Below are 49,813 nucleotides of genomic sequence, written 5' to 3'. Positions count from 1 at the left end.
GGTCTGTAGAGCTGTGGACGGTGATGGTCCGATTCAGCACATAAGGATACGTTGGGTTGGTAACATATTCCAAATGGTGGACAATAGGGGCTTCCTTCAAATGGCTTCTGGACAAAGGAGTCAATTCCGGACCAAGCTTTAAATTGAGCCGCAAATACTTGTAAAAATCATCCGTTCCCCTTGCGCTGTCCCAGACCAAACGGCCAAGCGCGGCTTCCCTCTTGTCTATATTCAAGGAAGCCGCGTGGGTTGCCCGATCAAGCAGCGGTTTTGTTTTGGTCAGGCTGTGCGTTTGCATCATCCAGTTGAAGGCCGTAACCCAGAGGAAGGCGGCCGCTATGATCCCAAAAAGAGCGAACAGCAGCAGGTGTGCGCTGCCTTCCTCCCTTCTTAGCAGCTTTTTCAAGGGGCGGTCGCCGTTACGGCACCGCTCACCTGGTTGACTGTGGCGGTCGAGATGCTCGTGTGAAGATTTGTGCCTTTGGCACCGACGGCCGGCCCCACCTGCGTTCCCGCAATAAACATAGCGGCGCCCCCCAATAACACGGTAAGAAGACAAGCAATAACTAATTTACCCATTTAAAATCATCCTTCCTTATATAATAGTGGTTATCCCTGAAAACTCGTCATCAGCTGCTCGGAGATCGTGATGACCCACGGATACAAAAAAAGGAGTACAATCATGCCGAAAGGAATCATGATGTAAAAGCTGATCCAGACAGGCGCATTCTCGATTTTCCGGTTGATCTCGGCCGCCAGTGTCGTTTCGATGCCCGCCGTTTGCTCCTTAAGCACCTGGGCCACTTCCCTGGCATCGGCTTGACTGATCGCTTCCAGTGCATTAACCAGCGGAAATACCTCGGAAATGCCTACGGATTCCTTGAATCTCCAAATGGCGGCGCGCCGATCTCTGCCCCACATGACCGTCAGCTCCTGAAGGTGCGGGCTCAACAGCTTTAGCGGCCTTCCGGCGCGAATCAGCATGTCGCGAATATCCGCCTTGTCGCTCACACAGACCGACAGACGCTCGGCCAGCTTCGCGATTTCCATTAAATACTCGCCCCTCCTCCTGCTTGCCGAAGCAAGCACGAACAGCATCGGCATCCACCATCCGACCGCAATGCAGGCGCCCCCCTTCAGCAGCAGCCATATCCATGATCCGGTTGACTGGCCGTATATCCCTTCCGGATTCGTAAGTTGCGCTGCAAGGCCCAACGATAAGAGCGACAAAGCCATTCCTGCGCGCAAAACCAGAAACCGGTTGTAGCTCCAATCGGACGGAAGACCTGCCAGACGAGCCTTCTCCGCAAAATCACGCGCTCGCGGATTCTCGATCTCTTTTTCCATAGCGAGGACGTCCCGCTCTCTTCTCTTCGCCCGCTCCAGCATAAGGGCTAACCGGTTCGCACGTCCCAACCCCATCCTCAGGCGTCCGAGCAGCGTAAACCAAAGCAAGGCGCTGCCGCCCGTAAATAGACCTATAAATACAGCTTTATGAGATACGATCCATATGTTCCAAAACAAACCCAGCATGTCGTCGCCTCCGTTAAAAAGCCTTCCGTCCCGACCGGACCACAAGCAGCATAGATACGAACATGACGGCAAAAGAGACGACCAGCAGCATTTTACCGCCAGGATTAAGAAAATAGTGGCTGTAGTTCGCTGCGTCTGCATAAATGTTGAACCCCACCACGAAAAAGGCGAATCCGATCATAAATGAAGTCCCGAGCCGGTACACGGTAATCATGGCCAGACGGTTTTCCTCATTGCGCTTGGCCGTTTGCATCCGGCTGACCAGATGATGCAGCGACTCCGTCATGTCCGTTCCGTAATGGGCCCCGATCAACAAAAGATCGGCCAGATCGTCCGCCCATTCACTTTGCACACGCCGTGCGAATTCATAAAGAGCCTCATCGACCGGCTTCATATGCAGCGCAAGTTCGAGCCGCCTCCACTCGCTTTTCACCTCATCGGGCATGGTACGCGAGGACTTGACGATGATGTCCGCAAGCGTAAGACTGGGCCGGTAGTGTCCGATCAGGTTCTGTACGAGCATGATCATGCGGAGCGCAATCCGGTGCCGCTTGTGCTGCACCCGAAACCGGACATAGAAATACGGCAGAGATCCGAGCAGGATGGCGACCGCCCCGCTCAGCGTCCAAACATGGTAGCCGGGTGCACTGATGACCCCATAGGCATATCGCTGCTGCAGCAGTCCCATAGCGGCATCCGACCCGAAAAAGCCGGTAAGTCCGATCAACAGCATGAAAGCCATAACGACCTCTACGCCGATTTTCATGTCCGCCACTTCCATTTCCTCAGCCAAATGCTTTACCGGTTTCAGCTGAGTGATGGAAGCCCATGTGCCCCTTCGGGGACTGCTGCGTATGCCAAAGGAACGGAATCTTTTTCTTTGTCTCACCATGGAGTTGATTCCCTGAAATAGAAGAATAAGCAGGAGATACGAACCGGCGGCCCAGCCCCCCAACAATAAGCCTTTCAGACTGCCGTGCATAAGCTCGGCGGATACGCTCACGATCCCCACACTCCCAGCTCGCGAAATTCGTGCGGTTGCGCACCGTTTGCGATCAAATGCTCCATCAGCGGTTTGCTGAGCTGCTCCCCGGTGAAGCGCCAGTGATGCCGCTGATAATCCCACTCGACCAGCGGCCGGATACATACCTCCTGACGCTCGTCAACGGACAGTTCCGTGATTTCCGTAACTACACGGACATACTTGCCGTTTAACCGGATCAGGCGCAGGAAGACCACCACGTTAAAGGCTCTGGCCACGCGGCGAATGGCGTCTTTGTGATCGTGCTGCCGTCCGTCCTGCTTGATCATATCCACTACATCGCTGATAAACGATTCACGGTATTTGGTGTGCATCGTTCCCATCATGTCGTGGCCGCGCAAAGCCCCCTGCACCATCTGGGAAACCTCGGAGCCTTTGGCCTCGCCGACAATAACCCAATGGGGGCTCATGACGAGCAGCGGCTTAAACGACTCTTCCATCGTAAGCCCGATTTCCTCCACTTCCCGTACGGCCAGAATGTTCCGCGTACCGCGCAGACGCTCACGCAAAGCCACCTCAAATTCCTTTTCCAGTGTCCGGATTCGTTCGTTTTGGGGAATTTCCTGAGCCAGCGCAAACAGAAATGTCGTCTTGCCCGTCGCCGTTCCTCCGCCAATGAGAAAGCTCGCATGGTAGCGGATCAGAAGCTGCAGCAGCCGCGCCATCCGGTGATCGATCGTTTGAAGCTCTACCAGATGACCAAGCGTCACGTCCTTTACAATGAAGTTGCGGATATGAATGCTTGGAACGTCGGAATACGGCGGACGGGTCATCACTAGACGAGAGCGATTCCACATATAGGACTGGATGAACGGCTGCCTTTGGTTGATCGGCTTTTTACCGCAGAGCGACAAACGGTCCTGGAGCAAAAGCACATCCGCCAAGGAGGCGAATTTCCTGTGGTGCCGGATCATCTCTCCGCCGCGGAGCAGATATATATCGCAGCCGATCACCTGCACTTCTTCCACATCAGGCAGCCGGTACAGATCTTCAATAAGTCCTGCGCCGCAGGTTTCGGCAAACACGCATTCCGTCGGGGACAGCGGGGAAATCAACGTATCCGGATCGATATCCATCCGATATTCCATCAAGAGGGTATCAATGACCGCTTTCATTCGCGCCCCGGCTGCCGGATCGCCAAGTCCAGCCTGTAAAATGTCTTCGTACAGCGCCTGATCCTTTTTCGATCGTTCACTTAAATGCTCGTACACCAATTTAGAGGCTTCCCGCAGCGTCATTCGCCGTTCCGGCCGGGATGGCAGGACCGCCAGCCGGTTTTGGGTCTGCCGCGCTTGCATGATGTCTTTCAGATATTGACCCGCATCAAAACGAATTCTTGGCTGCATGCGGGAAGATAACCGTTCGCCCGGTGTCATTCGCTTCTCCTCCTTATCCGAAAAGCGCGGTCCACCGCTGCAGTAAACCGATTTTGCGGCGAACGGTTCCTCCTGCCAGTGCTGCTCCTCCCTGTTCGTTCGTTGGAGCAAGCCTCGCGGCCAGGCGGTCGATTTGCGTTGTGAAGCTTTCCGTCCCCGAGCTCAAATAAAGGGGATTTCCTTCATGGACCGCTTTGCGGCCAAGTCCTCCCCCGAGATTCGGAACGGCAGCGGCAAGCGGCATACGCAAAAGCTCCGCGATTCGTTCGGGCTTGTCATCAGCCGTAGTCCGATTCAGGATAAAAGAAACATCCCCAGGAACGAGTCCGGCATATTTCCAATAGCATTCGTACCATTCTCCCCAGCTCATTTGAAATGATGCGTAATGATTCTGCGCTACAAGCCAGCGGTGGTCTGCCTCGCGCACGGTGCAGATGGTCGCGGCATTGTCCGGGTAAGAGTTCAAATCGACGATCGTAATGTCAAAAGCCGCCCGGGCGGTTCGAAGCAGATGGGCCATCATTTCCGGCGTCACATCCAGCGCCGTGTCACGCCTGCGGGAACCGGTCAGAATGTGAAGGTTCGGGATTTTGCGGTACGATACGCACGCATCGATCAAATCGCCGGGGGTAAGCGTCTGGGTCTGCAGCTTCGGCCGAAGCTTGAATCCGCTAGGATCAGGATCGGTCAAATTCAAGAAGGAGCGAATCTCGGGATTATGCAGATTGCCGTCGATGAGACCAATGGTCATCCTGCCGGAAGCGGCCAAAGAGAGCGCAGTGCTCACGGCAATGGTCGTAGCGCCATCTTTGCTGGCAGCAGACCATACAGCCGTCAGTGATCCTTCCCGGTGACCCGGACTACCCGGACTGTCCTTGCGGTCTCCGTTCACTATAGCGGCAAACGCTTCAAGCATGCCGTCACCGGTAAGACCGATCGGTATAATGGTATAATGATGCTGATCGGCCATCCGGCTGATCGCCTCCAGCAAAAACGAATCATAGACCGATGCGTCCAGCGCAATTGCTGCCTGTGCCTGCGGCTGTCTTCGGCTCAGTTCCTGCACCCACTCCCACGGGTACACATCATAAAATACTCCGGCATGCACCATCACAAGATCAAACGGCTCTTCAAGCCGGGAGAAAAACGATTCCCTGCCGCGAATATGACGGATATCGAGTCCGCGAACGCTTCCCAACAGGGCGCTCAGCCGGTCTGCGGCATCCGCCTCCGGATGAATCAGCAATAATTTGGTCATGACGTAGGCTGCACCTCCTTGGTGTTCGAGCTTGTTCCTGTATTTTCATTACCGCTGACCTGGCTTTGATCAAGCTCCCCCTCCACTTGTATTTGCCCTTTCGTTTGGGTAAACGCATCGGCTGCTTTCAGCTCGCGAAACAGTGCCGTAACGGTTCCGGAGTCTGAACCAGGCTTGGTCAGATCGGGTAAAGCCAGCTTAATCCTGCCGGCAATACTTCCCAACACATAAGCCTCGTACACGTCGTCGTTCATCAGGTAGGTGTTCAGCTCCGGCTTTCCGTTCGGTTTGGAGCGGGCATTCTGAAGCTGTTGGCGGTTCGATTGCACGACCGCTTCCACTGCCGTGGCATCGGTCACCTCCGGTCCTTCAGGCGTTTTCACGCCGGTAACCGGAAGCTGCTCGATGACTTTAACTGCTCCGACGCTCCATGTGGCTCCCGAGGCGGTCTTAATCAGCTTCGGGTTATCAAACTCTACCCAAACGTCCACCCGATCGCCCTTCCGTACCATATTGCCCACATTCGCCGCCGCATCCGTTTTGAAGCTGAAATACCGCTCTCCTTCCCTCGGCACAAGCCGTTGGTCCGATAGCTTCCACAAGACCAATTCCTCATTATCCGCAATGGGAACCAGCACTGTTTGACCGATCAGCGCATGGACATCCGTCACGGCCTCCGGGTGGTGCGCCGCAACCGGAATCACCGCTTTGCGCAGCATGGAGGCTTCAATCACCTCGCCGCTGTGCAGCATGCGCACCGGTTTAACGGTATCCATGGTTTCGACCTGAAACTCCGTATGCTTCATGAACTGCCAATACCCTGCGACAGATCCCGCCATCAACAGACAGCCCAGCAGGGCGACGATCCACGTTCTTTGCATCTGTGCTATCCTCCCTTAATGACTCCTTTGAAAAAGCCGCAGCAGCTTGCCGCTTCCATTGCCGGACGGACGCGCTTCAACCGGCAGCAGGCGGTTTAGCCATGGCTGCATCGCATCCCGAAGCGCCCTTCGAACCGGTGGCGCATCGTGCGGGAGACGCCCGTTCCATTCGGCCGCCGCCAGGACGGCGATGTCCAAAGCAGGCAGCAGGCACGCCGGACGTTGCGGCAATAAGCGAAGCCAGGCCTCGGCTTTGGCCGTGCGCGGGCATTTATTCACGATGCAGTGCAGCCGTCGGCCGGGTCCGATCCAGCTTTGCAGCTGCCGCTGCACGCGCGAAACGGCGGGAAGCTCCAGCTTGTGTACGAACGGATCGACGGTGTAGACAACATCCGTCGCCGTATCGAGCAGCTGCTGAACAGCGGGCTGCTCCCACTGCGCGCCGATGTCTGCAATCAGCACCGGGCGGCGGACGGCGTGAAACAGCTTGAACCAGTAGCTCGGGTCCTCCATCGGCGATCCCGCTTCTTCCACGGGCTCTGCGGGAAGCCACAGCGTATGGCCGTCCGTCCACGGATGCTCCGCAGGATGCCCGGAGCCTCCACCCGGCGCGTTGTAGCAGCGGTACCCCGGCGGCGCATGCTTGTCCGCCAGCAGCAGCGCGTGCAGCTCCGCACGCGGCGTGGGCGGCTCGATCAAGGCATGCGGCACGCCTTGATCGTGCAGCAGCCGCGCGAGTGCGAGCGCGGCGAAGGTGGCTCCGGCGCCGGGGTACAGCGCGCCGACCGCCACCACGAGCGGCGGTGTCCACGCCGCTCCCCCCGCCGCCGCGGGTACCGCCGGCATCCGCTGTGCCGCAAGCCAGCGCCGCAGCACAGCCCCCGCCTCGCGGGCGCTCGCGTAGCGGTCCTCGGGGCTTGCGCGCAGCAGGCGCAGCACGAATGGCGCAAGCCCCGGGGGCAGCGCCGTCCCCTCGCCGGGCAGGCTCCGGGTGCTGTAGTACGCGCCTCCGCTCAGCAGAAAATACATCAGCGCCCCAAGCCCGTACAGGTCGGTGCGCGGGTCGCTCTGCCGTCCCTCCAGCTGCTCGGGAGCGGCAAAACCGACGGTACCGATGCAGACCGTATCTGCCTTCCGGTCCGGTTTAAAGCTGCGCGCCGTACCAAAATCGATGAGACGCAGCTGCCCGCCGGCGTCCAGCATCAAATTGGACGGCTTCAAATCACGGTGAATGATCGGCTCCGGACGGATCGAGTGCAGATAATCGAGAAGATCGCACAGCTGCAGCGCCAGCTCGGCCGCCTGCTTCTCCGTCATCCGCTTCCCCTGCCTTTCGAAACGCTGCAGCAGCGTCTCCCCCTCGATATAATCCATCACCAGATAAAGGAAGCCCTGCCGGGTGAGCGGCACATAATCCACGATATCCGGAAGATTCGGATGGCTGAGCCGGCTCATGGTCTCCGCTTCCGCCAGCAGAATATGCCTCCGCTTGGCCGTTTCCGCTTCCTCTTCGCCAAAAGCCGACCCGTCGCCCACATACGTTTCCTTCACCGCCCAGCGTTTACCCTTCAGCTTCAAATCATCCGCCAAAAATACGCTGCTCATCCCGCCTTTTCCAAGCTGCGCCGCAATCCGGTAACGTCCTGCCAGTACATCACCGGGTTTCAATCCCATGGTGTGCCTTGCCATGATCCACCTGCCCTTTCTTTTGCGTATCCTTTCCCGGAACGGCAAAAAACCGCCTTACGCATGCCGATTCGGCATGACATAAGGCGGTTCTTCCGCACGTCATATGGATTTTTTAAACGATTAAAGAATGTTTAAGCTCACTAAAGCGTTGAAGTAATCCAAGAAATGCTGCACCAAGGAAAACTACCATTAAAAACAATCTGGCATCTTCGACAAGACTCCGTTAGGAGTTTTTTATAAAATAGCATAGTTTTCCAAAATATTCAAGCCTTTTTTTATTTCACAAGGGCCTGATTCACACATGGCCAATACGCGGGAACGGCCCGGTACTGAACGAGAAGAATCCCGGTACTGCACGGGACCCGGCATCCCATTCACCGATATCAGAGGCAACCATCCGCTAGCGCATGCTGAAGATATCCATTCTTAACACTTTGTAAATTCCCCGCAGACATCCACAAACAATTTACATTCAATTAACCTTGAGAAAACATGGACCCGCTACAATGAGTCATGGATTAGAAGTAAACCATCCCGGAAAGGAGTTCCTTCATGTCCACGCTGGAAAACAATGCCCTGGCACGCGGGACCATGAAAAAAAAGAAACTTGCCTTCTCCAAAGGTCTCAAGCTTCAATCGCTGCGGTCCGTCCGCTTCAAGGAACAGGCGCTGGCTTATGTCTTCCTGGCTCCGTCCCTGCTGCTGTTCGGCGTGTTTCTGTTCTATCCGCTGCTGAAATCGGTGTATCTCAGCCTTCACTTGACCGATCCCCGCGGAAGGATAGCGGCATTCGCCGGTCTCGACAACTTCAAAGAGCTGTTCGCTTCGGACGCCTTTATGAAGAGCCTGCAGGTGACGCTCTCATTTACGCTCCTGACCGTGCCCACCTGCATTATCCTGGCGCTCCTCCTGGCCGCTCTTACGCACAACAAGCTGGGCGGGATGCGTTGGTTCCGGTTCGTCTTCTCGCTTCCCGTAGCCATTTCCGTCGGAACCGGCTCCGTCATCTGGATGATGCTGTACCATCCGAGCCTCGGGACGCTCAATTACTTTCTTACCCTGATAGGCTTGAATCCCGTAAATTGGCTGACCGATCCGGCCTGGGCCCTGGTTTCGGTCGCCATCATGACGATTTGGATGAATCTGGGCTTCAACTATATCGTCCTGCTCAGCGGGCTCCAAGGCGTGCCGGAGGACATCTACGACAGCGCCAGGATCGACGGCTCCGGGCCGCTGCGCACCTTTGCCCGCATCACCCTCCCGCTCGTTTCCCCCACCCTCTTTTTTGTGGGAATCGTTTCGGTGATCGGGGCTTTTCAATCGTTCGGGCAAATTCACATCTTGACTAAGGGAGGACCGATGAACAGCACCGATGTCATCGTATTTAACATCTATCAGGATGCGTTCGTCAATTTCCGCTTTGGCATCGGCAGCGCGCAGGCGCTTGTTCTGTTTGCGATCATTCTGATTCTGACGGCGGTGCAGTTCCGCTTTCTGGAAAAGAAGGTGCATTACCAATGACGTCCCGTCTGCAGAATACGCTGATCTATGCCGTTCTGACGATCGCCGCCGTCATCATGCTCTATCCGATCGCTTACACGCTGTCGGCCGCCATGATGACGAATGCCGAGTCGGCCACCTATCCGCCCAGGCTGCTTCCCGGAAGTCTGAATTTTGAAAACTATTTGTCCGTGCTGCAGCTGATTCCGGTCGGGCGGTTCATTGCGAACAGCTTTTTCGTTTCCGGCGTCATTATGATCGGACAGCTCATTACGGCCAGCATGGCCGCATATGCCTTCGCCTTCCTGCGGTTTAAGGGCAAATCGGCATGGTTTGCCCTCTTTATGTCCACGATGATGATTCCGTGGGAAGTTACGATCATTCCCAATTACTTGACCGTCAAAAGCTGGGGCTGGCTCGATACGTATCAGGGCTTGATCGTTCCGTTCCTCGCTACGGCGTTCGGAACGTTCCTGCTCCGCCAGTTTTTCCTGCAGCTTCCGGGGGAGCTGTTCGAAGCCGCCAAAATCGACGGCTGCGGCCATCTGCGAAGTTTCTTCCGGCTTGTGCTGCCATTGTCCAGACCTGCACTGGCCACGCTCGGCGTGTATTCGTTTCTGACGCATTGGAACATGTACCTGTGGCCGCTGCTCATCACCAACGGTGAAGCGATGCGTACGGTGCAAATCGGCATCAGCATGCTTCAGTTTGAAGAAATGACCTCGTGGAACCTGGTGCTCGCCGGCGTCGTCATGGTCATGCTTCCCACGCTTGTCCTCCTCGCGCTCGGTCTTAAGCAGCTGGTGCAGGGGATGACCGCCGGAGCGGTCAAAGGGTAACCAACCGCGCCATGGGCCTACTAACGGGTCCGGCGCCCGATATAAATCTATTCCAAAGGAGAGATCAACCGTGATAAAACCACTCAAGCTGAACCAAAAATCCTCTTTAACGCTCCTGCTTGCTTTTGTCATGCTGGTTTTGGCGGCATGCGGGGGAACGACTGCCGGCGGGGGCGACAGCAAGCCTGAGGCAGGCGAAGCCAATGGAACGGAAGCGCCGAAGGCCTCCGAGCCGGTCAAAGTCGTGTGGTGGCACTCGATGAGCGGAGAGCTCGGCAAAGCGGCGGACAAGCTGGTAGCCGACTTTAACGCCTCGCAAAAGAATGTCGTGGTGGAGGCCGTATTTCAAGGCACCTATGATGAGAGCCTGAACAAAATGAAGGCGTCCATGGATTCCAAGAGTGGCCCGGCGCTGATCCAGGTATATGAAATCGGCAGCCGCTTCATGATCGATTCCAAAGCGATCACCCCGATACAGCAGTTTATCGATGAGGAGAAATTCGATATATCCGCATTGGAAGAAAATATTTTGAACTATTACACCTTCGACGGCAAGCTGTATTCGATGCCTTTTAACACGTCCAACCCGATCCTGTACTACAACAAGGATATGTTTAAAGCGGCCGGCCTCGACCCGGAAAAGCCGCCGGCCACGTATGAAGAAGTAGCCGAAGCCGCCAAGAAACTGACCAAGGACGGACAAACGGGCGCCTCCTTCGCCATTTACGGCTGGTTCATGGAGCAGTTCTTCGCTAACCAGGGCGCCGAGCTCGTCAATAACGGCAACGGGCGTACAAGTCCCGCAACGGACTCGCTGCTGGGAAGCGAGGCGGGCGTCAAAACGATGACTTGGTGGAAGCAAATGATCGATGACAAAACGATGCTCAACCTCGGACGTAAAACGGACGATACGAAAAAAGCGTTCGCCGCCGGACAAATCGCCATGACGCTGGATTCCACGGCAGCTTTGCGCGGCATCGTGAACGCAGCGGAAGGCAAATTCGAAGTCGGCACCGCCTTTCTGCCGAAGCCCAAGGACGCTCAAGACGGCGGCGTTATCGTTGGCGGCGCGAGCTTATATATCCTGAACAACCGATCCGAAGCCGAGCAGAAGGGCGCCTGGGAATTCATCAAATTCCTGACCGAACCGAAGCAGCAGGCCTTCTGGTCCGTCAACACGGGATACTTCCCGATTACGAAAAAGGCATACGACGAACAGCTTGTTAAGGATAATATGGCGAAATATCCGCAGTTTAAAACGGCGGTAGACCAGCTGCACCAAACCAAAGCGAACAAAGCGACGCAGGGCGCAGTCATGGGCGTTTTCCCTGAAGCGCGTCAGCTCACCGAAGGGGCGATCGAGGAAATTCTGAACGGCAAAAAATCGCCGAAAGAAGCTCTCGACGGCGCAGCAAAGGAAATTTCCGCCCGAATCCAACAGTACAACAAAACCGTAAGCAAGTAAGCAAAAGCATACGACAAAGCCGAGGGGAATTACACCGCCCTCGGCTTTGTTTGGCTTCTATATTTTTTCGATCATGCTGCGGGCGACCCATACGCCTGCCGCGCCCGCTTGCGCCAGCCCCCGAGTCACGCCTGCGCCGTCCCCTCCGCAGTACAAGCCCTCGATCTCCGTCTCCAGACGCTCGGTAAGCTTGGGCCTTGCCGAGTAAAACTTGGCTTCTACACCGTAGAACAATGTATGCTCGGACGCAATGCCCGGAGTCACCTTGTCGAGCGCCTCCACCATCTCAATCAGGCTCTTCATCGTATTGTAAGGAAGCACCAACCCCAGATCGCCCGGCACCGCTTCTTTGAGCGTCGGCTCCAAAAAGCCCTCCTTGATTCTCGTTTCCGTGGAACGTCTGCCCCGGATAATATCGCCGTATTTCTGTACGATGACCCCGCCGCCGGATAAATCGTTGGCCCGCTTGCATATTTCCCGCGCATACTCATTCGGCTTATCGAACGGCTCCGTAAACCGGTGCGACACCAGCAGTGCGAAGTTCGTATTGGTTGAGCCAAGCGCAGGGTCTTTATAGGCATGGCCGTTAGCGGCCATCACGCCGGAATGATTTTCAACGACCACATGGCCGGACGGATTGCTGCAGAAGGTGCGTACGCGCGTACCGACCGACGTATTGAAGATGAATTTTCCTTCGTATAAATGCTCGTTGATTTCATGCATCACCACATCGGACGTTTCCACGCGCACACCTACGTCCACCTGATTGTTATACATTTTGAGACGGCGCTTGCGCAGCACCTCGGTGAGCCAGGCCGATCCGTCCCGGCCGGGAGCGACCAGCACCTTGTCGGCTTCAACTTCTTCACCGTTTTTGAGGACGATACCTTGGATACGGTGCCCGTCCTCCGTCTTTGCCGTCAACAGATCGGCTACCTCCGTCTTGAACTGCATATCGATTTTGGTTTTCAAGTAGGCGTTGATGGAGCGCAGGATTTCCAGGTTTTGCTCGGTGCCCAGATGCCTTACCTGGGCCCTCAGCAGCTTCAGCCCGGCCGCATAACCCCGCTGTTCTATGGAGCGGACCACTGGAGTGGTCGGATCGGTTACGTTCTCCGTCGCCCCGTGTTTGAGATTGATGGCGTCCACATAGCGGATCAAATCGAGCACGCGCGATGGAGGGAGATAATCCGTCAGCCAGCCGCCGAATTCGGTCGTAATGTTGAACTTGCCGTCGCTGTACGCCCCGGCTCCGCCGAAACCGGCGGTAATCGAACAGGCAGGTAAACAGCCGGCGTACTCCTTTTTGCCTGCAGGCGGCGGACACAGCTGAATCTTCTCCTCTAGGATGGGACATCTTCTGCTGTCAATATCGTGCCCTTTATCGATCAGCAGCACCTTGAGCTGAGGCGCTTTCAATGTCAGCTCGTACGCTGCGAAAATTCCGGCCGGTCCGGCTCCGACAATAATAACATCGTATCGTTTGTTCATGAGTGAGTGTGCCTCCTTAGCATAATGAACGCAAACCAAAAAATCCCGGCTTCGAAAGGGTGCGGCAAAGCGCCCTGTTCGTAGCCAGGAATTTGCGGTTCCTTGGTAGAAACTCTTGACCCATATTGTCAAGGATATACGATCGGTAGAGTAAATATTAGGTTTTGAACACAACAGAATCATAAGTCAATTCTTGAATATTGTCAATGGCATATCGTAAAAATGTTCGTGTTCATCTTGCATTATTCGGATAGATTCCGTTTTCCGATATAACATTTAACCCGAAAGCCGAATGTTTTTGTCATCACACGAAAGAAGGAAAGTGATCTGTCGTCACTTTCCTTCCCGTTTACATCCACCTTTTCGTTTTCGGTCTGCGGCTTGTTTGGCGCTTTCTTTTCCTTCCTGCGGAGACAGAGCTTCTCCCGTTTCTCGTACCGTTCAGCTTCAGCGGCTTTCCGGCTGCCGCTTGTGATTCGTTAATCAGCCGGGCTATTTTTTTTAAGACCGGAGACATTTGCTCCGCCGACTGGTAGATAGAACTCATTTTATCCAGCGCGCTGATGACTTCATCGAGACCTTCGTTCACGTTGCGGATGACCGCAGGGAACCTGTTCAACATATTCAATCACCCTCTAATCGTTCCTCCGAATCTCAATTTATTGTATGCAGCAATAAGCCCGGACGGTTTAGGCGGATGACCCGGATGCCCCGAGGGCCCGCAAAATAAATTCCCAGCTCTGCTTTGCAGTCGAACACGGATCGTGGTGTGTATTTGAAAGAAGCGGTTGAAACGAATCATATTTCTTGTGAACCAGAATCATTCCGATGACCGTCATGAGGGCATGATCAAGCGAATCAAATTGAAACCGGCCTTCCTCCCGCCCTTTTTCCAACAGCTCCCGAACCTTGAACCAAACGGGATAAGTAAACGAGGTAACGATCGGCTTGCGCGGAGAATTCATCATAATTTCCTGCTGTACAATGGTGCTGAGCTCCATGTCCGTCATGCTGAAGTGGATGATCTCATGAACGAGCAGCTTCAGCCCCTCCACCGGATCTTTGAAAACGCCCTCAAACTGGGCCAACCGGTGACCGGGAAAGAAGGATTCGAAAATCGCCCGAAACACCTTTTCTTTGCCCCCGAAATAATAGGAGATGAGAGCAACATTAGCGCCCGCTTCCTCACAGATTTGCCGTACACTGGTACCGTCAAAGCCTTGTTGTGCAAATAGCTTCTTGGCCGAAAGCAGTATGCGGATCTTCATATCGGACTCGGTCTGTATCATAATGCATCTCCTTACCGGATTCTTTTAATTTCATTATGTAACTTTCCCCCATAGAGTGCAAGCCAAAGGCCGGCAGGATGACTGCCTGCCGGCCCCGTCATATTTCAGGCCCCCGTTGCAGCGGTATTCGCTGTCTTCGAATGTTCCGCTGCGGCCGGAATCGTTCCGGTTTCCTTACGCAGGCCTGTCGCCAGAAGCCCGACCGCCGCGCAGACGGTCATGATGAGAGCCAGTGCACCGATATCACGCGCCGTTCCCGGACCTCCGAATAACAGGTTCATAGCACCCTCTACCGCATAAGTAGCCGGCAGGTATTGGCTGAGGGTAAAGTAAAAGCCGCCCAGGAGCTCACGCGGAACCATAGCGCCGGAAGACACCAGTTGAATCGATAGCATGGAGATATTAAAGAGCATACCCGCCATGCCGAAAACGATCAAAAACATTTGCGAGAAAAACATGAATGTCATCAGGAACAAGGCCTGGAACAGCCAGAAGGCCAGGAAACCGGAACCCATTTGTCCACCCAAAGCAACCACCAGCGAGGAACCGACCAGTGCAATCATGACGGCGGACACCGCATTGATGAAGACGCGGGCGCCGAATTTGCTCCATTTGGAATAACCCGCTCCGAGCATCCCCGTTGCCTGCTGCAGATTCATACCCATAATCATTGCGCCGACGAATGAAGCAAGCACCATCATCATCGGGATCATTTGGTTGTGCATCCCCTGAACCGGATTTGTAAATTCGAGATTCGCGGCCACCTTATCGGTCAATCCCCGGGCCATAGCCGCTGCTTCTTGCGCAGGAATATGGGCTTGTACCAGAATAGCTTGAGCGCCCGCTATCGCCGCTTCTTTGCCCACCGAGGCCGTCACGCCGCCGGCAACACTCTGCATCATGCTCTTGATCAGGGCCGGATTGGACTCGTTGATGGTATAGTTGATCTTCGCTTGCTGACCAGGGGTCTGCAGCTGCTTGGTAAATTCCGCAGGAATATGCAGCACCATCTGTACCTCACGCCCGTTCAGCATTTCCTTGGCTTTGTCCGCAGAGCGTTTGCTGATCAATTGAAAGGGCAGTGATTTTGTCAACTGCTCTTCCACTTTTCGTCCGAAACCGGGGTCATCGTTCACGACGGCGATTTTCAGTTGCTTCGTATTATCGTTCACGCCTTCATATCCGGTCATCCAAATCAGGCTGAAAATAATTTGAAACATCATCGCCGTCATGATTCCTATCTTCGTAGCCGGCTTTTTCAAATACGCTTGTAAAGCTTGAAGCATGGTCTTTCTCTCCTCTTATGTATATATGTTAAATGCTTATTTTAATTAAACGTTTGTTTGAATCATATGAAATATCTTCCCTATTGTCAATACCTTACTACAGGGATTTGTTCGGGTATCCGATCCACCCTCGCAAGGCTCCCTGTTCTCCTGTAAATGACCGAATGCCATTTATAGTAGCCGCGGAGTCAACACCGACATAAACTGTATTGACTTTTTCGCTGCCGCAGGGAGCCTTGACGCAGTGGCGGTGGAGCCGGTATTCGTTACCGCGCGTTACCGCCTGCGCTTAAGAAGCGTCAATGACAATGCCTGTGCTTGCTGCGCAGAATAATGACCAGCAGGATGAAGAGCACCAAAATGAGAGCCGCTGAAGTATAGCCGTGTCCATGCCAATGATGATGGTGATGTTTTTTCGGTGTATAGATGTTGATCTCCTCGTAGCTGGCATGCACGTTGATCGGCGCGGGATATACAGGCTGCGGCAGCGATACGGGCGATACGTACGTCGGCATCGGACCTATGTTCGGGCCTACATTCGATAGCGGAGCATAGGCCGTCGGACCGACATGCGTTTTTGGTACAGCGGTAGGTTGATACTTTTCCATAAGGCGAACACCTCCATAAGATTTGACGAAAGCACAAGAAGCCAGCTTCATTTCTTGTGTTTTTGCGCATTCAAGCGTTCCCGGGAACTCGTTACTTGCCTTACTTGAACACACCATTAGTCTATGGAGAGATACCCAACGGGAGCACGGTGTTCACCTATGCCCGGGAGAAAAATAGACATTTACCGCCATCGGTCAAGGCAGGAAAAAAGCGTCCCATTCTGCTGTTTCCGGCAGAATGAAAGACGCCTTGGATTAGACATACGGATTATGCTCCCGTTCATAGCCAATGCTGGTCCTCGGGCCGTGGCCCGGGTATACAATGGTATCGTCCGGCAGTTCGAACAGCTTGCCGTGGATCGAATCCAGCAGCTCCTGATGACTCCCGCCCGGCAAGTCCGTACGTCCCACGGACAGCTTGAACAAGACGTCACCGCCGAACAAATGCTTGCCGTAGAGAAAGCTGACGCTTCCCGGGGAATGGCCTGGGGTATGGAACACCTTGAAGCTGCTGCCCAGTACCGATAAATTTTGCCCGTCGGCCAGCGAGTACTCGGCAGGAGCGGTAGTGATCGGTCCGGTAACATCAGGCCACCTGGCCGATCCGTTTTTCTTCGGATCCACCAGCCAATCCGCCTCGTCGTCATGCAAATAGACAGGGCAGCCCTTTAAACGGCGCAGCTCTTCTACCCCGCCTATATGATCAAAATGGGCATGTGTAAGCAGAATCGCTTCAATCTCCATGTCGGCCACGCGTTTGAGCAGCGGATTGGGATTCATGCCGGGATCGATGACAACCGCTTTGTTCTCGCCGGGGAGCGAGATCAAATACGCATTCGTCTGCAGAGGACCCAGAGAGAACGACTCAATGACAAGTTCCTTCGTTTCCATCGTCATCGGCTCAGAAGGAGGACAGCAGCTCGCGCAGTTCTTTTACGATGACGGTCTGGTAACCGGTCCCCTCACCGTACTGACGGCCCATTTCCTCACGCGCAATTTTGATTTTATCTTGATAATCCGCAGCTTCACGGTCCGGATTCTCTTGTTTGAATTTGATCATAACCTCCTGCACATGCTTCGGACGCGGTCCCCACTGTCCCAGCACAAAACCGCTGAAATCCGTGAAAATGACGATCGGAATCGCCTCTCCGCCCATGGTCAGAAATTGCTCCATCACATCGGGATGCTCCTCTTTGATCAGAACTTCCGTCGGGATGCCGGAAATCTCCAAAGCGCGGAATACGACCGGCACATTGCGCACCACATCGCCGCACCAATCAGCAGCCAGAATAAGGCAGCGGAGGTCATCGCGGTTGTTCAGCGATTCAAAAAACGCCTTATCCTCTTCATCCTCCCACTTGAACAGATCGTACCACTCTTTGAATTTATCCTGATTCTTGGTCATCCCGTCGATAAACTGCTGCGGGGACAGCCCTTTGCGAAGCTTGCTGCTTAAGTTTTTGCTCATCGGAATCCATTCCTCCTTCAAATGTGCTGCTATGGATTATTGTACCAAAAAAAAGTCCCCCCTCCAACCGGAACGGGGACCAAACAAGCATGATCATTTCCTTATCTTGGCACAGCTTTGCTGCGCTTTATCCATTTGATGATAATATACACCGCCGCCACAACGATAGCTGCAAAAATCAAGGGCTTCACATACGGGCCAGCCACCTGATTGATCTGCTCCCAATTATCCCCCAGAGAGCGTCCGAGATAAACAAAAATGATGACCCATGGGATCGTCCCGAGCGTAGTATAGAACATAAACTTGGCCAACGGCATACGCGCCATGCCCGCAGGGATGGAAATCGCCTGCCTCAGCACCGGGATGAAACGGGCCAGAAACACCATGACCGGACCGTAGCGATTGAACCAGTCCTCCGCGATATCCAGATGCTTTTTTTTCAGGTGCAAAAATTTGCCGAACTTGTCCAATGCCGGCCGGCCGCCGTAGCGTCCGATCCAGTACAGAATGATCTGCTGGAACAAACACCCGAGGAGTCCGAACACGATGGCTCCGATCAATGAGATCTCCCCGCGCGAGATCAGATAACCGGCATAGGCCAGCACAATCTCACTCGGAATGACTTCCAGCATCAGGCCGATCAAAATCCCCCAAACGCCCAATCCCTCAACAAACCTTAACGCCGAAAGCACCAGTTCATGGAGCAGCTCACTCATTTCTCCAGCCTCTTTCTTTTCTTCACAAATTTCTGTTCTTGTCTATTATTAGCCTATTTTATTCTAGCACACTCTTATGCATGCCGCATCCTCCAATGCTCCTGCAATAACAGTGCCGCCGCTTCATCTGTCCGGAAGCTCCGGAATTCGGCCGTGTCATGATCAGACAAGTTCCCGCATACATTGGTACAAACGATCCTAATTCCTACAGGTGATGCTCATGACCAAAATATTCGTGGTAAGCAAAAAAAGAATAAAAGCACTCAAAATCGGAGCCGCCGCCTTGCTGCTGGCCTCTGCCGCACTGCTCTTCTGGGAGCAGGACGAGATCCGCACCGTCATGAGTCCCGACGCTCCGGAACGAACCGTCAATCTGGTGACAGGTGAATTCAAATCGACGGGACCGGACGGCAAGACGATTGAAGCGTATCGGTGGGACCCCGGTACCATTTACGTGAAAAAGGGGGAACGCATCCGCCTGAGCATTTACGGCGTAAACGGAGCGAGCCATCCCTTTATCATTGACGGAATGAACATTAAAGGCGAAGTGAAAAAAGGTCAGGAAACCGTTGTTTCCTTCCGTGCCGATAAACCCGGCATCTACAGGATCATATGCCTGACACACCCCGATATCGCTCATAACGGCCCGATGATCGGATATTTGGTGGTGGACGAATAACTTGGGAAACGGCAACAGCGGGGGCCGCTCCGTGAGTACCCGTACCGCCTCCTTGCGCATAGCATAAAGCAAGGAAGGAGGTGCCGGACTCATGAATCAAGGAAACAAAATGAAGCACAACCAACAACTTCCATCCGCACGGCTCATCCGCCGCACGTGCAGCCGGGAGCTGTACCGGGCACGAAAAAAAATGGGGGGATATATAACCCCCCATCTGATCAAGCAGGCGGATGAACTGTATTATAAAAAGGTGCTGCTGAACCTCCCTTATATTGTCGAGAACGGCAGCAACCGCAAAGTACTGGCGGATTGGTTCGATGAAAACGTATGCGGCGAAATCGCCGCCTTATGGAACGTGGAGCCGGGGGTGCTCAGCAGAGCGTTCCGGGAATCCTTCGGGGGCTGACGCAACAGCGCGTCGGTCTTTTCTTTCGCCCTGAAGGACGCCTTACTGCCCTTCCGTGCTTGCAAAGGGGGCCTTGCTTCTGTCATTCCATCAGGAGTAATATCCGCTTTTCGGAAATTCGTCATTTAATACCCAGTTGCCGATATTCCTAAGCTTATACTCAGCAGGATTATGCAGGGTATGGGTGCGGATATTTCGCCAGAACCGGTCAAAGCCGTATTTGGACGCAGTTGAGCGCGATCCCATCACTTCGAAAATGCGATTGCTGATGTCCAGCCCGGCTTTTCCGGCAGCCACATTGGCCGCCGCCACGAGTACAGCACATTCCCCACGTTCCTCTTCGGTTAAACTGAATTCTTTGGCCCACACTTCATCTACTTTATTCGCCGCCTTCTCAACCTGGACGAACCGCTCGCTAGGTTGATTCCCGCTCTTCCGCTACTGATATGATCCAACGTTGAAAGGGCTTTTGCCACCACACCGGGGTGCCACAGGCCTGACAAAACTTGCGTGACTAATCGTATAATTCTGGTAACCGGAGCAAGCGAAGCCGCCAAAGCCAAAGCTTCAAGCTGGTTCTCGCCCCCATCTTCGGAAAAAAAGCGAGACAGGAAGAATGCATACTTGAATCCCGCGTTTTCAGCCGCTTGTATATACCTTTTGTTTGCCTCAAATGACCAGTCCGCTTTCCTCGAACCGTTCGATTTCACGATTCCTCCGCTAACACTAGGTACCCAGTAGGCAAATTGTAATGTCATACGATTCCTCCTCTCCATATTAACCCAACTAAATAAGTAGGTATTATATGAATAATGTACACTCAGTATAGGCAGACGCAAGCTTTAATTCAACGAACAATATTCGTCCGAATGAAGTCTATGCAACATTTTGTCGATATTTGTTGTACATTTCGTAAATAAACTACTTTAGGAAATACCTTTGTTTATCCAGCCAACTTTCATTGGGAGACGCTTCAATTGAGTAAGCATACCCTAGACGTGGGGCTGTCAGATCGTTGAGAAAATGATTTTTTGCTTCCCGATTCGAAATAGGCGTGACGAGATGACGTATATGATTCATCAAATTACCGCGGTGTTGTAATAAATTGCCGTTGCAAATAAAAATACTGTTGAGACAGTCTCAGCAGTAAAACAGAAATGGATTTTGTGTTGTTTAAACATCATTTTTTTAGTTTTGTCTTCCGTTATCCTCCATGCCGATGGCTTTATAAATACCGAGCGAAGCAAGCCGCGTCAGCTGCAGAGCCATGTGATGCGGTGAATAAATGATATCTTTTTTGACCCAATTTTCCGCTACTCCCATCACGGACGAGCTTGCGTAGTCGAGGACGATATCAAGCGGAACCGAGAGCTTCTGCTCCATTCTCAACCTGGAAATCCGGTCGTAAAGCGCTTCCCGGACCACCTCTTGCATTTTCAGCTTAAACCTCTCCTGCTCCAGGAAAGTAAACATCACCTTGTAGAACCTTGCACTATCGGCCATGTAATTAAATAATACGACAAAATAAGGATCCGGCTCATCGAACTTCAACAAGCGAGACTCGACCTGCGGGCCGGTTTCTTTAAACAGCTTGGACAGCAGAGCCAGTTTTTCCTCAATGATGGTATCTAACAAATCGAATTTATCCTGATAATGGGCATAAAAGGTCGATCGGTTGACATTCGCATGATCGGCAATATCTTTAACCGATATTCTCTCAAAGCCTTTTTCCAAAATAAGCGAAATCAACGATTCCTGAATCATCAGCCGAGTTCGGTAAATACGACGGTCCAGACTGGTAAAGTCGGTTCGCATGCTTCATCCCTCCATCAAATGGTTTCTGCTCAATTCATCCCTATTTGTGGTTTAAATGTTCTTTTACCAACACTTCTTTATATTTAGTTGTTTATCAAACTTATGTGCATCAACTGTCGATTGCTGGAATTTACAATACAGCTATAATAAAAACATATTAACCCTAGTTTATCAATAGGTTTTGTTTACATTTTTTTTATAAGGAGTTGTGTAAGCTTTTGCGAGGAGAACAATTTGTCAAAAGTTTAAATGATGGCCGCAAGATTTGGCTGGATGGAGCACTGGTCAGCAATTTGCCAAAGCATCAGGCATTCAAAGGTACGCTGGAAACACTCCAACGATTATTTAATATGCTCGATGTGCCAGGCGTCAGGGAAACGATCGGATTTGTTCCGCCCGGCGGCAGCAAGTTTGCTCACGCCTCCTTTCTTGTGCCTTATACCCCCCAGGATTTATTGAAGCGCAGAACCAGTTTTGATTGCTGGGCCAGAGAAACCAACGGAATGATGAGCCGGATATCCGATTATGGCCGGTCTATGATCACGGGCTGGTATGCGGCCAGAAAGCAGCTTGGACTGCTTGATCCGCATTTCGAGTCCAAAATAACCAACTATTACAAAGAAGCACGGGACCGGGATTTGTTCCTGACAACGGCTATATTAGATCCTCAAATCGACCGTTCCAACGGTTTGGATGACAGCCGTATAAACGAACGGTTTCTCCATGTTGTAAAGGAAACGAGCGATGGCATTGTCGTTCGCGGTGCCAAAATGATTGCAACCGGTGCGCCATACACACACGATTTCATTATTTTTTCGTTCTTGAATTTCGAGGCAAAAGACAGCAAGCATGCGCATATTTTACTGGTTCCGGCTCATTCCGATGGACTGCATATTATTTGCCGGGAGTCGTTTGCCAGTCAGAGACCGCAAGATCATATATTGAGTTCGCGTTATGAGGAAATGGACGCCGTATTGTTTTTTGACGACGTGTTTATTCCCTGGGAACGGGTGCTGCTGTATGGAAATCCCGACAATGTCCTGAAGCTTCGGGGCAACAAGACGGCAAATTCGCTCGCCTTCCATCAGACGGTTGTCCGGTTTGTATCCAAGCTCGAATTTGTTACCGGGGTTGCCTTTGCCATTGCGGAATCGATTGGCGTTCAGGGTTTTTTGCATATTCAGGAGAAATTGGGCGAATTAATAACGCAAATTGATGTGATGAAGGCGCTGGTCATCGCCTCCGAAACGATGGCGAGGCCGGATGAATCCGGAGTTCTGGTGCCTGAGATATCATTCATTGATACGGCAAGGAATATTGGAACGAAATATTACCCGAGAGCCATTGAGATTTTACAGCAAGTAGGCGGCGGCGGGTTTGTCCAAGTGCCGTCCAGCATGGAAGATTTCTATGGACCGATCTCCAATCTGATGCATTTGTACTTTGAAGGGACTTCTGTCAGTGCGGAGAAAAAAGTGCAGCTGTTTAAATTAGCCTGGGATTTGATAGGAAGTCCGCTCGGCTCCCGTCATGAGCTGTATGAGCGATTTTATGCCGGCGATCCGGTACGTGCCTATGCCAGCCAATATGTGAAGTTCGAAAAAGAGCTGTTAGTCGATCCGGTTTGGAAATTATTGAAAGAATCGAGCAAAGAAGGAGGGTAATACCGAAATACCGGTCGATTCCCACTCACGTCGACGGCCGTTATTCAGGCAAAGCGAAGGAGAGAAAGCAGTCAGCTTTGCTTAGGGCAAGCAAATAACGCAGACCGCCGACGATGAGGGGAACGCTAGATTTCATACGGCCGGCCAAATTTAAATGATAGTTGCCCAAAGCTTTTATTTAAGGTAAGATATTAGCATATAAGATATTAGTCTTTTGCCCTATAGGCCGACATCCGAATGTGTTGAGACCATCCCGCATTATGAAAGCCTTCTCAACGAATCGGTGAACTTTTCATTTGGAGGATCGAATACCTTGGAAGATGTCAATTTGTCCAAAACGAATCATGCTTATGAATATATAAAGAAAAGCTTAAAGAATGGCCGATGGAAATTCGGGGAAGAAATCTCCGTCATTGAAACCGCAAAGGAACTGGGATATTCGAGAAGACCGATTATTGATGCATTAAAAAAGTTGGAGCTTGAAAATTTTGTGGAAATTGTGCCTCAAACCGGTTGTCGGGTCGTTAATTACACCAAAGAACAAATGCACGACCATTTCTTGTTCGTCATGGTTCTCGAAGGCATGGCCGCCCAGTTAGCGGCAGAGCGCCGTCTGGATTCGGAAGTCGAACAGTTATATCAAATCAATAACGAATTGCATCAGTTGGTTACGAAAGAAAACTTTGCAAAAGATGAGTACTTCGTAATTAACAGAAAGCTTCATCATGCCATACTTAAAATGGCCCGTTCCGAAAAAATATACAATCTGACCAAAAATCAATGGGATCTGAACGATTTTTATTTAATTAATGTGTCTTTGTTTGAACATGACGCAACGCAAACGATTGAAGAGCATAAAAATATCATCGATAAAATAAAAATGCGCGATCCTAAAGGGGCCCGCGCCATTATGGAAAGCCATATTATGAAATTTGCCACGATCGTAGGCAACTCAAAAATTTTAAATTAACTATGTCTTGATTCAAATAAGGGCAAAGACTTTTCAGTCTATGCCCTAACCTGCAGGCCCTGCTAATTTCAAATCTGCTTAAGCGAGGTGCCATTAAATCCATTGATTATTGACCGGAGAGACCTCCAGGAATCGTTCCGGATAAGACGGGCCCCACCACAGTCTTCCTCTTTTGTCGTATTCCTCCCAAGTCCATTTTACCGGCGGCAAATCGATATCTCTTGAATAATCTCCCGTATAAATTTCGGTTCGATTGCCGTCAAAATCGCGGATATATAAGAAGAAGGCATTACTCAATCCGTGTCGTCCGGGGCCAAACTCAATCGCATCCTGGTAGCCGGCATCCGCCAGAAGATCCGCCGTCCGGATAATTTCAGCCGGTCCCTGAACCGTATAAGCCACATGATGCAAGCCGGCTCCTGAAGCGGATTGAACCAGCGCCACATCATGGGTGCCCTGACAGCGTCTTGTCCAAGCGGCAAAGGTACCATTATCCTTCTCCACATATTCCGATACGCTGAAGGACAGCTCATCTCTCCAATATTTCAGGGCTTGATCCACGTTGGCCACGCGAATATTCATATGATCGATTCGCAACGGCGGAATTCCTCTATCGCGGTGCGTTGCACGCATAGGCAGATGGTTCAGTCCACCCTGTGGATTGTAAACGTTGACCTGCTGCATAGCATGGTAAAACTCGATCGGATGGCCATTCGGCTCAACAATACGCAGAGCTCGGCCTTGCCCGGGCTCCGTACCTTCCGGAACCATCAGGGTTGGAACCCCAAGACGTTTATGATGATCCTCCAGTCGGTCCAAATCTTCCGGATCGGAGACCCGAAGCGCAAAGTGACCCAAGCCACCGGTTTTGCTTTTGGTCAAGGTCAGGGTATGAAGGTCGAATTCATCTACTCCGCGTAGATAAATATGATCTTTGTCGGAATCGTGCTCTCTAAAGCCAAGAATATCAATGTAAAATTCCCGCGCTCTTTGCATATCGGTTACAAACAATTCGCAATGTCCCAGTCTTAGAATCAATGTCTACACCTCCAGCTTAGTTAACGAACGATATTTTCCCCCATAAAAAATCAACGGTTCTTCCTCTCGATACGAAATCCAGTTCACTCGACCTATATACAGGGTATGATCCCCTGCCGGATGCTCATCCACCACATCGCAAACGATATAAGCCAACGAATCTTGTATCAATGGAATGTCATTATGCCAGAAAAATTCAGGCGTGCTTTCCTGCGGGCGGCCGGCAAAATGCTGTGATACCTGCTGCTGATCGTGCATCAAAATGCTAATTCCGTACGTTTTCGTTTGAGGCAGTATCTGGTGCATCCTGGTTTTATGATCAATGGAAACGAGCACAAGCGGAGGATCCAGGGAGACCGAAACGAAGCCATTCGCCGTCATCCCATGCACTTCACCTTCCTGAACCGTGCTCACAATAGTAATTCCGGAAGCAAATCTTCCGAGCGTATTTCTAAACTCCCTGGGGTCGATCATGCCCATTCTCCTTTGTTCTATCGATTCGCCAATTCTGCAGCAACATCCAAAATCCAATCTTCTTGTCCGGCAACAGCCTTGCGTCGGGACAACTCCAGCAGGATCTCCCTCGGATCGATATTGAATTTTTCCCCGGCCTTTTTGGCATGCATTAAAAAAGTGGAATATAATCCCGTATAGCCGATGGTCAAGGCATCACGGTTAATCGTCATCGGATACTCCATCATGGGTTGAACTATATATTCTGCAGCATCCATGATCTTAAATAAATCAATTCCGGTTTCGCAGCCTACCTTGGAGAGCGCGGCCACAAGCACCTCCGTCTGTGTATTGCCGGAGCCGGCCCCCAGGCCGCTTGTGCTTGCATCAATGCAGGCGGCGCCGGCTTCCACTGCAGCCAGACTATTCCCTATAGCCAATCCGATGTTATTGTGGGCGTGATAGCCGATCGGGACTTTTAATTCGCCGGTTAACGCTTTCACTCTTGCCGTAACATCTTGCGGCATCATCGTTCCCGCGGAATCTACAATATAAACGATATCGGCTCCATAGGATTCCATTAGTTTAGCTTGTTTGGCCAAATCCTCCGGCGATAGCATATGGGCCATCATGAGAAAGCCTACGGTTTCGAGGCCAAGCTCCTTAGCCAAACCAAAATGCTGCTCGGAAATATCCGCTTCCGAACACTGCGTCGCAATTCGGACCATGCTGATTCCGCAATCTTTAGCCTGCTTCAGTTCTTTTCTCGTGCCGATCCCCGGAAGCAGCAAAGAAGCTATTTTGGCGTTCTTGCTGGTCTTTGCCGCTTCCTCGATGAGTTCAAATTCATCAACCAGGGACATGCCGTACTGCATGGAAGAACCGGCCAACCCGTCGCCGTGACTGATTTCAATCACAGGAACGCCTGCTTCATCGAGAGCTTTCACGATGTTATGGACCTGTTCTTTCGTAAATCGATGACGAATGGCATGGGAGCCGTCACGAAGCGTCGTATCCATGACCCTTACCTTTGTTGGAGTCATTATCGTTTCATCCCTTCCTCCTTATTGGATATCCCCGGTTAGCTTAGGACTTGTTTCAATAAATACTTTGCCTTAACCTCTGCCACACGCTTAGCGGAGGAGGTCATTATATCCAGATTGCCGGCCGTGCTTGGCAAATAATCCCCGGCCCCTTCGATTTCCAGCAATAAGATGACGACTGGCCATTTGCCCTCCGGCGTGTCTCTCACATCAAAAATGGGCTTCCGCGTTAAACGGTATCCGGGCACGTACTCCTGCACTTCAGCGATGACCTGCTCAATCGAAGCGGCAATTTCGTCTTCATGACCATGCTCATAGGCGGCATATACGGTATTTCTCATCAGGATCGGAGGCTCCGCAGGATTTAAAATGATAATCGCCTTTCCCTTTTCGGCTCCGCCGATCGCTTCCAGACCACGGGCTGTTGTAAAGGTAAATTCATCGATATTTTGCCGCGTACCGGGCCCTGCCGAGCTGCTGGCAACGGTCGATACCATTTCTGCATATTTGACCTTGCATACCCGACTCACCGCATGAACGAGCGGAATCGTCGCTTGCCCTCCGCAGGTGATCAAATTCACATTATCCGCATCCATGTGATCGTTCAGGTTAGCAGGCGGCACGACATAAGGCCCCACAGCAGCCGGTGTAAGATCAATCGCTATTTTTCCCGCTTCCTTCAACAGCTTCGCATGCCGGATATGAGCCTTTGCGCTCGTGGCGTCAAATACGATTTGAATATCGGGATCTTGTAGAATCCCGTTAATCCCCTCAATGCTGATATCCAAGCCATACGACTTCGCTCTGGCTAATCCTTCGGATTCCGGATCGATCCCGGACATTAACGATAGCTGCAACGAACCAGGATTTTTCAATATTTTATACATTAAGTCGGTTCCGATATTTCCTGAGCCCAGGATAGCTGCTTTAACTTGTTTTTCCATTATTTTATATTCACCTCCACACTTGACAACCCTTCGCCAAACGAAGCCTTATAATGTCCGGGAAGCAAATCAAAAGCCGGTGTAAGAGAACCCGAGAGCACAATGCTTCCCGCTTTCAAGGCTTCGCCCCATCCCGACAGTTTATTGGCCAGCCATGCGACCGAGCGGGCAGGATGGCCGAGTACAGCAGCCCCGGCTGCTGTACCCAATATCTTTCCATCTCTTTCCAGAACAAGCCCCACATGACGGAAATCCAACCGCTCAACGGTAGAAATTTGACTTCCTATGACCATCCCCCAATGGGACCCGTTGTCAGCAATCGTATCGGAAATCTTAATTTTCCAATCCTTTATCCGGCTGTCAATGATCTCAAAAGAGGGAACAACCGCTTTAGTAGCTGCCAATACATCCGCAGCCGTCACATTCGGTCCCCTCAGGTCCTTATCCAGAAGAAATGCGATTTCCGCCTCAATACGGGGATAAATCATCCGCTTTGAATCGATTTCCGCACCATGTTCAAATGCAAAATCCGAATACATGACGCCAAAATCGGGCTCATATACATGGAGCTGCTTTTGAATCCCTTCGCTGGTCAAACCGATTTTATTCCCGATGACCTGCCTGCCCTGCTGCTGATGGAGCTTGGTTAATTCCCTTTGAATTTGATAAGCGTCCTCCGCCGTTAATGACGGATAAGTTTCCGTGATCGGGGAGATGGCCTGTTTATTTTCAAAGGCGTCGTATAAGGATTGCGCAATGGTTTGAACATTCGGTTTCTCGTTCATATTAAGACCCCTTGGCGAAGGACTCCGGCGGGAAGGCTCCCCATGCGCTGAAGGCTGTCGGGAAATCGTTCCAGCTGATGAGCTCGCGCGATTTATCCGCACGTGGCATTTCGGCCGACAATTCGATGCGGTTGCCGCTTGGATCCAGGAAATACGTGTACAGGTTTCCGCCTACGGAGTGGCGTCCCGGACCGGCCTCCACTTTGTAGCCGTACTGCCCCAACACGTCACAAGCCCGTTTCATCTCGTCAATCCCCGCCACCAAAAACGCATAATGGTGCAATGTCGTGTTATCCGGCGTGCCTACGATCGCTATATCATGGTGGAAATCGCTTCCATGCGTCCACGCGGCGCCCCACACTCCCGCAACCGGCTCGAACACGTCGGCGACTGAAAATTCCAGCGTATCCCGCAAAAATCCCGCCAGCCCTTTGACATCATTTGCATTCAGCGTGATATGATCCGCATCCAGCGGCGCAATGCCCCGGCTCGGTTTACGGCCTACAACCGGATGCAGATAGTGCGGGCGATCCTCCGCCAATACCAGTTCAATCTGGTGGCCGCTTGGCGATTGGAACTGCAGCGCTGCCTTCTCTCCCGGCTCCGCATCGGTTACCCGGTTCGTCCTCACGCCGAGCTCCGTCAATTTTTTCTCAAAGTAAGCCAAGTCATCTTCCTGATGCACCTGCAGTGCAAAATGGCTGATGCCGCTGCCGCCTTCTGTTAACGCCAAATCATAGTTGTTGTCTGCACCGCAGCCCAAATAGACGATGCCGTTTTGTTTACCGATTTCATGCAGGCCTACGACTTCACGATAAAACTCCAGACTTTGCGGCAGATCGTTGACCTTTAAAACCCCATGCGCCAATTTCAAAACTCCCATGCTTGTTCCGCCTCCTTAGGTTTTGGTTTACTCAAAATATTCTTTGAATGCTTCCCTAAAGCTGATATTTCCCAGACTGTCCCGGCGATTTCCCTGCAGGCCGTCCATCAGACGGGAGTTTTCAACCAGAAGCATCTCTACTGCCTCAGCGCCATCGTTATAGTGTCTATGCCAGATCCAGGGCGGCGTATATATAAAATCTCCTTTGCTCCATTGCACCGTTTGATTACCGATTTCCGAGTAGCCGCTGCCATGCAGCACATAATGGATCGATTCGTGGACATGCCTTTGTAAATCGCTGCTTCCGCCAGGCGGTATTTTTTGCAGATAAAATTCCATCGATTTGGTCGGAATATTGAGTAAAAGGCCAATTTCAGCAGGATTGCCGGTTACTTTACTGTCCAGCCAAATGGCCTCCTCCGAATGAACCACCAGGCCCTCCTCCGAAATGTTCTGATCGTCGCGGTTTTTCAATTTCTTTAAATTCGCCATATAATCATCGAACTTTTTTTCCGTTGAAGGCTTTATTTTGGGCTCCATCATTTTTCCTCCGTTCATGTCGATTAAAGGGGACCGATTTTGGTAAAGCCGCCGTCTACCAGATGCGTTAATCCCGTCATGAAGGAGGATTCCTCAGAAGCCAGGAAACCTACCAAAGCCGCAATATCCTCCGGCTTCCCGTATCTGCCTACCGGGATGCCCTTTAGATCCTCTTTTACAACCTCTTCAAACGATTTGCCGGCCTGTTCGGCTCTGTAGACGGCCAGCTGTCTCGTTCTTGCCGTATCGATATGGGCCGGGGCGACGACATGCGTTGTGATCCCATGGGCACCGACCTCCACGCTTAACGATTCGGCAAGCGCTTGAACGGCAGCCCTCATCACATTCGATAAGTGAAGCTTCGGCAAGGGCCGGACAACCGATGACGAAGTCATATAAATCAATCTTCCCCACTGATTGTGCTGCATCTGCGGCAATACCATTCTCGTGAGTCTAATCGCCGCGTCCAAAATGAGATGATAGGCAAAGCTCCAATCCTTGTCGGTTAATTCAAGAAATGCACCCGGTCTGGGACCGCCTGTATTATAGACCAGAATGTCGACAGAGCCCATCGACTCCACCGCCTTACGCCCTAATTCCTCAATGGAGTCCGGGTTCGAAAAATCAGAGATCAGATAATGAACCTTGGCTCCGGTGGATTTGGCAATGTCATCTGCGGTTTGCGGAAGCAGATCTTTCTCAATACCGCTTAAAAAGACCGTTGCTCCCTCTTGTGCCAGCTTGGCTGCGATTCCTTTTCCGATCCCTGAACTGGATGCTGTAATTAATGCTGTTTTCCCATATAAAGGCATGTCGCATTTTCCCCTCAAATTCGTTTTATACTTTTTCGCTGATCCCGTATTTGGAGAGCAGTTTGTCTACCAGGGCCAGACACTGACTTTTATCATAAGCCGAATACTGGGTTTGGATTCTCAGGAACATCGGATCACCGGCATAAAAGCGCTCATACAGCTCGTGACGGGAACCAAAGTCGGAAACGGCAATGTCGGCGGCCAATTTAAACAGCTTCACTTTATCATCTGCCGACACCTCGGCGCCTCTGTAATACTTTCGAATGTCGGCCGCAATCGGGCTGTTAAATACATCTGCATTGGACGGCTGATACATTAAGCCCCCGGCAAGGATCAGTTGAACAATTTCCCGCACGCGGGGATACCAACGGTTGCCTGAGTTTCGGATAGCATAGAGTGGGGTAACATTCGGCATGTAGATCCCGTCTTGATTAGGCTCGGAAGTCATTTCCGATGCCAGCACCGCCGCCCGGATCAGCTCAATGTAAGTGGTAATCTCGCCCATCATGTCTTGAACATGCGGGAATTGATTCGTATTGACCATTTCCGTCGCTTTTATGACCGTCCCGGCAATCAGCTGCAATTTCGTCTGCAGTCTGATGGAGGTTTGGTGGCCCGTAAACGCATTGGAGTTTAATTTCCAAACCGTATTGACCCTTTCGACATCCTGATAGATGAACACTCTTTCCCAAGGAACCAGCACATCGTCGAAAACAACGACGCCATCGAGCTCATCGAATTGCGAAGCCAAAGGATGATCGTATACCGAGTCGCGGGTAAACGGCTCGCGCGCAATTAATCGAACCCCCGGCGTGTTCATTGGTAAGGCGAAGGAAATGGCGTATTTGTAGTCCTTTTCCGTAGGTTTTCTCAGATGGAAAGGCCATACCAGCATCTCATCGGCGTAGGGACCCGCCGTTGCCAGCATTTTGGCTCCGCGTACAATAATCCCTTTATCCGTTTCTCTTACGACCCCGAGATAAGTAAATTCATCCGGCTGCTCTGACGGGGCTTTACCCCGGTTCACCTGCGGGTCAATCAAGACGTGGGTCAAATATAAGTCATTTTCCCTAATATATTCAAAATAATTTCGCACATGATCCGCATATTTGCCGAAAAAATCGGAATTAATGTACCAGGCGGTCATCATGGCGCTCATAAAATCCGTAGAGCGGCCCATCATGCCATAGGTTTCCTCCGCCCATACTTGATGCATTTTTCTGCGTTTGGCCAAATCGTCTTTGGATTTCGGAACCAGGAATGATGATCCGACTAGATCTCCCGTTTTCGGAGATTTAAAAAGCATATGCTCCTTTTTATCTGTTTCCCACTGGGAATCATATAAACGGGCAATCGATTTAACAGCCGGTGCAACCAACGGATGTGTCGTAGGATCTGTTATTTTTTCATTGCCGATCCATGTTTCCGGGGGATAGTTTTTGAGTCTTTCAATATAATCTCTACCTTTGCGTGCTCCCATGATCTAAAAGCCCCCCTCTTTTACAAACGCTGTATGAACGCGATTAAATTCCTCCATACTTTCCCACTGCGGCCAATGACCGGAGTCGTTAATGACATATAATAAGCTGCCGGGAATCCATTCCTTCAGAATGAAAGCTTCGTCCACCGTCCCGGTGGGATCATTGTCCGTCCATAAAAGTAAGGTCGGACAGGTAATTCGGTTACACCATTCCGGGCTCCATACGTAATTCTTTCTTATTTCCCAATCCTGAACAGCTACGATATGATAGACAGCTCTTTTAAATTCCGGCTGTTTGTATATTTTATAGCGGATACTCACCAGTTCATCGGTTACAAAGCTTTTATCGTAGAATAACCATTCCAGGCGGGCACGCACATTATCGTAAGTGGCTTCTTCCACCGCCTTGATGGTTGAATTTTTCACCTGCTCCATGACCTGCGGTTTATTCGTAATGTTACCAGGCGTGTTGAGGATTAATTTATCGATAAGCTCAGGATGATAAGCCGCCGTCCAGGCAGCGACCCATCCGCCGAGCGATTCACCCGACAAGCTCACCTTTTGCAAATGCAGGGCTTTTACCAATCCGACCAGATGATCGCTTAAATAATCAATCGTATAAGGACGGTCCGGTTTATCACTGAAGCCATGACCTACCATATCGTAAGCGATGACTCTAAATTCTTCTGCAAGTCCTGCAAAGTTCCGCGAATACGCTTCCAAATGGCCCCCCGTACCATGAACGAAAATTAGCGTTTGTTCTCCTTCGCCGGCTTCCATGACCCTTGTCCGGATTCCATCCACATCCAGATAGTACTGCTTCAACGGCAGTCCTGCCAATTGTGTCCATATCGCAACTTTTTCCCCCATTGCCTTCACCTCATTTCATTATTTAGATACTAGTATCTTAGTTCAATGGTATCACATAAGGTAAAAAATGTCACCTCATTTTATAAAAAATGTGCGGTTATAGTCCGAAGCCGAAATGAAGAAAGCCCGGAGGGGTTTACATGGAGGGGCGGCTAAGCAGGCCGTTTGGCCAAGGTGTCCGCCTTCAAAGTGGCTTCGGAGCCTTCTCACTCAGCGCTAAAGGCTCCCTGTCACCCCATCGCATCATATCATAAAAGTGATATTTTCACTGAACAATAGGCCTCTTAATCCCAATATTTTCACCGATGGTGTACTACTTCTTTCATCAAAAAACATTATTTGCCGAATGGCTTGGATAAAAATTCCGTAAATACTTCAGGTTCCTGCCAGGTCAAACTTTCAAGGGCCAGAGGATCCAGTTGAATCGAATGATGTAACTTTGGTGAAGTAATTTCCAGCCTCTCCCCGTTTCTTGTATATACCTTTTTAACAATCACTTGGGTAAACTCATTGCCGACGATGATTTGTGGTTCCGATGACATTTTCCCCCTCCTTACTTTCGTTCTATGATTGAATTTTTGCTGATAAAGCAGCATTCCAATCCTTATAATCATAGTCAACAACGTCATGGATAACCAAGGGATCGGCTTGGATAATGGACATAAATTCCTCTTGTGAACAGTTATAAACAATACATCCACCGCTTCCATCGACAAACGGACCGCTTGCCAGGATGACTCCCTTTGCGCGTAATTGTTGATTGCGGTTTTCATGTTCTTCAAACCATTTTGGATTGATTTGATCCATTGGTTTTTTTATGCCTAATTGAACCAGCCACATAGAAACACTCCCCTTCATAACTGAGTTCTAAACGATCGTCAATCCTCCGTCGGCGACAATCACCGAGCCTGTGACAAACGATGATTCGTCAGACGCCAAAAAGAGAGCAATATTCGCAATCTCTTCCGGCTGCGCTCCTCGACCAAGGGGCGTTGCTTCGGAAGCCACTTTATCTAACTCAGGTAACACTTCTTCCATGGCCTTTGTCATCGGCGTAATCACATACCCTGGAGCAATGGCATTGACACGGATTCCTTTTTTCGCATACGATGCAGCGACTTGACGAGTAAACGAGATAATGGCCCCCTTTGAAGCGGAATAGGAAGGACCGCCTGGGCTGTTGATTAAGGCAGCAGTCGATGCTTTATTGATAATCGTTCCACCGTTGGCTCGTAAAAGTTCAGGAATACTATGCTTCACCACAAGGAACATACCTTTTGTGTTTATATTCTGGATTTTATCCCATTCTTCCGCACTTATTTCTTCTACAGCAATCATAAAGTTCTTATGAGCAATCCCTGCATTATTATAAACCGTAGTTAGCTTCCCAAAAGTATCGATCGTTTTTTGAATCGCTTGCTTCACTTGCTCTTCATCGGAAACGTCGCATTGAATTGCGATGGCTTCGCCGCCTGCTTCAGTCACTAGACTGGCGGTTTTTTCGATTTCTTTTGCATCCAAATCGATGACTGCCACTTTCGCTCCTTCACGGGCAAAAACAACGGCAGCTGCTCTCCCCATGCCTCCTGCTGCCCCAGTAATAAACGCAACTTTGTTTGCTAAGCGCTTTGTCAACTTCGGATTCCTCCCGGTAGGTTATTTAATTTTAATTTCAGAAACCCTGCTGAACAATGAATCCTTAGAAAAAGACCCCTAAATTGTCCATACCCAGTGTCGTCTGATCGATCAATATTTCTCTTGTTTTTAATTTACATTCCTGCCCTGTCCGCGTCAGGGTATCGTTACGAACGCAGGTAATAAGATTGTAATCCGATTCATTGCCACGACTACGGGTTAGAAGAAGGTAGCTTTTTACCTTAAATTCATCTTCAGCCGACTGCTCGATCCGTACATTAGTGATAAACCTTCTTGTACGAGAAGGCGGATCTTCTGCCCAAGCAAATTCCGTCTCAACTCGCTCAACCCGTTTTTTTAAGGAAGCATAGTTTTCCTCAAAGTGATTCATATTTCCTATAAATCCTTCCCCGTGTATTCGCTCGCGAGTCGTCCTTACAGGCATTACGTACTTGATCTCTTGATCCAGCATGTCTAACCATTTTCTAAAATCCCCACTATCCAGTACCTCTGCTTCAGCTTGCATAAATTCCAGGATTTCAAAATAAACAGGATTTCCAATTTTGATGCTTGTCGAAAGCATGTACTCTCCTCCTCTGCATGTTTTGGCTGTGCTTATTCATTGTTCTCGGTTAATAATTTATGCCATTGGCGCCAAATGTTTAATTGGTTCGCCTCGCTGTAATCTCCCTGATAAACCGTTCCAGGACCCGGCCAATCCCCTTGTTCGGGTTTGCGATCAATCCCCATACGATAAATAAATTTTAATTTCGATGAGGCAATATATCCTTTCGTAGCCCGAGTAATGTTTTTCCACATTTCTGTGTCATCTTGTTCCAGCATGCCACTCGAACCAAATGTTCGGACATACGTCTCTCTTGCAAGCTCTTTCCACCAATCCGGCGCTTCTTTTTCGACAAGGACCCATGAAAAGACCTCCATCTCATGCGGTCCTTTCGGCACCCACTGTCTTAATGTCAAATATGAACCTGGATTCTTTCCTGCTTCTGTTGCCCAAGAGAAATATCCAAACGACATGTTCGGGTAAATGTTCCCATGGATATAAGCAAGCCGGCTAAACGCTTTTTGATGTTCGGGTGTTAATTTCTGTTCAATCTGTTCGACGATATTTTGGGGAACACCGTAAAAAGGCGGAAGTTCATATTCGGGCGGTGCACCAATCAGTCCAAGACCATTTCCATTCTCACAAGATACATGAACCCCGTAAAACGCGAACTTCGGATCCCCACTCGGAACAATTTTTAATTGGACAGCCGATTGATGGGTCATGAAGGTATGGTAAGCATCCCCAACAAAGTTGTCGGCTCCCAGCTTCCAGTTCGATTTTACGGTCCAACGCTGCGGTACTCCGATGACTTCCATTCCCCCATGGGTATGGCTTAACATCATATCCAGGTACCATTTCATGCTTCCTAGCTGCTCCTCTAACGGAGGAGCCGAATCATTAAAGGTGCCAAAGATAAGCCCTGCATATGTGGCAGCTCTCGCCTTTACCAGACTGTATTGGGTTTTATCAAAGGCATCACCGAAGGCCTCCTTATGTGCAGGAACTCCGATGAGATCTCCATTCTGTTTAAAAGTAAAGCCATGGTATGGACATCTAAAATGGGAAGAGTTCCCCATTTCTGAACGGCATACAGGTGATCCTCTGTGAGTACATGCGTTCAGTACGACGTTGATAACACCGCCCTCCGAACGTGAGACAATCACCTCTTCGTTCCCAATATACCTTAATACATAGTCGCCTTTATTCGGTATCTCAGATTCATGAGCAATCGGAACCCATACTTTAGAAAAAATCCTTTCGATTTCCATCTGATGAATTTCAGGATCACCGATCACTCGTGATGAAATATACCCTTCCTCCAGATCCAGCAATTCTCTTATCTTTGTCCCGTCCGATAAACAAACATCTTCGCCTACATTTTTTTGAATCGCCATTTGATTAATCGCTCCCTTCTCTTGATAATGCTGTTTCAGTGCGCCCACCAAAGAAGCCACGTTGGTTAAGGAACCAACAAACTGCTGATCTGACCTGCGAATTTTAAATGATAAGGTTCTCTATGATGAAGGAAACACTTTATTACCACCCCTTTCAAAAAAGTAATGAAATTCTAGAATATTAGTTTGGATGCGCTTACAACATGTGCTATGGAATCATTATACATTTACGAAAATAGATCGTCAATATAAAAAAATTTTGCCAATGCCAGAAAAGCGGTCTGCTTTGCTTATGGCAAGCAAATCACGCAGACCGCCGGCGAATGAGGGGAACGATATGTTTCATACAAGGAGAACAGTTATTTTTAAACCAGCCTGAGCTTACGTTTGATCACAGCGTAAATAAGTATTCCCGCCAAGACCGCAAGGGCAATGGGCGTCAAGTACTGCTTGGCCAATGGAGCTACGTGCTCCCACTGCGGGCCCAGCTTGTATCCCAGGTACACATACAGGGAAGTAATCGGGAGCATGGCCAAAAAGGTATACGCCGAAAATTTAAGCACATTCATTTTGGCTATACCGCAGGGGATTGAAATGAACGTTCGTACCCCCGGCAAAAATCGTCCGAAGAAAGCCACTCCGCCGCCATACTTTTCAAAAAAACGATCCGAGGCCTGCAGCTGCCGGGAACGGATAAAGAAATACTTTCCATATTTTTCAATAAACGGCCTGCCGCCATATCTCCCCAGCAGATATAAGGTGAGAGGTCCGGTGGTTCCGCCAATCGTTCCGGCCAGGATCGTCGGAAGCAATTGAAAGTCCCCTTGAAAGACCCAGTAGCCTGCTAAAGGAAGCACGAGCTCAGCCGGCACAAATTCAAAGGTAAGGGCGATAACGAGACCGGAATAAGACAGCCTCTTCAGGAAATGAATGAATTCAAGGATTAACCGTTCCATTGAAAACTCCTTTATATAAATTGGAAATCTATCCTACTTATTATAGAAAATAGTATCCGCCTGTTTCAAGTGATCCCGGAATCCAACCAGGGACCTGCCGCGGCCGATCCCTGTGTTGATTCTAACATTACAAGATTTTAATTTGATCGGAACGATAGATTCGCATTCCTTTACTTCCCTTCTTAGCCGCTTGTATCATTCCTTGTGCCACCGCGGTCCCGGTAATAGGTTTATATTGTCGCAAGCCTCCGATCATTAGGAATGAAAACAAGCCGCCGAGGATCTCCGCCATTTTTTCACCGAATCGAAACTCATCCCGCTGCCCCAGCAAAAGCGAGGGTCTGAAGATATGTAATGAAGGTAAATCCAGGTCCTTAAGGCTTTCTTCCACTTCTCCCTTCACCTGGCTGTAGAAGAACAGGGAATCCTTGGAGGCTCCCATGGCGGAGACGATCAAAAACGACGAAGCACCGTACTTTTTGGCCAGTCGTCCAAGCCGTACAGGATAATCGAAATCTACTTTACGGAATTGCTCTTTGGTTTTGGCCTTCCGTATGGTTGTGCCCAAAGCGCAAAATACATGAGAACCGTTCAGATCATCCTTTATAGCCTGCTCAAGCGGTCCCTCTTCCCAATCGGTCATTCGCTGGATCAGCTTTTCATGATTCAGCTCGATCGGACGTCTGACCAAAGCGATGACCTTGTCATACTCAAGGTCCGACAAAAGAAGTCTGACCAGCTCGCGGCCGACCAATCCCGTCGCTCCGGCTACTATCGCTGTGTTTTTCATCACGGCCTCCCCGTTATCTCTTTTTTATGTACAGCTGCCCTCGTTATATTTATAGTAATGGGACGCCATTATAAACTCAACCTTTAGCAGATAAACCACAAAAAGCCCTCTACAGTTTATCGTCTAGGGCCTGCGCGTGTAAATGGAAGAAGCTTCTCACCGGTGCTTTTCCATTCTATATTCGGCTGTTTTCATTATAATATTTGCATGCTTTCGATATGCTTCTTGGTTTCCGGGGTACCTAATTCATAGATCAATGAATAAATATCGTGCAAGCCCATGTCATACGCATCATTCGATGCATCGTAATGATAAGGAACACCGGCCGCATGGGTCCGAAGAAAATTGTCATTTTCTATGTAATATTGATCCTCGAACAGTTCTTGAAGTTTGACAATTTCCTCCGGTGTGGCTTCTATTTCGAATTCGTAAGCAGCATCGCCTTGGTTGGCCATGATTGTCCCCGCCTGCACCGATACATAATACTTGTTTTTGTCCATACCTATCCTCCATTTACCGAGTTAAATACATGACTAATATTGCTCCCAATGCAAGTATGATTGGAAATAATATATTCGCAATTAATATCGGGTTTGCCAGAATCGGATGTTTGATCGTCGTTTCATTCATGCCTTTGTCTAATTCTTTATGTTGTTGATTGCGTATGGCTATCAATGACCAGATGAGGGCCACTACACAAACGATAAGCGCGGCTATAAGTAAAAAAGTAAGCACCTTAGATCTCCTTCTTTTTAGTTAAATTTGATTTGTATGTTTACTTTTCCACAAACAGTAAATTTCTATTCAAATGACCATATTTTTCAAAACATCGATAAACTTGCCGCGAGTCGGCTGCCCGCAAAAACAACAAAACCCGGCTCCCTATGCAGGGGCCGGTTCCGTTTGCGCATTTAATAATCTGCCGATCGGTCCGTTCGGATCGATAATGTCCATGAGATCCCGAAAGGGGATTTCAAACGTCGGAAAACCGTACACGTAAGGCGTATATTCATACAGCTGAAAGTAAATGCCGACCGCTTGATCGGTTAAATAAAAGGACTGGTTCCTGTCTATGGCCTTAAACTCCGTAAGCATCGGGATATCACGGGACTTAAACTCGCGCCTGATGATATCAGACAAACGGTCGACGTAATTGCTTCCGGGCTTAAACAAATCCTCCAGCCGGTATTCGCTGCCGTCCTCCAAATTAAACGTCTGCGAGCTTTGATACGTGATGCCGTGAGCCGCATGCTGCGCATAACCGTAATTTTCATAGAGGAGGCTGAGCAGCCCGTTCTTGAACAGCTTGACATGATAATCGCCGGTAAGCGTCTTCGTCGGGTCCTGCACGTAGCCCTGCAGCCGGATGAGATCGTACACCGCATCCAAAATCGAGTTGTTGATCATGCGGCGCACCAACCCGTTCTTCAGCCCCACCACCTGAGGATAATGAACGTTCAGCCGCGGTTTTATCAGCCTTCTGGTAATAATCCTTTCTCTTCCTTCACGCTTCTCCGTATCGATTTGTTCCATCGTCTCACACTCCCGGCGTATCATAAGATTATGCCCAGTATATGCGGACAAATACCCGGTGGTGTGAAGAGCCCGGTACAAATAGAACTGTCTTTTTATGTGTCCAATCTATTGACAGAGGTCCATTAAAGGTCTGGCATCTTTGAAAGGACACCAATATAGGCGTTTTTATCCGGCAAAAGCGGCGCATGTGGACAGGTAATCGGTATTCCCGATTTGCTTCTTTTGGTTGCTGAGCAGCTCCGCTCCCGGATTATTCACCACGTATGGATCGCTCACGGGGCGCATGTCCCCCCAGACGCATTCCACACCCTGTCCTCCCGCATCTCCCGCATACATTCGGCAGCTTGCGCAAAACCCTTTCTTTTGCTCTTCATCGAGCTTAACGATTTTATTGCGCAAGCAGCAGTAGACGCGGCTGTTCTCATCGGCCAAGTTGATATGTCTGATTTGACGCATAAGCATGCGCTCCTTTCCATGTGCGTTGGGCTATTCGCACAACAAGCTGAATTAAAGAGTAATACCCATTATATATGCGGACGAACCCGTTTATGTGAACTTTTTCAAGGAGCGGCTTTCAAGCGGCGGCTTGCTTTTTCAGGCAAAAGAATTTATAATCAGCAGTGCCTAATTATCGTTAGTTAGGAAAAGGAGGGAAGAAAGCATGTCAGTGCAAAAAATCAAATCGGCCGCCCTTCGTCTTTTTGCCAGGAATGGGTACGATGCCGTTCCCTTGTCGGAAATCGCCAAGGAAGTCGGAATCAAAACGCCGTCGCTCTATGCTCATTTCAGAAGCAAAGAAGATTTATTCCTTGCCGTATTCGAGGATTGTCTGGCTGAACACACCGCCCGAATGGCGGCTCTAATCGAGAGCCTGAAGGGGCGAACCATAGAAGAACAGCTGTATAGAGTCATCCATGACGCTTGCCGGTCGTATTTGCTGAGCGAAGAGCACATGACCTTCCTCAAAAGAGTGATGCTGTTCCCGCCGGCAGCTTTGCAGGAAACGCTGCGCGAGCGGTTTTCTGCTTCAGAAGATCAGCTCAACGGATTATTGACGGCTCTTTTTAATGAAGGCATGGATTCCGGCCTGCTGCGGCGTGAACGTCCCGAGGATTTAATCGCCTCCTATTACTGCTTGCTTGACGGTTCGTTCATTCAACAGTTTTATTACAAAAGCGAGGATTGGGAGCATCGGCTCGATACGGTTTGGAGAATCTATTGGAAGGGCATTACCACTTCATAGCTTATTCACTCAAAGAAAGGACAGGATAGACCATGGCATGGATTTATTTGTTTATCGCCGGATTAATGGAGATCGTATGGGCAATGGGACTAAAATCAACTAACGGATGGACGAGGCTTTGGCCCAGCGTCATAACCGTCACTGCCATGATCGTAAGCTTTTACTTTCTGTCGATGGCTCTCAAGACCCTGCCGATCGGAACGGCTTACGCGGTATGGACAGGAATCGGCGCAGTGGGCACCGTAGTCTTCGGCATGCTGTTTCTCGGGGAGCCCCGCGACTTGCTTCGGCTTGGATTCGTTCTTGCAATCGTCGTCGGCATTGTCGGTTTGAAGGCTACGGCTTAAGGCCGGCCGCCGGCGGCGTCAAGCCCATAGCACGCTTAGAGTAATGAACGCCGCCTGCTGCCGCAGGCGCTGCGGATTTGGCATCACCAGGACGTCTTACGCCATCCCTCATTCGCTGCCTTCTTTCTCTGCCCTTGCTGTTTCGGGGTCCAGCGGAAATACGCTGCAAATGGCCGATACAATTTCCCTCGCCATCGTCATCACCCTATATAATGAAGTGCTTTGTAATACGGCATATTTTTGCCCTTGATCCACATTGACAATAGCCGCAATGGAATAATCGCCGACACGGGGCAGCTGTTTGCCCACCGATTTGCCCGGCTCGATCGGACGATTGGACACCTGATACCACCCTAATGACATCGTCTGGCCCAGACAGGCATCGATGGCGATAATTTTGAGGCCGGGAGGTATTTCCCGCAGCCGTTCACGCATATTGCTCGCATCGAACGGAGACGCCAGCGTTCCGACCACATGCGGATAGCCCGCTTCCTGCAGCATGGTCCCGACCAGCGGACCAAGCGCATCTCCGGTCGAGCGATCCGTGCCGATACACAGTAACAATAAATTGTGTACCCCTACTCCCTCGCCGCGGATGCGATCCAAAAAATTAGGAAGCTCAGCCGCTTTCAGTTTTTTGCGATAAATCGGCCCGGCCTGATCACTAGTCATCCTTTTTCCCCTTCCGTCTGCATCATGATCGTTGAGATAAGCGCCAAGCTGATGATTCGATACACTTGTAGCATACCGTATGGCTATCGTCCGTTCAAGAATCCGTTTCAAGATCAGAAGATTTGTTGTCCGTCTGAAGCACGTGGTATAATTTGAAATAACTGTTGTGTTTTGATCCAGATTCGGCAGAAAGCGCAGGTGTTGGTCGATGCGGATCATGGAAGTCTGGGCGCTGGTTGCGCTGGGTTACTGGTTGTTCATGCTGTGGGATACGGTTCGATCCCGAAAATGGATGTTCAGCCTTCCCCGTTCCGCTGGGGATGCCGGGTTTAACATAGAGAAATCGAACGGGCGTGAAAACAGGAAAATCTCGGCTGCTCCCGGGCTGATGGGCTCCCGGCCTTCCGTGCCGGATACACCGCTGGTTTCCGTCATTATCGCTGCCAAAGAGGAGGAAGCCTCTATCGCGGATACGGTCAGGCATCTGCTCGGCCAAACGTATCCGAAGCTTGAAATCATCGCCGTCAACGATCGCTCCCGGGATGCAACCGGCCGCCGGTTGGACGAGCTTCGCCGCTGGTCCGAAAGCCGGGAAGGCATCACCGTCCCGCTGCGGGTCATCCATATCACCTCGCTGCCGTCCGGATGGCTGGGCAAAAATCACGCTTTATACCAGGGCTATTTGCAGGCCCGGGGCAAGTACCTGCTGTTTACCGATGCGGACGTGCAGTTCGATCCGCATACCGTTGCGGATGCGGTGCGTTATATGCAGGAGCAGCATGCGGATCACTTAACGCTCGCTCCGCGGATGATCGCACGCGGGTTTTGGCTCAAGGCGTTTGTACACTATTTCTTTTTTGCCTTGTCTTTATTTATTCGTCCGTGGCGGGTGAACGATGATTTACAGCACAGGCACGGTATGGGCGTCGGCGCCTTCAACCTGATTACAAGAAGGGCATATGAAAGAATCGGTACGCACGAGGCGATCGCGATGCGGCCGGACGACGACCTCCAGCTCGGGCGGCAGGTGAAACGGGCCCGACTGCGCCAAAGGCTTGCCTCCGGCGTTCACCACATCTCGGTGGAGTGGTACCCCGGCTTGAGCGAGGCTGTTCGCGGGCTGGAGAAAAATATATTTTCCGGCTTCGGCTATCGGATCAGCTTCGCAGTGCTTGGGGTCATCGGGCAGCTGGCGTTGTTTTTATTTCCGATTGCAGGTATCGTGTTGGCATCCGGCTGGGCAGCTGCAGCGTTTGCTTTATCCGTCTTTCTGATGCTCACCGTGTACTTTTTGCTGATCCGGTCGATCGTAGGCGGAGGCGGGATCGAGGTGCTTGCGCTTCCCGTCACCGTCAGTTTGCTTTGTTATGTCGTGAGCCGTTCGGTATGGCTGACGCTGCGGCAGGGCGGCATTTATTGGAGGGGCACATTTTATTCACTGAAGGAACTCCGACAGATGAAGGATCCAAATTCATAATCATGAGCATTCGGAGGGGGGGCAATTATGAATTTCAATCGAACCAGATCAGTACGGGACAACAAACAAAACATCGCGAACTCCTCGTTAAAGCAATGGAAGTATGCCCTGGTCAGCGTACTGCTCACGTTCGCGCTGATTGTGCTTTATCAGCACGTGCAGCAGTATTGATGAACAAGCTGTAAAACGACAGGTTCCACAGATTGGGCGGACACGGCGGCGTGTCCGCCTTTTTATTTATCGGCCGCTACATCCGCCAAAGCTCACGGCGCCAAGCCAGCACGCCCACGGTGATCGCGACGCAGCCGGTTCCCATCAGAAGGCCTGCGGTCAGGACTCCGGCCATATCGGCGACCAAGCCGATCAACAGTGCGCCCAGCGGGATGAAGCCGCGGTCCATGAGCGCGATGCTCATGATGCGCCCGCGCAGCCGGTCAGGCACCTGCTGCTGCATGGCGATGCGGCTCATCGTGCGGTAGGCTTGTCCGAACAAGCCTGCCGCAAACATGGCCGCGGCCGCCCACCCGAAGGCGGGAGCCGCCATGAATCCGCAGAGCGAGACGCCGAAGCCAAGCAGGGACAAGACCAGCCAGCGGCCGGGCCAGCGGGCTTTACGGCCGAGCGAGAGCCAAAGCGAGCAGAGAAGCGACCCTGCTCCGGATACGGACAGCAGCTGGCCCAGCTTGTCCGTACCGAAGCCGAGCAGCTCCTGCGTGAAGAGCGGCAGCATGGATGTATAAGGGAAGCCGAAAACCATCGGCGCAACCGCGAGCAGCAGGAGCGATTGCACTGCCGGCTCCGAGCGGATATAGCGCCATGCTTCACGGGCGCCATGCTGGCCTGAATCCTGCACGATGGCGGCCCTGCCCGGCTCCTCCGCAGAAGGGAGCGGCTTCACCGCCGTCACGACAAGGATCATGGCCAGCGTGCTCGCGGCATTGATCCAGAGAATGATCGACGGCGCCATCGTCGTCAGCATCACGCCAGCGACCGCCGGACCGATGATGCGCGACAAATTCAGCACCGCGCTGTTCCAGGCGATCGCGCTCCCCCGCTCCTGTTCCCGCACCAGATTGGGCAGCAGGGCATGCGTCACCGGCGTCTCCATCGCTGAAAACACAGAGCGCGCCGCAATCAGGGCCAAAAACAACCAGAGCGGTCCGTCCATCGCCATCCACAGGCTAAGCCCCAAGGTCAGAACAAGACTGCCGGCTTGGGCATAGATCAGCAGCATCCGCCTGTCGTACCGGTCCGCCAGCGTTCCTGCCGGCAGGCTGACAAGAAAAATCGGCAGCAGCCTGCAAAGATTGACCAGTCCGAGGAAAGTCCCCGACCCGCCGGCCTGCAGCGCAATCCAGTTGATCGCGACAAAATCCATCCAGTCTCCGGTGCGATACAGCGTGCTGCCGCCGATAAACACACGAAACATCCCGTTCCGAAATGCGGAACGGGATGGGTTTAGCAACACATTCATAACATCCTTCTCTCCCAAACTTCCTGTTTATTTCGGAAACGGGAAATACAATCCCAAGGATAGGCATCCGAAAGAGACGTCCCGCCCTTTTTCTTCCCCAACCTCTTCAGCGTATCTGTCTTGGCTGCTCCGTGTTCGAAGCGACCTCGTCCAGGCTTTGCAGCGCTTGCTCCAACTGATGCTGAACCTGCGCGAGCTCCTGATGATGGTGTCCATGATCCTGCGCATCGATCTGGCTTTGCGCTTGCTCCAAAAGATGCTGAGCCGCTTTCATCTCTCCAATGGCGAAGGACAGCTTATGCGGATCGGATTGCAGTTGGGCGTGGCGCACAGCCATCTCTGCGTCTTTGGCATTCTGCATGGCTTTCTCCGCATTGTCGATGACGTGGCGGATCGGCATTTGATGTTGGTTGACCTGTGTCATGTTCGGCATCTTCCTCTCGGGTAAACTGGATGTGCACATGATTCACCCTTTAAGATGCGCATAAACGGCCCGCTTCATTCCACTTGTTGGAGTTCCGTATCTGCTTGTCCGCTAACCCGTTCATAGAGGACAAATTCATAATCATACGGGTTTTTCTCATCCCGTATGCCTTTTTCCCGCGACACGCCCCGCCACTGCGTACGGTCAATCTCGGGAAAAAACGTGTCCGCTTCAAAGCGATGGGCAATTTCGGTAATATACATCCGGTCCGCATGCGGCAGCAGCAGGCCGAACAGCTCCGCGCCTCCGATGACAAAAAGCTCTTCGGACGCCTTGTCCCCTCCGCGGCCATAAGGTTTAACGGCTTCCTTCGCCGAATGCACGATTTCACAGCCCTCAGCCTTAAATTCAGGGTCCCTCGTCAGAATCACGTTACGGCGTCCCGGTAAAGGCTTGCCGATCGAATCATACGTTTTGCGGCCCATCAGTATCGTATGCCCCAAGGTCGTTTTCTTGAAGAACGCCAGATCCGCCGGCAGCCTCCATGGCAGTTTATTGTCTATGCCGATTCCGCGGGCTTCATCCATCGCAAATATTAACGATATCGTCATTCGAACCTTCCTCCTGATACCACACCACAAATCCCGACAAATCGGGGCTGATCACGCGATTAGACCGCTATGGGCGCTTTAATCCCGGGATGCGGGTGATAGTCGATAAACTCAAAGTCTTCAAATCGGTAATCAAAAATGGACTCCGGCTTGCGCAGAATGTTCAGCTTCGGCAGCGGACGCGGCTCCCTGGTTAATTGGAGCTTTACTTGTTCCAGGTGATTCAGGTAAATATGAACGTCGCCGCCTGTCCACACCAAATCGCCGACTTCCAGATCGCATTGCTGAGCCACCATGTGGGTTAACAGAGCATAAGACGCCAGATTAAACGGCAGTCCCAGGAAGGTATCCACGGATCTCATCTGAAACATGCACGACAGTTTGCCATCGGCAACATAAAATTGAAATGCATAATGACACGGCGGCAAAGCCATCTGATCGATTTCTGCCACATTCCATGCACTCACCAGATGTCTTCTGGAATCCGGATTATGCCGAATCTGTTCAATCACTTTGGTAATTTGATCAATCGTCTGCCCTCCCGGCGCCGGCCATGTACGCCACTGCGCACCGTAGACACGACCAAGATTGCCCTCCTCATCGGCCCATTCATCCCAGATCGTGACGCCATTCTCACGCAGATAATTGACATTCGTACTGCCGCTTAAGAACCACAGGAGTTCATGAACGATGGATTTAATATGCAGTTTTTTGGTTGTCAGCAGCGGAAATCCTTCAGCTAAATTGATTCTCATTTGTCTTCCAAAAACGGAAATGGTGCCTGTGCCGGTTCGATCATCCTTACGGACACCTTGTTCCAGTATATCACTTAGCAGGTCCAAATACGCTCTCATTGCTTCACCTCTTAAGATACTTTCTTCGCCGGCCGCGAGGAATGAATACATCTCATTATATAACGAGTTGAGGTTTTTAACTATATTTTCATTACCATACATGAATCCTGAAATTTCCTCATGATATGCGGAAGCATGATAGACAACCCGCCGGCCAAGATGATCTATGTGTTCTTCGAGGAAAGAAATGTACGTATTGTAATATGTTGTTAGGAACCATGGAATCCGCTCGAACGAAATATAAGTCCCCCTTTTGATCACGACTTAAGAAATTGCAGTATATGTTGACAAACGTCTGCCGAACCATATTCGTCGCTTTTATCAGTACAGGTATCCCCTTCCTTGGAACAATTCGTCCTGCATAAACAATCGCCAATGAATTACCGATACGATATTGTTTTCTAACTCTAAAGCTTAGCGGAAGTGTTCCATCGGGGATACTATTTTTGGAGCTGTTTTGCCGCCTTCGTCCAAACCCGGCGGCAGCAGCACAAATCCCAAGAAGGACGGATACATTCTTTTCTGCGCGCTGTGATATAATCATGGGGAATAAACGATCAAGGCCAGGTGATCCGATTGGAGTGGCAGCAGCTTGAATATTTTCAAACCGTAGCCCGAATGGAGCATATGACGCGCGCAGCCCAATTCCTGTCCGTCTCGCAATCCGCACTCAGCCGCTCCATCTCCCGGATGGAGGAAGAACTGGGCGTTCCGCTGTTTGACCGGGTGGGCCGTTCCATCAAGCTGAACCGCTACGGAGAGCTGTTTTTAAGGCGGGTTCACCGCATCATGAAAGAATACGAGGAAGGAAAGCATGAAATTCGGAACATGCTGGATGAAGAAGCCGGGGAAGTCATGCTGGGATTTCTCCATACGCTCGGATCCCATCTCATTCCCGACCTCATCGTTACGTTTCGCGCCAGCTACCCGAATATTCGCTTTCAGCTGAATCAAAGCAATACCGCTTCCTTGCTACAGCAGCTCATTCAAGGCTCGATCGACCTTTGTCTGCTTTCTTCTCCGGATGAAGCCAATCCTTCGGTGGAATGGAAAAAATTATGGAGCGAGGAGCTGTTTATTTTCGTCCCCGCCCATCACCCGCTGGCAAACCGCGGAGCCGTTTCATTGGAAGAAATTGCCGACGAGCCAATGGTTTCCTTTAAGAAAGGCTACGGACTCCGGAACGTCATTGACCGTCTGTGCATGGAAGCCGGCTTCGCCCCCAAAATCGCTTTTGAGGGAGAAGAGGTTCCCACCGTGGCGGGCCTGGTTGCCGCCGGACTGGGTGTAGCCCTTATTCCTGATGTGAAAGGATTGACCGACCGGAAACTGGTCAAGTTAAGCGTAAGCTCGCCCGAATGCTACCGGATCATCGGCGCAGCCTGGATGAAGGAGCGGTATCTGTCTCCCCCGGCCCAACGGTTTCTGCAATTTGTCATGCATTACTTTGAGAATGCAGATTAGATTTCTCGGGCAAAACAGCGGTTAATACAAAGGAAACCAGCATGGCGCAGCCAATCATAACGGTAATCATGCCGACAATCCCCGCCCATTCAAACCGGCTCCAGAACAAACCGCCGATGGATCCGCCCAGACTCGACCCTACATAATAAAACAGCAGGTACAAAGAAGAGGCCTGCGCTTTTCCTATGGAAGCCCTGCTTCCGACCCAGGAGCTGGCTGTGGAGTGCGCGCCAAAAAATCCGAAGGTGAACACGGCCACGCCGATGATCAGCACAGCCAAATGCGCCGAGAGTGTCAGCAGGATTCCCGTCAGCATCAATAGGACATTAATCCACAAAACAATGCGCAGCCCAATGCGGTCGCTGGCTCTTCCCATCCACGAAGAACTGAATGTTCCCACCAGGTATAGAAGGAAGATCCATCCGACCAGCGTTTGCGACAGACGAAAAGGCGGTTCGAGCAGCCGGAACCCCAAGTAATTGTACAGCGTGACAAAGCTCCCCATCAAAATCGCGCCTAACACAAAAAGAAGGATTAGTGCGGGGTCGCGGAACTGTACGGCAAAAAGACGGAGGTTGGCTTTGGGTTCTGTCCGCTGCGGTTTAAAGTGCCGGGAAGGCGGCAGGTTGCGCCAAAAATACAGACTCGCCAACAGACTGATGACCGCCAACACACCTATGCCCATTCTCCATGTATATACATCGGTTACCATGCTGACTGCGACCCGCCCGAACAGTCCGCCTATCGTATTCCCGCTGATATATAATCCCATAGCGAACCCGAGGCTTTTGGCCTCCATTTCCTCGGCCAGATAAGTCATCGCCACGGCAGGAAGACCGGCAAGGGCAATCCCCTGAATCGCGCGGACGATAAGCAGGCTTGTAAAATTGGGCACGAAAGCCGTGCACAAGCAGCAAATCGAAGACACAAAGAGTGAAGCCGCCATAAGTGATTTTCTCCCGATACGATCGGACAAAAAGCCTGCCAACGGCAGCGAGACGGCAAGCAGCACCGTACTGACGGATAAAGACAAGCTGACAGCCGCCGGCGATAAACCGAATTCCCTGGAGTAAACCGGAAACAACGGTTGAACACAGTACAACACCGCATAAGTGGCCACCCCCGCAGCGAATAAAGCCAGACTGCCCTGCTGATACTCCTTGCTTCCGCGCTTCAGGTATTCCCGGCTCCTCGTGTCCAATATCCCCGCACGATGTTCTAAACCAACATCGGCTTGCATCTTTGATGTCATCCCCACTTGAGTTCATATCCTTCCAGATTCATTTTTTCTATTTAGAATACACCCGAATAATTGATGTGTAAAATTGATCTTTTGCAATGTTTTAATGCATATATGTAATTAAAAAGCCACATTTCGCATTCAAAACGAAGCAGCCAGTCACCGATTCCATTTCGACGACTGGCTGCTTAAATTGACATTTATTTTGTTATTGGGGGTCAGTGCCTCTGACCTTATTCGCTGTCATGCCCTTTTTTTGATCCTGACGGGTGAAATACCACTGCACCGCGGGAATCACCACAAAA

The 49,813-nt window shown here is 51.0% G+C and carries 59 protein-coding genes and 1 riboswitch (1 of these 60 only partly in view); of the genes, 12 read left to right on the top strand and 47 right to left on the bottom strand.

The genetic code is table 11. From position 1 onward, the window contains the following. The 8 genes from NR121_RS06445 to NR121_RS06410 all read right to left on the bottom strand — a co-directional run. Nucleotides 1–406, bottom strand: a 406-nt coding sequence (locus tag NR121_RS06445) for a hypothetical protein (RefSeq protein ID WP_256830940.1), incomplete at its 3' end; no start/stop codon positions are given. Then, nucleotides 403–579, bottom strand: a complete 177-nt coding sequence (locus NR121_RS06440) for a hypothetical protein (protein ID WP_171005906.1) — start codon at nt 577–579, stop codon at nt 403–405. The genes NR121_RS06440 and NR121_RS06445, both read right to left, overlap by 4 nt. A 30-nt stretch (nt 580–609) precedes the next feature. Further along, entirely contained in the window at nt 610–1,533 is a 924-nt protein-coding gene (locus tag NR121_RS06435) for a hypothetical protein (RefSeq protein WP_062409673.1), read from the bottom strand. Nucleotides 1,534–1,546: 13 nt separating this feature from the next. Then, nucleotides 1,547–2,536 (bottom strand): type II secretion system F family protein, encoded by a 990-nt coding sequence (locus tag NR121_RS06430; RefSeq protein ID WP_235594159.1) that lies wholly within the window; start codon nt 2,534–2,536, stop codon nt 1,547–1,549. Beyond that, on the bottom strand, nt 2,533–3,951 hold the full coding sequence (locus NR121_RS06425) for an ATPase, T2SS/T4P/T4SS family (protein WP_062409675.1): 1,419 nt from the start codon (nt 3,949–3,951) through the stop codon (nt 2,533–2,535). The genes NR121_RS06430 and NR121_RS06425 overlap by 4 nt, the downstream gene beginning before the upstream one ends. Before the next feature lie 13 nt (nt 3,952–3,964). After that, entirely contained in the window at nt 3,965–5,209 is a 1,245-nt protein-coding gene (locus NR121_RS06420) for a CpaE/TadZ family protein (RefSeq protein WP_256830939.1), read from the bottom strand. Beyond that, a complete protein-coding gene (locus NR121_RS06415; protein WP_062409677.1) occupies nt 5,206–6,090 on the bottom strand; it encodes a CpaB family protein in 885 nt (294 codons plus the stop codon). Before NR121_RS06415 ends, NR121_RS06420 begins: the two co-directional genes overlap by 4 nt. Nucleotides 6,091–6,105: 15 nt before the next feature. Continuing rightward, nucleotides 6,106–7,779 (bottom strand): serine/threonine-protein kinase, encoded by a 1,674-nt coding sequence (locus NR121_RS06410; protein ID WP_256830938.1) that lies wholly within the window; start codon nt 7,777–7,779, stop codon nt 6,106–6,108. A gap of 591 nt (nt 7,780–8,370) precedes the next feature. On the opposite strand from NR121_RS06410, the gene NR121_RS06405 reads away from it, so the two are divergent. From NR121_RS06405 to NR121_RS06395, 3 genes are all read left to right on the top strand, one after another. Then, a complete protein-coding gene (locus NR121_RS06405; protein WP_375162512.1) occupies nt 8,371–9,300 on the top strand; it encodes a carbohydrate ABC transporter permease in 930 nt (309 codons plus the stop codon). Further along, nucleotides 9,297–10,118 carry a carbohydrate ABC transporter permease gene (locus NR121_RS06400; RefSeq protein ID WP_062409680.1) on the top strand — a complete coding sequence of 274 codons (822 nt, stop codon included), beginning with the start codon at nt 9,297–9,299 and terminating at the stop codon, nt 10,116–10,118. The genes NR121_RS06405 and NR121_RS06400 overlap by 4 nt, the downstream gene beginning before the upstream one ends. A gap of 130 nt (nt 10,119–10,248) precedes the next feature. Continuing rightward, nucleotides 10,249–11,583 carry an ABC transporter substrate-binding protein gene (locus tag NR121_RS06395; protein ID WP_062411034.1) on the top strand — a complete coding sequence of 445 codons (1,335 nt, stop codon included), beginning with the start codon at nt 10,249–10,251 and terminating at the stop codon, nt 11,581–11,583. Nucleotides 11,584–11,640: 57 nt separating this feature from the next. Here the strand turns inward: NR121_RS06395 and NR121_RS06390 are convergent, their stop codons facing one another. From NR121_RS06390 to uptA, 8 genes are all read right to left on the bottom strand, one after another. Then, entirely contained in the window at nt 11,641–13,074 is a 1,434-nt protein-coding gene (locus tag NR121_RS06390; RefSeq protein WP_256830937.1) for an NAD(P)/FAD-dependent oxidoreductase, read from the bottom strand. Between the two features lie 61 nt (nt 13,075–13,135). Further along, nucleotides 13,136–13,236, bottom strand: a riboswitch (purine riboswitch). A gap of 187 nt (nt 13,237–13,423) precedes the next feature. Further along, nucleotides 13,424–13,696, bottom strand: a complete 273-nt coding sequence (locus NR121_RS06385) for a hypothetical protein (RefSeq protein ID WP_054818520.1) — start codon at nt 13,694–13,696, stop codon at nt 13,424–13,426. 67 nt (nt 13,697–13,763) lie between these two features. Further along, nucleotides 13,764–14,363 carry a TetR family transcriptional regulator gene (locus tag NR121_RS06380; protein WP_054818519.1) on the bottom strand — a complete coding sequence of 200 codons (600 nt, stop codon included), beginning with the start codon at nt 14,361–14,363 and terminating at the stop codon, nt 13,764–13,766. 104 nt (nt 14,364–14,467) lie between these two features. Beyond that, nucleotides 14,468–15,649 (bottom strand): YhgE/Pip domain-containing protein, encoded by a 1,182-nt coding sequence (locus tag NR121_RS06375; protein ID WP_256830936.1) that lies wholly within the window; start codon nt 15,647–15,649, stop codon nt 14,468–14,470. A gap of 299 nt (nt 15,650–15,948) precedes the next feature. Beyond that, a complete protein-coding gene (locus NR121_RS06370; RefSeq protein WP_074728703.1) occupies nt 15,949–16,257 on the bottom strand; it encodes a YjcZ family sporulation protein in 309 nt (102 codons plus the stop codon). A 255-nt stretch (nt 16,258–16,512) separates the two neighbouring features. Then, a complete protein-coding gene (locus NR121_RS06365) occupies nt 16,513–17,148 on the bottom strand; it encodes an MBL fold metallo-hydrolase (protein WP_054818524.1) in 636 nt (211 codons plus the stop codon). Between the two features lie 10 nt (nt 17,149–17,158). Continuing rightward, nucleotides 17,159–17,725 (bottom strand): thioredoxin family protein, encoded by a 567-nt coding sequence (locus NR121_RS06360; protein ID WP_054818517.1) that lies wholly within the window; start codon nt 17,723–17,725, stop codon nt 17,159–17,161. A gap of 101 nt (nt 17,726–17,826) precedes the next feature. Beyond that, entirely contained in the window at nt 17,827–18,441 is a 615-nt protein-coding gene (gene uptA / locus NR121_RS06355) for an undecaprenyl phosphate transporter UptA (RefSeq protein ID WP_054818516.1), read from the bottom strand. 220 nt (nt 18,442–18,661) lie between these two features. On the opposite strand from uptA, the gene NR121_RS06350 reads away from it, so the two are divergent. Next, entirely contained in the window at nt 18,662–19,120 is a 459-nt protein-coding gene (locus NR121_RS06350) for a cupredoxin domain-containing protein (RefSeq protein ID WP_062409684.1), read from the top strand. A 91-nt stretch (nt 19,121–19,211) separates the two neighbouring features. Continuing rightward, on the top strand, nt 19,212–19,526 hold the full coding sequence (locus NR121_RS06345; RefSeq protein WP_054818515.1) for a hypothetical protein: 315 nt from the start codon (nt 19,212–19,214) through the stop codon (nt 19,524–19,526). Nucleotides 19,527–19,616: 90 nt separating this feature from the next. On the opposite strand, the gene NR121_RS06340 is transcribed toward NR121_RS06345, so the two are convergent. From NR121_RS06340 to NR121_RS06330, 3 genes are all read right to left on the bottom strand, one after another. Then, on the bottom strand, nt 19,617–19,895 hold the full coding sequence (locus NR121_RS06340) for an acyl-CoA dehydrogenase family protein (protein WP_054818514.1): 279 nt from the start codon (nt 19,893–19,895) through the stop codon (nt 19,617–19,619). Between the two features lie 5 nt (nt 19,896–19,900). Then, nucleotides 19,901–20,284: an LLM class flavin-dependent oxidoreductase gene (locus NR121_RS06335; RefSeq protein ID WP_054818513.1), complete on the bottom strand. Its 384-nt coding sequence runs from the start codon at nt 20,282–20,284 to the stop codon at nt 19,901–19,903. Between the two features lie 430 nt (nt 20,285–20,714). Continuing rightward, the gene (locus NR121_RS06330) at nt 20,715–21,341 is read right to left on the bottom strand and encodes a TetR/AcrR family transcriptional regulator (protein WP_054818512.1); all 627 of its coding nucleotides are present in this window, start codon (nt 21,339–21,341) and stop codon (nt 20,715–20,717) included. A gap of 218 nt (nt 21,342–21,559) precedes the next feature. Between NR121_RS06330 and NR121_RS06325 the strand changes: the two genes are divergently transcribed. Further along, the gene (locus NR121_RS06325) at nt 21,560–23,005 is read left to right on the top strand and encodes a 4-hydroxyphenylacetate 3-hydroxylase family protein (protein WP_074728707.1); all 1,446 of its coding nucleotides are present in this window, start codon (nt 21,560–21,562) and stop codon (nt 23,003–23,005) included. Between the two features lie 313 nt (nt 23,006–23,318). Continuing rightward, the gene (locus NR121_RS06320) at nt 23,319–23,975 is read left to right on the top strand and encodes a GntR family transcriptional regulator (protein ID WP_062409688.1); all 657 of its coding nucleotides are present in this window, start codon (nt 23,319–23,321) and stop codon (nt 23,973–23,975) included. Nucleotides 23,976–24,068: 93 nt separating this feature from the next. Here the strand turns inward: NR121_RS06320 and hpaD are convergent, their stop codons facing one another. The 20 genes from hpaD to NR121_RS06220 all read right to left on the bottom strand — a co-directional run bounded on the left by hpaD (nt 24,069) and on the right by NR121_RS06220 (nt 40,158). Continuing rightward, complete coding sequence (gene hpaD / locus NR121_RS06315; RefSeq protein WP_062409689.1) at nt 24,069–25,013, bottom strand: 3,4-dihydroxyphenylacetate 2,3-dioxygenase; 945 nt, start codon at nt 25,011–25,013, stop codon at nt 24,069–24,071. Nucleotides 25,014–25,016: 3 nt separating this feature from the next. Next, nucleotides 25,017–25,487, bottom strand: coding sequence for a flavin reductase family protein (locus NR121_RS06310; RefSeq protein WP_054818510.1), 471 nt, complete (start codon nt 25,485–25,487; stop codon nt 25,017–25,019). 17 nt (nt 25,488–25,504) lie between these two features. Next, complete coding sequence (gene dmpG, locus NR121_RS06305; RefSeq protein WP_062409690.1) at nt 25,505–26,509, bottom strand: 4-hydroxy-2-oxovalerate aldolase; 1,005 nt, start codon at nt 26,507–26,509, stop codon at nt 25,505–25,507. 38 nt (nt 26,510–26,547) lie between these two features. After that, nucleotides 26,548–27,453: an acetaldehyde dehydrogenase (acetylating) gene (locus tag NR121_RS06300; protein WP_062409691.1), complete on the bottom strand. Its 906-nt coding sequence runs from the start codon at nt 27,451–27,453 to the stop codon at nt 26,548–26,550. Continuing rightward, nucleotides 27,453–28,238: a 2-keto-4-pentenoate hydratase gene (locus tag NR121_RS06295; protein WP_054818509.1), complete on the bottom strand. Its 786-nt coding sequence runs from the start codon at nt 28,236–28,238 to the stop codon at nt 27,453–27,455. The genes NR121_RS06300 and NR121_RS06295 overlap by 1 nt, the downstream gene beginning before the upstream one ends. A gap of 1 nt (nt 28,239) precedes the next feature. Then, nucleotides 28,240–29,121, bottom strand: coding sequence for a VOC family protein (locus NR121_RS06290; RefSeq protein WP_062409693.1), 882 nt, complete (start codon nt 29,119–29,121; stop codon nt 28,240–28,242). A gap of 27 nt (nt 29,122–29,148) precedes the next feature. Continuing rightward, on the bottom strand, nt 29,149–29,664 hold the full coding sequence (locus tag NR121_RS06285) for a cupin domain-containing protein (RefSeq protein WP_201023566.1): 516 nt from the start codon (nt 29,662–29,664) through the stop codon (nt 29,149–29,151). Between the two features lie 20 nt (nt 29,665–29,684). Further along, entirely contained in the window at nt 29,685–30,473 is a 789-nt protein-coding gene (locus NR121_RS06280) for an SDR family oxidoreductase (RefSeq protein WP_062409694.1), read from the bottom strand. Between the two features lie 25 nt (nt 30,474–30,498). Beyond that, a complete protein-coding gene (locus tag NR121_RS06275) occupies nt 30,499–31,953 on the bottom strand; it encodes a 4-hydroxyphenylacetate 3-hydroxylase family protein (RefSeq protein ID WP_062409695.1) in 1,455 nt (484 codons plus the stop codon). Nucleotides 31,954–31,956: 3 nt separating this feature from the next. After that, nucleotides 31,957–32,823: an alpha/beta fold hydrolase gene (locus NR121_RS06270; RefSeq protein ID WP_054818507.1), complete on the bottom strand. Its 867-nt coding sequence runs from the start codon at nt 32,821–32,823 to the stop codon at nt 31,957–31,959. A gap of 335 nt (nt 32,824–33,158) precedes the next feature. Next, nucleotides 33,159–33,365 carry a hypothetical protein gene (locus NR121_RS06265; RefSeq protein WP_054818523.1) on the bottom strand — a complete coding sequence of 69 codons (207 nt, stop codon included), beginning with the start codon at nt 33,363–33,365 and terminating at the stop codon, nt 33,159–33,161. A 22-nt stretch (nt 33,366–33,387) separates the two neighbouring features. After that, the gene (locus tag NR121_RS06260) at nt 33,388–33,663 is read right to left on the bottom strand and encodes a YciI family protein (protein ID WP_062409697.1); all 276 of its coding nucleotides are present in this window, start codon (nt 33,661–33,663) and stop codon (nt 33,388–33,390) included. A 27-nt stretch (nt 33,664–33,690) separates the two neighbouring features. Then, nucleotides 33,691–34,458, bottom strand: coding sequence for an SDR family NAD(P)-dependent oxidoreductase (locus NR121_RS06255; protein ID WP_074728712.1), 768 nt, complete (start codon nt 34,456–34,458; stop codon nt 33,691–33,693). Between the two features lie 64 nt (nt 34,459–34,522). Beyond that, nucleotides 34,523–35,041, bottom strand: coding sequence for an aromatic-ring-hydroxylating dioxygenase subunit beta (locus tag NR121_RS06250; RefSeq protein ID WP_054818504.1), 519 nt, complete (start codon nt 35,039–35,041; stop codon nt 34,523–34,525). A gap of 32 nt (nt 35,042–35,073) precedes the next feature. Continuing rightward, nucleotides 35,074–36,468 carry an aromatic ring-hydroxylating oxygenase subunit alpha gene (locus tag NR121_RS06245; RefSeq protein ID WP_137670337.1) on the bottom strand — a complete coding sequence of 465 codons (1,395 nt, stop codon included), beginning with the start codon at nt 36,466–36,468 and terminating at the stop codon, nt 35,074–35,076. Between the two features lie 317 nt (nt 36,469–36,785). Continuing rightward, a complete protein-coding gene (locus NR121_RS06240; RefSeq protein ID WP_062409700.1) occupies nt 36,786–37,376 on the bottom strand; it encodes a DedA family protein in 591 nt (196 codons plus the stop codon). Between the two features lie 127 nt (nt 37,377–37,503). Beyond that, complete coding sequence (locus NR121_RS06235) at nt 37,504–38,166, bottom strand: NAD(P)H-binding protein (RefSeq protein WP_054818502.1); 663 nt, start codon at nt 38,164–38,166, stop codon at nt 37,504–37,506. Between the two features lie 194 nt (nt 38,167–38,360). Continuing rightward, entirely contained in the window at nt 38,361–38,666 is a 306-nt protein-coding gene (locus tag NR121_RS06230) for a hypothetical protein (RefSeq protein ID WP_054818501.1), read from the bottom strand. 382 nt (nt 38,667–39,048) lie between these two features. Then, a complete protein-coding gene (locus NR121_RS06225; protein WP_256830923.1) occupies nt 39,049–39,699 on the bottom strand; it encodes a DUF3298 and DUF4163 domain-containing protein in 651 nt (216 codons plus the stop codon). 168 nt (nt 39,700–39,867) lie between these two features. Beyond that, entirely contained in the window at nt 39,868–40,158 is a 291-nt protein-coding gene (locus NR121_RS06220; protein WP_054818499.1) for a hypothetical protein, read from the bottom strand. A gap of 205 nt (nt 40,159–40,363) precedes the next feature. Here NR121_RS06220 and NR121_RS06215 point away from each other — a divergent pair, with 205 nt between their 5' ends. Together NR121_RS06215 and sugE are read left to right on the top strand one after the other, a co-directional pair. Further along, complete coding sequence (locus NR121_RS06215; RefSeq protein ID WP_054818498.1) at nt 40,364–40,945, top strand: TetR/AcrR family transcriptional regulator; 582 nt, start codon at nt 40,364–40,366, stop codon at nt 40,943–40,945. Nucleotides 40,946–40,977: 32 nt separating this feature from the next. Next, on the top strand, nt 40,978–41,292 hold the full coding sequence (sugE, locus tag NR121_RS06210) for a quaternary ammonium compound efflux SMR transporter SugE (RefSeq protein ID WP_054818497.1): 315 nt from the start codon (nt 40,978–40,980) through the stop codon (nt 41,290–41,292). Here the strand turns inward: sugE and NR121_RS06205 are convergent. After that, the gene (locus NR121_RS06205; protein WP_256830920.1) at nt 41,282–41,404 is read right to left on the bottom strand and encodes a hypothetical protein; all 123 of its coding nucleotides are present in this window, start codon (nt 41,402–41,404) and stop codon (nt 41,282–41,284) included. The genes sugE and NR121_RS06205 overlap by 11 nt on opposite strands. Beyond that, a complete protein-coding gene (gene yyaC / locus NR121_RS06200) occupies nt 41,401–41,964 on the bottom strand; it encodes a spore protease YyaC (protein ID WP_074728719.1) in 564 nt (187 codons plus the stop codon). The genes NR121_RS06205 and yyaC overlap by 4 nt, the downstream gene beginning before the upstream one ends. 208 nt (nt 41,965–42,172) lie before the next feature. On the opposite strand from yyaC, the gene NR121_RS06195 reads away from it, so the two are divergent. Together NR121_RS06195 and NR121_RS06190 are read left to right on the top strand one after the other, a co-directional pair. After that, complete coding sequence (locus NR121_RS06195; RefSeq protein ID WP_256830919.1) at nt 42,173–43,441, top strand: glycosyltransferase family 2 protein; 1,269 nt, start codon at nt 42,173–42,175, stop codon at nt 43,439–43,441. A gap of 27 nt (nt 43,442–43,468) precedes the next feature. Further along, complete coding sequence (locus NR121_RS06190) at nt 43,469–43,612, top strand: hypothetical protein (RefSeq protein ID WP_171005907.1); 144 nt, start codon at nt 43,469–43,471, stop codon at nt 43,610–43,612. A gap of 76 nt (nt 43,613–43,688) precedes the next feature. Here the strand turns inward: NR121_RS06190 and NR121_RS06185 are convergent, their stop codons facing one another. The 4 genes from NR121_RS06185 to thyA form a co-directional block, all read right to left on the bottom strand. Further along, on the bottom strand, nt 43,689–44,915 hold the full coding sequence (locus tag NR121_RS06185; RefSeq protein WP_256830918.1) for an MFS transporter: 1,227 nt from the start codon (nt 44,913–44,915) through the stop codon (nt 43,689–43,691). Nucleotides 44,916–45,021: 106 nt separating this feature from the next. Beyond that, nucleotides 45,022–45,339 (bottom strand): hypothetical protein, encoded by a 318-nt coding sequence (locus NR121_RS06180; RefSeq protein WP_054818494.1) that lies wholly within the window; start codon nt 45,337–45,339, stop codon nt 45,022–45,024. A gap of 74 nt (nt 45,340–45,413) precedes the next feature. Continuing rightward, nucleotides 45,414–45,950 carry a dihydrofolate reductase gene (locus NR121_RS06175; RefSeq protein WP_256830917.1) on the bottom strand — a complete coding sequence of 179 codons (537 nt, stop codon included), beginning with the start codon at nt 45,948–45,950 and terminating at the stop codon, nt 45,414–45,416. A gap of 59 nt (nt 45,951–46,009) precedes the next feature. After that, complete coding sequence (gene thyA, locus NR121_RS06170) at nt 46,010–46,804, bottom strand: thymidylate synthase (RefSeq protein ID WP_062409708.1); 795 nt, start codon at nt 46,802–46,804, stop codon at nt 46,010–46,012. 576 nt (nt 46,805–47,380) lie between these two features. On the opposite strand from thyA, the gene NR121_RS06165 reads away from it, so the two are divergent. Beyond that, on the top strand, nt 47,381–48,268 hold the full coding sequence (locus NR121_RS06165) for a LysR family transcriptional regulator (RefSeq protein WP_062409709.1): 888 nt from the start codon (nt 47,381–47,383) through the stop codon (nt 48,266–48,268). On the opposite strand, the gene NR121_RS06160 is transcribed toward NR121_RS06165, so the two are convergent. After that, a complete protein-coding gene (locus tag NR121_RS06160; RefSeq protein ID WP_054818492.1) occupies nt 48,240–49,508 on the bottom strand; it encodes an MFS transporter in 1,269 nt (422 codons plus the stop codon). The genes NR121_RS06165 and NR121_RS06160 overlap by 29 nt on opposite strands. A 208-nt stretch (nt 49,509–49,716) precedes the next feature. Next, a protein-coding gene (locus NR121_RS06155; RefSeq protein WP_074728728.1) for an AbrB family transcriptional regulator crosses the window boundary here: on the bottom strand, nt 49,717–49,813 show its 3' end. The gene runs 1,013 nt beyond the window's last position; only the last 97 of its 1,110 coding nucleotides appear in the window; the start codon falls outside the window, past its right edge — the gene reads right to left on this strand; it ends in the stop codon at nt 49,717–49,719.

The organism is Paenibacillus sp. Pae15 (genome assembly GCF_024519685.1).
In the GTDB taxonomy this organism is placed as follows: domain Bacteria; phylum Bacillota; class Bacilli; order Paenibacillales; family NBRC-103111; genus Paenibacillus_G; species Paenibacillus_G naphthalenovorans.
Note: the sequence above shows the minus strand (reverse complement) of the source record. Positions and strands in the feature narration are given on the sequence as shown.

Coding starts and splice junctions, on each gene's coding strand:
- NR121_RS06440 (WP_171005906.1), bottom strand. CDS start 579: ATGGGTAAATTAGTTATTGCTTGTCTTCTTACCGTGTTATTGGGGGGC.
- NR121_RS06435 (WP_062409673.1), bottom strand. CDS start 1,533: ATGCTGGGTTTGTTTTGGAACATATGGATCGTATCTCATAAAGCTGTA.
- NR121_RS06425 (WP_062409675.1), bottom strand. CDS start 3,951: ATGACACCGGGCGAACGGTTATCTTCCCGCATGCAGCCAAGAATTCGT.
- NR121_RS06420 (WP_256830939.1), bottom strand. CDS start 5,209: ATGACCAAATTATTGCTGATTCATCCGGAGGCGGATGCCGCAGACCGG.
- NR121_RS06415 (WP_062409677.1), bottom strand. CDS start 6,090: ATGCAAAGAACGTGGATCGTCGCCCTGCTGGGCTGTCTGTTGATGGCG.
- NR121_RS06410 (WP_256830938.1), bottom strand. CDS start 7,779: ATGGCAAGGCACACCATGGGATTGAAACCCGGTGATGTACTGGCAGGA.
- NR121_RS06405 (WP_375162512.1), top strand. CDS start 8,371: ATGAAAAAAAAGAAACTTGCCTTCTCCAAAGGTCTCAAGCTTCAATCG.
- NR121_RS06400 (WP_062409680.1), top strand. CDS start 9,297: ATGACGTCCCGTCTGCAGAATACGCTGATCTATGCCGTTCTGACGATC.
- NR121_RS06395 (WP_062411034.1), top strand. CDS start 10,249: ATGCTGGTTTTGGCGGCATGCGGGGGAACGACTGCCGGCGGGGGCGAC.
- NR121_RS06390 (WP_256830937.1), bottom strand. CDS start 13,074: ATGAACAAACGATACGATGTTATTATTGTCGGAGCCGGACCGGCCGGA.
- NR121_RS06385 (WP_054818520.1), bottom strand. CDS start 13,696: ATGTTGAACAGGTTCCCTGCGGTCATCCGCAACGTGAACGAAGGTCTC.
- NR121_RS06380 (WP_054818519.1), bottom strand. CDS start 14,363: ATGATACAGACCGAGTCCGATATGAAGATCCGCATACTGCTTTCGGCC.
- NR121_RS06375 (WP_256830936.1), bottom strand. CDS start 15,649: ATGCTTCAAGCTTTACAAGCGTATTTGAAAAAGCCGGCTACGAAGATA.
- NR121_RS06370 (WP_074728703.1), bottom strand. CDS start 16,257: ATGGAAAAGTATCAACCTACCGCTGTACCAAAAACGCATGTCGGTCCG.
- NR121_RS06365 (WP_054818524.1), bottom strand. CDS start 17,148: ATGGAAACGAAGGAACTTGTCATTGAGTCGTTCTCTCTGGGTCCTCTG.
- NR121_RS06360 (WP_054818517.1), bottom strand. CDS start 17,725: ATGAGCAAAAACTTAAGCAGCAAGCTTCGCAAAGGGCTGTCCCCGCAG.
- uptA (WP_054818516.1), bottom strand. CDS start 18,441: ATGAGTGAGCTGCTCCATGAACTGGTGCTTTCGGCGTTAAGGTTTGTT.
- NR121_RS06350 (WP_062409684.1), top strand. CDS start 18,662: ATGACCAAAATATTCGTGGTAAGCAAAAAAAGAATAAAAGCACTCAAA.
- NR121_RS06345 (WP_054818515.1), top strand. CDS start 19,212: ATGAATCAAGGAAACAAAATGAAGCACAACCAACAACTTCCATCCGCA.
- NR121_RS06335 (WP_054818513.1), bottom strand. CDS start 20,284: ATGACATTACAATTTGCCTACTGGGTACCTAGTGTTAGCGGAGGAATC.
- NR121_RS06330 (WP_054818512.1), bottom strand. CDS start 21,341: ATGCGAACCGACTTTACCAGTCTGGACCGTCGTATTTACCGAACTCGG.
- NR121_RS06310 (WP_054818510.1), bottom strand. CDS start 25,487: ATGATCGACCCCAGGGAGTTTAGAAATACGCTCGGAAGATTTGCTTCC.
- dmpG (WP_062409690.1), bottom strand. CDS start 26,509: ATGACTCCAACAAAGGTAAGGGTCATGGATACGACGCTTCGTGACGGC.
- NR121_RS06300 (WP_062409691.1), bottom strand. CDS start 27,453: ATGGAAAAACAAGTTAAAGCAGCTATCCTGGGCTCAGGAAATATCGGA.
- NR121_RS06295 (WP_054818509.1), bottom strand. CDS start 28,238: ATGAACGAGAAACCGAATGTTCAAACCATTGCGCAATCCTTATACGAC.
- NR121_RS06290 (WP_062409693.1), bottom strand. CDS start 29,121: ATGGGAGTTTTGAAATTGGCGCATGGGGTTTTAAAGGTCAACGATCTG.
- NR121_RS06285 (WP_201023566.1), bottom strand. CDS start 29,664: ATGATGGAGCCCAAAATAAAGCCTTCAACGGAAAAAAAGTTCGATGAT.
- NR121_RS06280 (WP_062409694.1), bottom strand. CDS start 30,473: ATGCCTTTATATGGGAAAACAGCATTAATTACAGCATCCAGTTCAGGG.
- NR121_RS06275 (WP_062409695.1), bottom strand. CDS start 31,953: ATGGGAGCACGCAAAGGTAGAGATTATATTGAAAGACTCAAAAACTAT.
- NR121_RS06270 (WP_054818507.1), bottom strand. CDS start 32,823: ATGGGGGAAAAAGTTGCGATATGGACACAATTGGCAGGACTGCCGTTG.
- NR121_RS06265 (WP_054818523.1), bottom strand. CDS start 33,365: ATGTCATCGGAACCACAAATCATCGTCGGCAATGAGTTTACCCAAGTG.
- NR121_RS06260 (WP_062409697.1), bottom strand. CDS start 33,663: ATGTGGCTGGTTCAATTAGGCATAAAAAAACCAATGGATCAAATCAAT.
- NR121_RS06250 (WP_054818504.1), bottom strand. CDS start 35,041: ATGCTTTCGACAAGCATCAAAATTGGAAATCCTGTTTATTTTGAAATC.
- NR121_RS06240 (WP_062409700.1), bottom strand. CDS start 37,376: ATGGAACGGTTAATCCTTGAATTCATTCATTTCCTGAAGAGGCTGTCT.
- NR121_RS06235 (WP_054818502.1), bottom strand. CDS start 38,166: ATGAAAAACACAGCGATAGTAGCCGGAGCGACGGGATTGGTCGGCCGC.
- NR121_RS06230 (WP_054818501.1), bottom strand. CDS start 38,666: ATGGACAAAAACAAGTATTATGTATCGGTGCAGGCGGGGACAATCATG.
- NR121_RS06225 (WP_256830923.1), bottom strand. CDS start 39,699: ATGGAACAAATCGATACGGAGAAGCGTGAAGGAAGAGAAAGGATTATT.
- NR121_RS06220 (WP_054818499.1), bottom strand. CDS start 40,158: ATGCGTCAAATCAGACATATCAACTTGGCCGATGAGAACAGCCGCGTC.
- NR121_RS06215 (WP_054818498.1), top strand. CDS start 40,364: ATGTCAGTGCAAAAAATCAAATCGGCCGCCCTTCGTCTTTTTGCCAGG.
- sugE (WP_054818497.1), top strand. CDS start 40,978: ATGGCATGGATTTATTTGTTTATCGCCGGATTAATGGAGATCGTATGG.
- NR121_RS06205 (WP_256830920.1), bottom strand. CDS start 41,404: ATGAGGGATGGCGTAAGACGTCCTGGTGATGCCAAATCCGCAGCGCCT.
- yyaC (WP_074728719.1), bottom strand. CDS start 41,964: ATGACTAGTGATCAGGCCGGGCCGATTTATCGCAAAAAACTGAAAGCG.
- NR121_RS06195 (WP_256830919.1), top strand. CDS start 42,173: ATGCGGATCATGGAAGTCTGGGCGCTGGTTGCGCTGGGTTACTGGTTG.
- NR121_RS06190 (WP_171005907.1), top strand. CDS start 43,469: ATGAATTTCAATCGAACCAGATCAGTACGGGACAACAAACAAAACATC.
- NR121_RS06185 (WP_256830918.1), bottom strand. CDS start 44,915: ATGAATGTGTTGCTAAACCCATCCCGTTCCGCATTTCGGAACGGGATG.
- NR121_RS06180 (WP_054818494.1), bottom strand. CDS start 45,339: ATGACACAGGTCAACCAACATCAAATGCCGATCCGCCACGTCATCGAC.
- NR121_RS06175 (WP_256830917.1), bottom strand. CDS start 45,950: ATGACGATATCGTTAATATTTGCGATGGATGAAGCCCGCGGAATCGGC.
- thyA (WP_062409708.1), bottom strand. CDS start 46,804: ATGAGAGCGTATTTGGACCTGCTAAGTGATATACTGGAACAAGGTGTC.
- NR121_RS06160 (WP_054818492.1), bottom strand. CDS start 49,508: ATGCAAGCCGATGTTGGTTTAGAACATCGTGCGGGGATATTGGACACG.